The sequence below is a fragment of the Shimazuella sp. NTD250 genome (genome assembly GCF_059510375.1).
On the sequence record NZ_JCAJZS010000007.1, the window covers coordinates 115343 to 171026 of the forward strand.

69 protein-coding genes (2 of these 69 cut by a window edge) are annotated in these 55684 nt (G+C 41.2%); 57 read left to right on the forward strand and 12 right to left on the reverse strand.

Going from position 1 to position 55684, the window contains the following annotated elements:
* From AC5WOF_RS16435 to AC5WOF_RS16480, 10 genes are all read left to right on the forward strand, one after another.
* On the forward strand, positions 1-267 hold the 3' portion of the coding sequence (locus tag AC5WOF_RS16435) for a DHH family phosphoesterase (RefSeq protein WP_496051034.1). 678 nt of this gene lie to the left of the window's left edge; 267 of the gene's 945 nt are visible here — the last part of the coding sequence; its start codon lies off the left edge, out of view; its stop codon occupies positions 265-267.
* The gene (gene truB, locus AC5WOF_RS16440) at positions 264-1169 is read left to right on the forward strand and encodes a tRNA pseudouridine(55) synthase TruB (protein ID WP_496051035.1); all 906 of its coding nucleotides are present in this window, start codon (positions 264-266) and stop codon (positions 1167-1169) included. The genes AC5WOF_RS16435 and truB overlap by 4 nt, the downstream gene beginning before the upstream one ends.
* On the forward strand, positions 1169-2149 hold the full coding sequence (locus AC5WOF_RS16445; protein WP_496051036.1) for a bifunctional riboflavin kinase/FAD synthetase: 981 nt from the start codon (positions 1169-1171) through the stop codon (positions 2147-2149). The genes truB and AC5WOF_RS16445 overlap by 1 nt, the downstream gene beginning before the upstream one ends.
* 135 nt (positions 2150-2284) lie before the next feature.
* On the forward strand, positions 2285-2554 hold the full coding sequence (rpsO, locus tag AC5WOF_RS16450) for a 30S ribosomal protein S15 (protein WP_496051037.1): 270 nt from the start codon (positions 2285-2287) through the stop codon (positions 2552-2554).
* 111 nt (positions 2555-2665) lie between these two features.
* The gene (pnp, locus tag AC5WOF_RS16455) at positions 2666-4789 is read left to right on the forward strand and encodes a polyribonucleotide nucleotidyltransferase (RefSeq protein ID WP_496051038.1); all 2124 of its coding nucleotides are present in this window, start codon (positions 2666-2668) and stop codon (positions 4787-4789) included.
* Positions 4790-4900: 111 nt separating this feature from the next.
* Positions 4901-5863, forward strand: a complete 963-nt coding sequence (locus AC5WOF_RS16460; protein WP_496051039.1) for a polysaccharide deacetylase family protein — start codon at positions 4901-4903, stop codon at positions 5861-5863.
* A 114-nt stretch (positions 5864-5977) separates the two neighbouring features.
* Entirely contained in the window at positions 5978-7174 is a 1197-nt protein-coding gene (locus AC5WOF_RS16465; RefSeq protein WP_496051040.1) for a M16 family metallopeptidase, read from the forward strand.
* Positions 7175-7210: 36 nt separating this feature from the next.
* Positions 7211-7654, forward strand: a complete 444-nt coding sequence (dut, locus tag AC5WOF_RS16470; protein WP_496051041.1) for a dUTP diphosphatase — start codon at positions 7211-7213, stop codon at positions 7652-7654.
* Between the two features lie 90 nt (positions 7655-7744).
* Positions 7745-7933, forward strand: a complete 189-nt coding sequence (locus AC5WOF_RS16475) for a Spo0E family sporulation regulatory protein-aspartic acid phosphatase (RefSeq protein ID WP_496051042.1) — start codon at positions 7745-7747, stop codon at positions 7931-7933.
* Positions 7934-7993: 60 nt separating this feature from the next.
* On the forward strand, positions 7994-8602 hold the full coding sequence (locus AC5WOF_RS16480; protein ID WP_496051043.1) for a DUF4291 domain-containing protein: 609 nt from the start codon (positions 7994-7996) through the stop codon (positions 8600-8602).
* A 46-nt stretch (positions 8603-8648) separates the two neighbouring features.
* On the opposite strand, the gene AC5WOF_RS16485 is transcribed toward AC5WOF_RS16480, so the two are convergent.
* Positions 8649-9413 (reverse strand): alpha/beta hydrolase, encoded by a 765-nt coding sequence (locus AC5WOF_RS16485; protein ID WP_496051044.1) that lies wholly within the window; start codon positions 9411-9413, stop codon positions 8649-8651.
* A gap of 202 nt (positions 9414-9615) precedes the next feature.
* On the reverse strand, positions 9616-10875 hold the full coding sequence (locus AC5WOF_RS16490) for a helix-turn-helix domain-containing protein (RefSeq protein WP_496051045.1): 1260 nt from the start codon (positions 10873-10875) through the stop codon (positions 9616-9618).
* Between the two features lie 349 nt (positions 10876-11224).
* Between AC5WOF_RS16490 and AC5WOF_RS16495 the strand changes: the two genes are divergently transcribed.
* From AC5WOF_RS16495 to AC5WOF_RS16565, 15 genes are all read left to right on the forward strand, one after another.
* Positions 11225-11452, forward strand: a complete 228-nt coding sequence (locus tag AC5WOF_RS16495) for a hypothetical protein (protein WP_496051046.1) — start codon at positions 11225-11227, stop codon at positions 11450-11452.
* A complete protein-coding gene (locus AC5WOF_RS16500) occupies positions 11440-11757 on the forward strand; it encodes a hypothetical protein (protein ID WP_496051047.1) in 318 nt (105 codons plus the stop codon). Before AC5WOF_RS16495 ends, AC5WOF_RS16500 begins: the two co-directional genes overlap by 13 nt.
* Positions 11758-11841: 84 nt before the next feature.
* The gene (gene nfsA, locus AC5WOF_RS16505; RefSeq protein WP_496051048.1) at positions 11842-12597 is read left to right on the forward strand and encodes an oxygen-insensitive NADPH nitroreductase; all 756 of its coding nucleotides are present in this window, start codon (positions 11842-11844) and stop codon (positions 12595-12597) included.
* 155 nt (positions 12598-12752) lie between these two features.
* On the forward strand, positions 12753-13001 hold the full coding sequence (locus tag AC5WOF_RS16510) for a YlmC/YmxH family sporulation protein (RefSeq protein WP_496051049.1): 249 nt from the start codon (positions 12753-12755) through the stop codon (positions 12999-13001).
* A 79-nt stretch (positions 13002-13080) separates the two neighbouring features.
* Positions 13081-13977 carry a dipicolinate synthase subunit DpsA gene (gene dpsA / locus AC5WOF_RS16515; RefSeq protein WP_496051050.1) on the forward strand — a complete coding sequence of 299 codons (897 nt, stop codon included), beginning with the start codon at positions 13081-13083 and terminating at the stop codon, positions 13975-13977.
* Entirely contained in the window at positions 13974-14576 is a 603-nt protein-coding gene (locus AC5WOF_RS16520; protein WP_496051051.1) for a dipicolinate synthase subunit B, read from the forward strand. The genes dpsA and AC5WOF_RS16520 overlap by 4 nt, the downstream gene beginning before the upstream one ends.
* A gap of 64 nt (positions 14577-14640) precedes the next feature.
* Positions 14641-15681 carry an aspartate-semialdehyde dehydrogenase gene (locus AC5WOF_RS16525; protein ID WP_496051052.1) on the forward strand — a complete coding sequence of 347 codons (1041 nt, stop codon included), beginning with the start codon at positions 14641-14643 and terminating at the stop codon, positions 15679-15681.
* A gap of 2 nt (positions 15682-15683) precedes the next feature.
* Entirely contained in the window at positions 15684-16904 is a 1221-nt protein-coding gene (dapG, locus tag AC5WOF_RS16530; protein ID WP_496051053.1) for an aspartate kinase, read from the forward strand.
* Positions 16905-16918: 14 nt separating this feature from the next.
* A complete protein-coding gene (dapA, locus tag AC5WOF_RS16535; protein ID WP_496051054.1) occupies positions 16919-17794 on the forward strand; it encodes a 4-hydroxy-tetrahydrodipicolinate synthase in 876 nt (291 codons plus the stop codon).
* 288 nt (positions 17795-18082) lie between these two features.
* Positions 18083-19798: an MFS transporter gene (locus AC5WOF_RS16540; RefSeq protein ID WP_496051055.1), complete on the forward strand. Its 1716-nt coding sequence runs from the start codon at positions 18083-18085 to the stop codon at positions 19796-19798.
* Positions 19799-19930: 132 nt separating this feature from the next.
* Complete coding sequence (locus AC5WOF_RS16545; protein ID WP_496051056.1) at positions 19931-21700, forward strand: MFS transporter; 1770 nt, start codon at positions 19931-19933, stop codon at positions 21698-21700.
* Between the two features lie 196 nt (positions 21701-21896).
* Complete coding sequence (locus AC5WOF_RS16550; protein WP_496051057.1) at positions 21897-23582, forward strand: MFS transporter; 1686 nt, start codon at positions 21897-21899, stop codon at positions 23580-23582.
* A 94-nt stretch (positions 23583-23676) separates the two neighbouring features.
* Complete coding sequence (locus tag AC5WOF_RS16555; RefSeq protein ID WP_496051058.1) at positions 23677-23871, forward strand: hypothetical protein; 195 nt, start codon at positions 23677-23679, stop codon at positions 23869-23871.
* 98 nt (positions 23872-23969) lie between these two features.
* Positions 23970-25691, forward strand: a complete 1722-nt coding sequence (locus AC5WOF_RS16560) for an MFS transporter (protein WP_496051059.1) — start codon at positions 23970-23972, stop codon at positions 25689-25691.
* Positions 25692-25968: 277 nt separating this feature from the next.
* Positions 25969-27636: a ribonuclease J gene (locus AC5WOF_RS16565; RefSeq protein WP_496051060.1), complete on the forward strand. Its 1668-nt coding sequence runs from the start codon at positions 25969-25971 to the stop codon at positions 27634-27636.
* Between the two features lie 10 nt (positions 27637-27646).
* Here the strand turns inward: AC5WOF_RS16565 and AC5WOF_RS16570 are convergent, their stop codons facing one another.
* Complete coding sequence (locus AC5WOF_RS16570; protein WP_496051061.1) at positions 27647-28888, reverse strand: tyrosine-type recombinase/integrase; 1242 nt, start codon at positions 28886-28888, stop codon at positions 27647-27649.
* Between the two features lie 254 nt (positions 28889-29142).
* Here AC5WOF_RS16570 and AC5WOF_RS16575 point away from each other — a divergent pair, with 254 nt between their 5' ends.
* Positions 29143-29352: a hypothetical protein gene (locus AC5WOF_RS16575; protein ID WP_496051062.1), complete on the forward strand. Its 210-nt coding sequence runs from the start codon at positions 29143-29145 to the stop codon at positions 29350-29352.
* 1 nt (position 29353) lies between these two features.
* Here the strand turns inward: AC5WOF_RS16575 and AC5WOF_RS16580 are convergent, their stop codons facing one another.
* Positions 29354-29731, reverse strand: coding sequence for a helix-turn-helix domain-containing protein (locus AC5WOF_RS16580; RefSeq protein WP_496051063.1), 378 nt, complete (start codon positions 29729-29731; stop codon positions 29354-29356).
* 247 nt (positions 29732-29978) lie between these two features.
* On the opposite strand from AC5WOF_RS16580, the gene AC5WOF_RS16585 reads away from it, so the two are divergent.
* The 16 genes from AC5WOF_RS16585 (at position 29979) to AC5WOF_RS16660 (ending at position 37448) form a co-directional block, all read left to right on the forward strand.
* On the forward strand, positions 29979-30179 hold the full coding sequence (locus AC5WOF_RS16585; RefSeq protein ID WP_496051064.1) for a helix-turn-helix domain-containing protein: 201 nt from the start codon (positions 29979-29981) through the stop codon (positions 30177-30179).
* A gap of 19 nt (positions 30180-30198) precedes the next feature.
* Entirely contained in the window at positions 30199-30411 is a 213-nt protein-coding gene (locus AC5WOF_RS16590) for a hypothetical protein (RefSeq protein WP_496051065.1), read from the forward strand.
* A gap of 57 nt (positions 30412-30468) precedes the next feature.
* Entirely contained in the window at positions 30469-31302 is an 834-nt protein-coding gene (locus AC5WOF_RS16595) for a hypothetical protein (protein ID WP_496051066.1), read from the forward strand.
* A 1-nt stretch (position 31303) separates the two neighbouring features.
* Positions 31304-31492: a hypothetical protein gene (locus tag AC5WOF_RS16600; RefSeq protein WP_496051067.1), complete on the forward strand. Its 189-nt coding sequence runs from the start codon at positions 31304-31306 to the stop codon at positions 31490-31492.
* Positions 31493-31572: 80 nt separating this feature from the next.
* Complete coding sequence (locus AC5WOF_RS16605) at positions 31573-31764, forward strand: hypothetical protein (RefSeq protein WP_496051068.1); 192 nt, start codon at positions 31573-31575, stop codon at positions 31762-31764.
* Positions 31765-31804: 40 nt separating this feature from the next.
* Positions 31805-32083: a hypothetical protein gene (locus AC5WOF_RS16610; protein ID WP_496051069.1), complete on the forward strand. Its 279-nt coding sequence runs from the start codon at positions 31805-31807 to the stop codon at positions 32081-32083.
* Positions 32083-32631 (forward strand): hypothetical protein, encoded by a 549-nt coding sequence (locus AC5WOF_RS16615; RefSeq protein ID WP_496051070.1) that lies wholly within the window; start codon positions 32083-32085, stop codon positions 32629-32631. Before AC5WOF_RS16610 ends, AC5WOF_RS16615 begins: the two co-directional genes overlap by 1 nt.
* The gene (locus tag AC5WOF_RS16620; RefSeq protein ID WP_496051071.1) at positions 32546-33403 is read left to right on the forward strand and encodes an ATP-binding protein; all 858 of its coding nucleotides are present in this window, start codon (positions 32546-32548) and stop codon (positions 33401-33403) included. Before AC5WOF_RS16615 ends, AC5WOF_RS16620 begins: the two co-directional genes overlap by 86 nt.
* Entirely contained in the window at positions 33400-33588 is a 189-nt protein-coding gene (locus tag AC5WOF_RS16625; RefSeq protein WP_496051072.1) for a hypothetical protein, read from the forward strand. Before AC5WOF_RS16620 ends, AC5WOF_RS16625 begins: the two co-directional genes overlap by 4 nt.
* A 65-nt stretch (positions 33589-33653) precedes the next feature.
* Positions 33654-34016 (forward strand): RusA family crossover junction endodeoxyribonuclease, encoded by a 363-nt coding sequence (locus AC5WOF_RS16630; RefSeq protein WP_496051073.1) that lies wholly within the window; start codon positions 33654-33656, stop codon positions 34014-34016.
* Between the two features lie 178 nt (positions 34017-34194).
* Positions 34195-34614, forward strand: a complete 420-nt coding sequence (locus AC5WOF_RS16635; RefSeq protein WP_496051074.1) for an ArpU family phage packaging/lysis transcriptional regulator — start codon at positions 34195-34197, stop codon at positions 34612-34614.
* Between the two features lie 117 nt (positions 34615-34731).
* Positions 34732-35016: an ArsR/SmtB family transcription factor gene (locus AC5WOF_RS16640; RefSeq protein WP_496051075.1), complete on the forward strand. Its 285-nt coding sequence runs from the start codon at positions 34732-34734 to the stop codon at positions 35014-35016.
* A gap of 75 nt (positions 35017-35091) precedes the next feature.
* On the forward strand, positions 35092-36144 hold the full coding sequence (locus AC5WOF_RS16645) for a flavin-containing monooxygenase (RefSeq protein WP_496051076.1): 1053 nt from the start codon (positions 35092-35094) through the stop codon (positions 36142-36144).
* Between the two features lie 127 nt (positions 36145-36271).
* The gene (locus AC5WOF_RS16650; RefSeq protein ID WP_496051077.1) at positions 36272-36718 is read left to right on the forward strand and encodes a MarR family winged helix-turn-helix transcriptional regulator; all 447 of its coding nucleotides are present in this window, start codon (positions 36272-36274) and stop codon (positions 36716-36718) included.
* A 71-nt stretch (positions 36719-36789) separates the two neighbouring features.
* Positions 36790-37215, forward strand: coding sequence for an ArsI/CadI family heavy metal resistance metalloenzyme (locus AC5WOF_RS16655; RefSeq protein WP_496051078.1), 426 nt, complete (start codon positions 36790-36792; stop codon positions 37213-37215).
* A gap of 35 nt (positions 37216-37250) precedes the next feature.
* Positions 37251-37448: a hypothetical protein gene (locus AC5WOF_RS16660; RefSeq protein WP_496051079.1), complete on the forward strand. Its 198-nt coding sequence runs from the start codon at positions 37251-37253 to the stop codon at positions 37446-37448.
* A gap of 69 nt (positions 37449-37517) precedes the next feature.
* Here the strand turns inward: AC5WOF_RS16660 and arsC are convergent, their stop codons facing one another.
* The 3 genes from arsC to AC5WOF_RS16675 form a co-directional block, all read right to left on the reverse strand.
* The gene (arsC, locus tag AC5WOF_RS16665) at positions 37518-37940 is read right to left on the reverse strand and encodes an arsenate reductase (thioredoxin) (protein WP_496051080.1); all 423 of its coding nucleotides are present in this window, start codon (positions 37938-37940) and stop codon (positions 37518-37520) included.
* On the reverse strand, positions 37933-38988 hold the full coding sequence (gene arsB, locus AC5WOF_RS16670; protein WP_496051119.1) for an ACR3 family arsenite efflux transporter: 1056 nt from the start codon (positions 38986-38988) through the stop codon (positions 37933-37935). Before arsB ends, arsC begins: the two co-directional genes overlap by 8 nt.
* 63 nt (positions 38989-39051) lie before the next feature.
* Entirely contained in the window at positions 39052-39378 is a 327-nt protein-coding gene (locus AC5WOF_RS16675) for an ArsR/SmtB family transcription factor (RefSeq protein WP_496051081.1), read from the reverse strand.
* Between the two features lie 482 nt (positions 39379-39860).
* Between AC5WOF_RS16675 and AC5WOF_RS16680 the strand changes: the two genes are divergently transcribed.
* The gene (locus AC5WOF_RS16680; protein ID WP_496051082.1) at positions 39861-40844 is read left to right on the forward strand and encodes a DNA-methyltransferase; all 984 of its coding nucleotides are present in this window, start codon (positions 39861-39863) and stop codon (positions 40842-40844) included.
* Complete coding sequence (locus AC5WOF_RS16685) at positions 40831-41265, forward strand: hypothetical protein (RefSeq protein ID WP_496051083.1); 435 nt, start codon at positions 40831-40833, stop codon at positions 41263-41265. Before AC5WOF_RS16680 ends, AC5WOF_RS16685 begins: the two co-directional genes overlap by 14 nt.
* A gap of 30 nt (positions 41266-41295) precedes the next feature.
* Here AC5WOF_RS16685 and AC5WOF_RS16690 read toward each other — a convergent pair whose 3' ends face one another.
* Positions 41296-41493: a hypothetical protein gene (locus AC5WOF_RS16690; protein ID WP_496051084.1), complete on the reverse strand. Its 198-nt coding sequence runs from the start codon at positions 41491-41493 to the stop codon at positions 41296-41298.
* 202 nt (positions 41494-41695) lie between these two features.
* Here AC5WOF_RS16690 and AC5WOF_RS16695 point away from each other — a divergent pair, with 202 nt between their 5' ends.
* Positions 41696-42178 (forward strand): GNAT family N-acetyltransferase, encoded by a 483-nt coding sequence (locus AC5WOF_RS16695; protein ID WP_496051085.1) that lies wholly within the window; start codon positions 41696-41698, stop codon positions 42176-42178.
* A 153-nt stretch (positions 42179-42331) separates the two neighbouring features.
* Here the strand turns inward: AC5WOF_RS16695 and AC5WOF_RS16700 are convergent, their stop codons facing one another.
* The 3 genes from AC5WOF_RS16700 to AC5WOF_RS16710 all read right to left on the reverse strand — a co-directional run bounded on the left by AC5WOF_RS16700 (position 42332) and on the right by AC5WOF_RS16710 (position 43860).
* On the reverse strand, positions 42332-42730 hold the full coding sequence (locus tag AC5WOF_RS16700; RefSeq protein ID WP_496051086.1) for a hypothetical protein: 399 nt from the start codon (positions 42728-42730) through the stop codon (positions 42332-42334).
* A 206-nt stretch (positions 42731-42936) separates the two neighbouring features.
* Positions 42937-43332: a hypothetical protein gene (locus AC5WOF_RS16705; RefSeq protein ID WP_496051087.1), complete on the reverse strand. Its 396-nt coding sequence runs from the start codon at positions 43330-43332 to the stop codon at positions 42937-42939.
* A 147-nt stretch (positions 43333-43479) separates the two neighbouring features.
* Entirely contained in the window at positions 43480-43860 is a 381-nt protein-coding gene (locus AC5WOF_RS16710) for a hypothetical protein (RefSeq protein WP_496051088.1), read from the reverse strand.
* 127 nt (positions 43861-43987) lie between these two features.
* On the opposite strand from AC5WOF_RS16710, the gene AC5WOF_RS16715 reads away from it, so the two are divergent.
* The 3 genes from AC5WOF_RS16715 to AC5WOF_RS16725 are packed head-to-tail and all read left to right on the forward strand — an operon-like array spanning position 43988 to position 47589.
* A complete protein-coding gene (locus AC5WOF_RS16715) occupies positions 43988-45301 on the forward strand; it encodes a DNA-packaging protein (protein ID WP_496051089.1) in 1314 nt (437 codons plus the stop codon).
* A gap of 12 nt (positions 45302-45313) precedes the next feature.
* Positions 45314-46735, forward strand: a complete 1422-nt coding sequence (locus AC5WOF_RS16720) for a phage portal protein (protein WP_496051090.1) — start codon at positions 45314-45316, stop codon at positions 46733-46735.
* Positions 46732-47589 carry a phage head morphogenesis protein gene (locus AC5WOF_RS16725; RefSeq protein ID WP_496051091.1) on the forward strand — a complete coding sequence of 286 codons (858 nt, stop codon included), beginning with the start codon at positions 46732-46734 and terminating at the stop codon, positions 47587-47589. The genes AC5WOF_RS16720 and AC5WOF_RS16725 overlap by 4 nt, the downstream gene beginning before the upstream one ends.
* A gap of 6 nt (positions 47590-47595) precedes the next feature.
* On the opposite strand, the gene AC5WOF_RS16730 is transcribed toward AC5WOF_RS16725, so the two are convergent.
* Entirely contained in the window at positions 47596-48174 is a 579-nt protein-coding gene (locus tag AC5WOF_RS16730; protein ID WP_496051092.1) for a 3'-5' exonuclease, read from the reverse strand.
* 93 nt (positions 48175-48267) lie between these two features.
* On the opposite strand from AC5WOF_RS16730, the gene AC5WOF_RS16735 reads away from it, so the two are divergent.
* From AC5WOF_RS16735 to AC5WOF_RS16775, 9 genes are all read left to right on the forward strand, one after another.
* On the forward strand, positions 48268-49239 hold the full coding sequence (locus tag AC5WOF_RS16735) for an XkdF-like putative serine protease domain-containing protein (protein WP_496051093.1): 972 nt from the start codon (positions 48268-48270) through the stop codon (positions 49237-49239).
* A gap of 15 nt (positions 49240-49254) precedes the next feature.
* Positions 49255-50199, forward strand: a complete 945-nt coding sequence (locus tag AC5WOF_RS16740) for a phage major capsid protein (protein ID WP_496051094.1) — start codon at positions 49255-49257, stop codon at positions 50197-50199.
* 4 nt (positions 50200-50203) lie between these two features.
* Positions 50204-50386 carry a hypothetical protein gene (locus AC5WOF_RS16745; protein WP_496051095.1) on the forward strand — a complete coding sequence of 61 codons (183 nt, stop codon included), beginning with the start codon at positions 50204-50206 and terminating at the stop codon, positions 50384-50386.
* Positions 50383-50790, forward strand: a complete 408-nt coding sequence (locus AC5WOF_RS16750; protein WP_496051096.1) for a hypothetical protein — start codon at positions 50383-50385, stop codon at positions 50788-50790. The genes AC5WOF_RS16745 and AC5WOF_RS16750 overlap by 4 nt, the downstream gene beginning before the upstream one ends.
* Positions 50771-51295, forward strand: a complete 525-nt coding sequence (locus AC5WOF_RS16755; protein WP_496051097.1) for an HK97 gp10 family phage protein — start codon at positions 50771-50773, stop codon at positions 51293-51295. Before AC5WOF_RS16750 ends, AC5WOF_RS16755 begins: the two co-directional genes overlap by 20 nt.
* Positions 51292-51753: a hypothetical protein gene (locus AC5WOF_RS16760; protein ID WP_496051098.1), complete on the forward strand. Its 462-nt coding sequence runs from the start codon at positions 51292-51294 to the stop codon at positions 51751-51753. Before AC5WOF_RS16755 ends, AC5WOF_RS16760 begins: the two co-directional genes overlap by 4 nt.
* A gap of 361 nt (positions 51754-52114) precedes the next feature.
* Complete coding sequence (locus AC5WOF_RS16765) at positions 52115-53056, forward strand: phage tail tube protein (protein ID WP_496051099.1); 942 nt, start codon at positions 52115-52117, stop codon at positions 53054-53056.
* 75 nt (positions 53057-53131) lie between these two features.
* Positions 53132-53536: a hypothetical protein gene (locus tag AC5WOF_RS16770; RefSeq protein ID WP_496051100.1), complete on the forward strand. Its 405-nt coding sequence runs from the start codon at positions 53132-53134 to the stop codon at positions 53534-53536.
* A 170-nt stretch (positions 53537-53706) separates the two neighbouring features.
* Positions 53707-55684, forward strand: the 5' portion of a protein-coding gene (locus tag AC5WOF_RS16775; protein ID WP_496051101.1) for a phage tail tape measure protein. The gene runs 488 nt beyond the window's last position; the window shows 1978 of its 2466 coding nt (coding positions 1-1978); the start codon lies at positions 53707-53709; its stop codon lies off the right edge, out of view.

Here is a 55684-nt window from a genome sequence, read left to right on the forward strand (position 1 = left end):
GAAGAAGAAGATAACGATGGATTGGTTAATCTAGCTCGAAATATAGAAGGGGTAGATGTAGGTATTCTATTTCGACCCATAGATGAACACCATATAAAAGTAAGCATGCGTTCTCGTAATATTATCGATGTATCTCAAGTAGCTCTTTCGCTAGGTGGCGGTGGCCATGCTAGAGCAGCTGGTTGCACGGTCAAAGGCACAATGAACGAAGTGATTCATAAAGTACTAGAGAAAATGACGGAAGCTTTTGAGGGCGTGAATGAATGACATTGCATGGTATTATACCTGTATGGAAACCAAAAGGGCTTACATCTCATGATGTTGTAGGGCGTATTCGAAGATTGGCCGGTCAAAAACGAGTAGGACACACTGGAACGCTTGATCCAGAAGTAGAAGGTGTACTACCAATTTGTTTAGGACAAGCTACTAGACTTGTTGAGTATATTCAAGATTTACCAAAACGTTATACAGGAACGATGGTCCTTGGTATCTCTACCGATACAGAAGATCAAACAGGGACTATTATGGAACAAGTGGAAGTTACAACTGATTTGTTTCCATTGGAAAAAGTTATAGAGCATTTCCGAGGCGAGATTGAACAAGTTCCTCCCATGTATTCAGCAGTGAAAATAAAAGGGGAGAGATTGTATGAACTTGCTCGAAAAGGAAAAGTGATAGAACGACCATCCAGATGTGTAACTATATATCAATTGGATATTAAGCAGATCGACTCAAAAGATCATCCTATGTTTTCTTTCGATGTTACTTGTTCAAAGGGGACTTACATTCGTACGTTATGTGTGGATATCGGCAAATTTATGGGTTATCCAGCACATATGAGCAAGTTGACAAGAGTGCAGAGTGGTCCTTTTCAAATCGCTGATTGCTATACATTTGATGAGTTGGACACGGCAAAAGATCATGGCCTGTTTTCTGATACTTTAGTTGCTATGGATGAAGCACTCTGTCATCTACCAGCAGTTGTAGTCAGTCAAGAAGATGGAAAACGTGTACTAGATGGAAATGTATTTGATTGGGATGCTACATTAGATAGTTCCAGCTCTACTATGGTTCGCATGTATGATGAAACAGGTAAATTTTATGCAATTTACGAGATCCATCATCAAGAATTAAGACCAGTAAAAGTATTTCGGGATGTGCATGAATAATGAAAACGATAGAAATTACGTACCCATTTGATGCTAAACCAATGCCTGCCGAATCAACTAGCTTAGCTATTGGTTTTTTTGATGGACTACATTTGGGACATCAGGCTGTAATTAAAAAGGCAATTTCCAAAGCAAAAAAATTAAATATCCCTCCTGCGGTCATGACTTTTTCTCCTCACCCGAGAGAAGTGCTTGGGAATACTACTTTTATGGGCTATCTTACACCATTAAAAGAAAAACTGTATCAGTTGGAGCAACTTGGTATAGAACAAGTGTATGTAGTTACCTTTAATCAATCATTTGCCAATTTAGAAAAAGAAAAATTTATTTCCGATGTTTTAGTACCATTGAATGTATCGGCTGTGACTACAGGTTTTAATTTTACTTTTGGTCATCGGGGATTAGGTACAGCTAATGATTTGATGAAATTAGGAGAAGGTTTGTTTGATGTGAAGATTGTTGATCCTATAATTATGGGGGATCAGGCAGTCAGCAGTACTAGAACGAAAAATGCCTTGTCTTCAGGTGACATTTCTCTAGCTAATGATCTTTTAGGTAGACCATACCGTATTCAGGGTGAAGTTGTACATGGAGATAAACGGGGTCGGCAAATTGGTTTCCCTACGGCAAATGTAGAGCCCAATCAACCCTATTATCTTCCCGTTCACGGTGTTTATGTTGTAAGGGCATATTTCAAAGAATCGGTAGGATATGGGGTAATGAATGTTGGTGTGCGACCTACATTTGACAAATCAGCCGTAAAAACCAAATTGGAAGTGCATCTCTTTGATCAATCCCCCCATTTGGATCTTTATGGTGAAGTATTACAGGTAGAACTACTGCACTATTTAAGAAAAGAAGCGAAGTTCTCCTCCATAAAATCTCTTGTAGAACAAATTGAATTGGATCGCACCAATGCAACACAATGGTTATCAGATCAAGATATTTCCCTCGATGATAGGAAAAATATCTTGATTTAGAAGACTTATCGGCAAACATTTACAATGAACTTTCTTTACGCTATAATGGCTAAGGAACCGTGACTCGGTTTTCCGTTTGCCTCAACGGTACACTGGGTTATTGGGGTTTACTGAATTTATGGAGGTGAAAGAAAGATGACTATTACTCTTGAGAAAAAACGAGAAATTATTAATGAGTATAAAACGCATGAGAACGATACTGGATCTCCTGAAGTTCAAGTAGCGATTTTGACTCATCGAATCAACGAGTTGAATTCCCACTTGCGGGATCACAAAAAAGACCACCACTCACGTCGTGGTTTGCTCAAGATGGTTGGACAACGTCGTAACTTGCTTACTTATTTAAAAGATAAGGATGTTACTCGTTACCGTGAGCTAATTCAAAAACTTGGATTACGTAGATAAAGCGGGGGTATTACACCCCGTTTTTTTATACCTTTTGAAATTTGGTAAAGCAGGAAATACTAATAAAAACGAGAATAGAAAATTGTTAAACGTCTGAAAGGAGGCAATGAAGTGGAGTCACAACTGTTTGAAACAGAGCTTGGAGGACGAAAACTTTCATTTGAAATTGGCAAATATGCAGCTTTAGCAAATGCATCAATCATGGTGAGATATGGAGATTCTGCGGTTCTTGCAACAGTAGTTGCTTCAAAAGAGCCTAAAGAACTGGATTTTTTTCCACTTACTGTTAACTATGAAGAGCGATTGTACGCAGTCGGAAAAATACCTGGCGGTTTTATCAAAAGGGAAGGGCGTCCTAGCGAGAAAGCCATTTTAGCTAGCCGACTAATTGATAGACCGATCCGACCATTATTTCCTGACGGATTTCGCAATGAAGTTCAAGTGGTGACAACAGTTATGTCCGTGGACCAAGACTGTTCTACGGAAATCGCTGCGATGATAGGTGCGTCTCTTGCCCTTTCGATTTCATCCATTCCTTTTGCGGGACCAATAGCTGGTGTAATTGTAGGGCGTGTTGATGGAAAACTAATCATCAATCCAACTGTTTCCCAGATGGAAAAGTCAGATTTGCACTTAGTCGTTGCTGGAACAAAAGATGGCATTAATATGGTGGAAGCTGGTTCAAAGGAAATTCCAGAATCTATTGTTCTAGAAGCCATTTTATTGGGGCATGAAGAAATTAAAAAGATAGTAGCGATTCAAGAAGAGATAGTTGCTAAGTGCGGAGAACAAAAAATGGTTCCTGAGCTCGCAACTATCGTTGAAGATGTACAAAGTCGTGTGCGTGACCTAGCTTTGCCGGAAATGATTTCAGCGATTCAAGTAGTGGAAAAACAAGCTCGTCAAGCAGCAATTGATGAAGTGAAGAAATCCGTTATAGAAAAATTGCAAAATGAATATTCGGAAGAAGAGTACGCAGAAAAAGAAAAAGATATCCATAAGACTCTTGATTTGATTGTCAAAGAAGAAGTGCGTCGACTCATATTAGAAGAAGGCAAGCGACCAGATGGACGTACTACAGATGAAATTCGTCCACTATCTAGTGAGATAAACATCTTACCACGTACCCACGGATCAGGTCTATTTCGCAGAGGGCAGACACAGGTATTGAGTATCTGTACATTAGGGGCTTTAGGTGATGTACAAATACTAGATGGATTGGATTTAGAAGAATCGAAACGTTTTATGCATCATTATAACTTTCCGCCTTTCAGTGTTGGAGAAGCAAGACCAATGCGTTCTCCCGGCCGGAGGGAAATTGGACATGGTGCTTTAGGAGAACGTGCGTTAGAACAAGTAATTCCAAGTGAAGATGAATTTCCTTATACTATCCGATTGGTGTCTGAAGTATTGGAGTCCAATGGCTCTACTTCTCAAGCGAGTATTTGTGCTTCAACTCTTGCACTCATGCACGCTGGCGTACCCATTAAAGCACCTGTAGCAGGTATTGCAATGGGTCTTGTGAAAGAAGGAGAGTTGGTCAGTGTTTTAACGGATATTCAAGGAATGGAAGATCACTTAGGAGATATGGACTTTAAAGTAGCTGGGACACGCAAAGGTGTTACTGCACTTCAGATGGATATCAAGATTGCTGGAATCGATCGTCCAATTTTAGAAAAAGCGCTTCAACAAGCAAGTAAAGCAAGGCTTACCCTTTTAGATAATATGGAAACTACCATTAAAGAGCCTAGTAAGCAGCTTTCAGAATTCGCACCCAAAATTGTGACCATGCGCATTCATCCAGATAAAATTCGCGATGTGATTGGACCAAGTGGTCGTGTGATCAACAAAATCATCGAGGAAACAGCTGTAAAAATCGATATAGAGCAAGATGGTCGGATATACATTGCTTCCTCTGATAGCGAACAAAATGAAAAAGCGAAGAAAATAATTGAAGATCTCGTTCGGGAAGTGGAAGTTGGACAAACGTATCTCGGTACCGTGAAGCGTGTAGAGAAGTTCGGTGCATTTGTGGAGCTTTTCCCAGGCAAAGAAGGTTTGGTACATATTTCTCAACTAGCCTTAGAGCGTGTTGCAAAAGTGCAAGATGTGGTCTCAGTAGGAGATCAAATCATGGTAAAAGTTACAGAAATAGATGACCAAGGTCGTGTGAATCTCTCCCGTAAAGTATTGCTAAGAGAAGAAGAAGCGAGAAAAAAAGAAGCATCGAAGTAATAATGAGAGTCAGATATGCCAAAATGGTAAATCTGTCTCTTTTTAGTTTGGATATAAACATTTATCTATACCTCTTCTCATAAGGTAAGTCAAGAGAGGAGATGACAAGCCTTGAAAAAGAACTATTATATTATAGGTATTTTGACGTTGATTGTCGTTACGATTATCTGCTATCATTCTCCAGTGTTTGTATATATATCCGCAATCCGTAATCAATCTGCAATTCCAACATTTTTATCAGATGATATCCAATTAAAAGCAAAGATCGATCAAGAAGCTCCCAAACACGAAAAAGCTCCTATTAATGCGCGAAATGACCGTGTATGGAAGTTAGTTCCTGGTTTGGATGGTTTCATAGTTGATAAAGAAAAAACATATGAAAAGACAAAGCAGCTCCATAGTAAACAAATTCAATGGGTTTATAAAGCTGTGAAGCCAGCTGTTGATTTAAAAGACTTAGGGACTGGACCCATTTTTAAAGGTAACGAACAGCAACAAGCTGTAGCCTTAATGGTCAATGTAGCTTGGGGAACCGAATATTTACCAAAGATGCTTCAAATCTTTCAACAGGAAAAGGTAAAAGTCACGTTTTTTTTGGACGGTACATGGTTAAACAGTCATCGCCAAGAAGGTTTATCGTTGGAGAAAGCAGGACATGAGATAGGTAATCATGGGTACACACACCAAATGATGAGCCAAGTTCCTGTAGATAGAATGAATAGGGAAATTGGCAGAACAGAAGAAGTAATCAAACAAGTTTTTCATCATCCTAGTAAATGGTTTGCACCTCCAAGTGGTGATTTTAACAACAGGGTGGTACAAATTGCTAGTGACTATCATCTCGGAACGGTTTTATGGACACTAGATACGATTGATTGGCGAAAAACTACTTCTTCTTCCTCTATGGTGCAAAAGATTGGTTCCAAAGTAGAGCCTGGTAATTTAATTTTGATGCATCCAACAGATCGAACCGTATCGGCGCTTCCTGGAATGATCCGTGCTATTAAACAAAAAAAGTTAGCTCTAGCAACTGTTTCAGAAGTTCTATCCACAAAACGAATGAATATTCGTTGAGTGATTTCCTGGAATCTGATATAGTGAAAATACTGCTTGAATTTGGCATTGCCAGTAGCATGCTAGGGGGTTTTTTACATCATTACCTATACGTTAACAAATGGAATACGCATTGTGGCAGAGCAGATTCCTCATGTCCGTTCCATCGCTTTGGGAATCTGGATTGGTGCAGGTTCGGAGAGAGAGTCAAAAACTATAAATGGTATATCTCATTTCATGGAACACATGCTCTTTAAAGGCACTACAACTCGCACAGCGAAACAAATCGCAGAAGGTTTTGATCAATTTGGCGGTCAAGTCAATGCGTTTACATCAAAAGAAGTGACATGCTACTATGCAAAAGTGTTAGATCAACATTTTGAAATGTCTTTGGATCTTTTAGCCGATATGTTTTTTCACTCCACCTTTGATGAACAAGAAATGGAGAAAGAGAAGAAAGTTGTATTGGAAGAAATAGCGATGGTGGAAGATACACCAGATGATTTGATCCATGACATACTATCGGAAATTTCTTTTTCTACTCATCCTCTTGGTTTTCCTGTTATTGGCACGATGGAAAATGTATCTTCCTTTACCCGAGATCAACTGATTGCTTATCGAGAACAGTATTATAATCCACATAACGTGGTCATAGCTCTTGCAGGAAATCTTCCTGATGATTTTATTTTGCAAGTGGAGAAGTATTTTTCCCAACACCGTGGAGAGAATACAGCATCGGATAATTCCCTTCCTACCTTTACTTCACAAGTAATAGCGAAACAAAAAACGACAGAACAATCGCATCTTTGTATTGGATTCCAAGGGCTTTCCGTGAAAGATGCTCAAATATATCCTCTTATTTTATTAAACAATATCCTTGGTGGAAATATGAGTTCTCGTCTTTTTCAAGAAGTACGAGAAGCCAGAGGGCTTGCATATTCCGTCTATTCGTATCACTCTTCTCACCGTCATAATGGATTATTTGCGATTTATGCAGGTACGAAGCATGGACAAGAACAAGAGGTTTGCAATGTGATTGCAGATGTACTTCATCAACTAACTGTTCAGGGAGTTTTGGAGGAAGAGCTAAGAAAAGCACAAGAACAATTAAAAGGCAGTATGATGTTGGGATTAGAAAGCACCAATAATCGAATGAGTCGTTTAGGTCGAAATGAATTGTTGTTACAAAAGCATCATTCCTTGGATGAGATTATTGGCAAAGTAGAACAAGTGACCTTAGATAGCGTCAATAAATTAGCCAATAAAATTTTTCATTCAGAGAAGTCAATGGCTGTCATTTCGCCTGATGGAAAATTGCCTACTATTACATAAACTTTTACATAAACTTTTTTAAGGAGTAATTTTGACATGTTAACTGTTCAATTATGTCGTGTTCTAGGAAATGATGATTTAGCACTTCCAGTGAAAATGTCTAGTGGTGCTAGTGGATTTGATCTATGTGCTGCTGTGACAGAAGAATTGGTTTTACAACCTGGGGAGTGGAGATTGGTTCCTACTGGGATCTCTATTGCAATGCCAGAAAACTTAGAAGCTCAAGTACGTCCAAGAAGTGGTCTAGCATTTAAACATGGTATTACTATGTTAAATTCACCAGGAACGATCGATGCAGATTACCGTGGAGAAATCAAAGTAATCATGGTTAACTTTGGAGATCAACCCTTTCGCGTAAATAGGGGAGATCGTATTGCACAACTTGTTTTTCAAGAGGTAGCAAAAGTTCAACTAGAACAAGTAGAAGAATTGGTTAGTTCTGCTCGTGGAGCAGGTGGATTTGGACATACTGGCGTATAAGTATAAAGAAGATAAATATGGGTCAAATGTTAGAGAAGAAGTGTATAGCTACCAATTTACCATTCTATGCTAGGGCAGGGGGATCTTTCCATGGAAGATGCACGTCCATTGAAGCGTTTAGAAGAAGAGTTGGAGCGAGTACGCAAAAAGTTACATCAATCTGTTAAAGGAGAACCAAGTAGATTGTTGGATCCTACCGTTTTGCCCATTAGTCGTGAATTAGATTTACTCATCGTTCAATATCAAAATTTGAAAGCGCGATATATGGCACCTGTTTAGGTGCTATTTTTATGTTCAAGTGGTAGAATGGTGCCCATGAGCAAGCTAAGGAGTGACAGCATGAGATTTATTAACACTGCTAATTACCTCACATTAAAACAAACATGGCCAGAAAGTGGCCAACATATACTTGCAGCCTATGATGAAACATCGATTACGGTATATCAAGCTTATAACAAAAAAATTGCTTCTTATGCAGTTGATCATCAAACATTTGGCGGAGAATTTTCGATGAACCGAATGACTTGGATCAAGCCCAATTTCCTGTGGATGATGTATCGATCAGGCTGGGGAACGAAGCCAAATCAAGAAGTTACGTTAGCTATTCGTTTAAAACGAGAGGGATTTGAACATATAGTTAACTCAGCAGTGCACAGCAGCTATCAATCTTCTTACCAAACACAAGAAAACTGGAGACAAGCAGTAAAAAAATCCTCTGTACGGCTTCAATGGGACCCTGACCACGATCCGTTCGGTCAAAAACAAGAACGGAAAGCGATCCAGTTAGGATTAAGAGGGGAAAGCTTGCAGAGATATGTAGAGGAATGGATCATGGAAATCGAAGATATATCTGCTTTTGTGGAGGAACAACGACAGTTTGTAAATGAAAAAGAAACCCATCATCTGCAAGTGCCTGATGAAAAGGTTTATAGTATTACCTCTAAATAAGCAGGGATGGTGACTGCTGATGCAGCCACCATCCGAGACCGCAGTTCTACACTACATGGAAGAACTGCAGGATTTCATTGACGATGAGCAATTGCTCTTCTTTGTTCGGGGTGTGTCGATCACCTGCAAGGATGATCGAGTCTGACTTCTCCCGAATACGATCAGGAAGACACTGCAAGATGGCCTTAGCACTCTCCACCTTAACAGAGGGGTCCTCTTCGAAGTTGAACAAGAGAACCGGGAAAGTGACGTCACAAAGAGCACCCATCCCCATTCGGATGACTCGGACGAGCTCCCGCACACTCTTGAGTGCGACGTACTGATTGGAGCCTGATTCTCCCCCCTTGTGGAACAACCGTCCCCCCATGAAAGGGAGGTTTGCCAAATTGGCAAGCTTCAGGAAGTAGGCGTACTTATTGTTGAGCTTCCCCTCGAATGGAGTGCTGATCATGGCAACTCCTGCCAGCTTCTGAAGCCCTGTTTTTGTCTCTGCTTGCTTCAGAGCAGCGAGGATCGAGAGGTATGCGCCCATCGAGTGTCCGACGAGGATAATGCGGTCTACACTTTCCTGCTGGTTCAAGAGTTGATAGTGGGTTGCTACCCTATTTACCCAGTCGGTTGCAGTGTACCGAGCCAGAACCCTAGCCTTGAATCGCTCTTGGAAATCATTGGAGCTTTCGATGTCTTCCGGGTGACCAGGAAGCTGGACAGCTGTGTACCCAATTCCTCGACTCTCGAAGCGAGAACCGAGATCTGTCATCTTCTGATGGCTTGCAGTAAAGCCACCTGTGAAGAGGATATGAGTGCTCATCTTTGATGAATCCTTCGGTCTCAGATGCCCCTTGTGGGGCAAGTGTAGCTTTATTGTACCAAATAGCATCCAAGTTAACGATGCTCTATGTAAAAAAATGAAGTAATCAAAAACCGTTTCCTTTTCATCACGAAAGGGAAACGGGTGGAATGATTTCAGTCTCCAGATGGATGAGTCCCATAACGCATCAAGAATCCTCCTTTCAGGATATCTTGCTACTAAAAAAATACTCTTTGGAGTATTTAAGATAATTCTCATTATCGCCGAGTAGGAGGTAAACTTGTGCAAGCCCAGAGAGGGTCTCAAGTTTTGTGGGATGATCAACTGCGTGTTGCAGTACCTCCTTATAGTAATGAATCGATTGGTCGTAAGAAGTATCTAGTTGATAGGTTTTTGCAAGATGTAGCATTGTTTTGGTGTATTCTAACATGTTATTCTGTTTATTCGCAATCCTAATCGCCTTCTTCAAAATTTTTTGTGAAAGGTGGTATTTTTGTTGATCTTGATAGAGCACCCCAAGATTTAGGTAAGCTTCCAAAATAAGTTGATGGCGTTTGGAGATGATATCTTCTAAACCAATAGCAGTTAACAAGCATTTTTCTGCGTGTTTTAGGTAGTTATTCTCCTTATATATATTGGACAAGGTAATATATAACTCTAGTTGTCTCTCGTAGTTATCGTTGATAAGTGCTAGTTCTAAGCCTTTTTTTGCACAAGCAAAAGCTTCTTCTATCATTTTGATTTTTAAGTTTAATTCTGCTTGAAAATCATATATGCCGATAATGGTATCCATGTCCAAATCAAATGAATCTGCTTTTATTTGTTTGATTGTTTTCAAAGCTTCTTCGGTTCTGCCTAAGTTGTATAGGTAAATAGAACGATTGGATAATAGGGTAGTGTATAAATACTTACGTTCTCCGTTTCTATCAAAAGATGTCAGCCCATCATTGGTAAATTGTAAGGCTTGAGCGTAGTTTTGGTTGTGAAATGCAATGAGGGCCAAATGATTTAAGCAATATGGTTTTAAATTCGTACTAGTAGAGTCAATTTCTCTATCTAAGTTTTTCAGAGATTCTTTAAAATAGGTTGTTGCTTTTTCATTTTGATATAACTTGAAATAGCATCGCCCCTTTAAAAAGTCGAGTAATGAACCTTGGTATTTATCTGGCAGTTGACTTAGTTTTTTTAGTACGGCCGCAGGGTCGCGATTGATTTTATTCTCTAGTGTTATGAGATCTAGATATCTTTCTTCTTTCTCCTCATGTTCTTGTTGTGTGAGTTCGGAAAGATGAATATCTAGTTTTCGTAGGAGGTAGTTTATTTTAGTAGGATTTCGAGAAATGCCTCGTTCGATAGAGGACAAAGTTGCACGAGGGATATATTGATCAGCTAAATCATCTAATGTCATTCCTCTTTCTTTCCTTACCTTACGGATATAAAAACCAATTTTTGGAATATCCAAAATGAACCACCCCATTCTCAAGGTCTATCTATTTATAATCATTAAATTATGACTAATTGTCAATTTGGAAATTATCATAAAGTATGAGAATTTAGCATTCAAATATAATTTTTCAACCTGTTTCTTCTCGAATTACCATAATGAATAAAAGAATTATCTTGTTTTTGTAATATATTGAATTTGCATTTTCTAGCTCTTATACTAAAGATAAGGGCTAGAAATGACTGGATTCATCTTAATTTATTCGCATTTTTATGGATTTCCTGAAAAAAGCAAGTTTTTTTGGGGATGAGATTATTTCTGCTAGTTGAAGTTGGTTTTGTAAATTAACTTCAGAAGGGTGAGAATTATGGGATGTAAATTTGAGAAATTCCAATCGGTTCCAAAAAAGAACCTGAGAAACAAAGAAGTCGAAATGCATCTTATGAATGGTGAAACCATCAAATTATATCTTCTAAATACAGAAATCTTCGATATGGCAAATGGGAGTGTATTTGTAGTAGGGAGAACGATCGATGTTGTATCTCTAGATGAAATAATTTTGCAAACGATAGAGGAAAAGCATTGGAAGCCATAAAATATCTAGCTTGGCATTTGCTCCATTCATGTGAAGATATTAATCTCCATGAAAAATTAACATCGTTTCCTCCCAATGATCGAAAGCAAATTGTCCAACTTATTCAATGGTGCCTACAAAATGGAAAAAAGATACAAACACTACTGACGCAAGCACATCTCAATGATATTACCTCTATTTTGCAATATGGGGAAGATGAAGAAGTAGAAGATTTTCACTTTCATTTAACAATGTATGTATTTACATTTGGTATGGAAATGATGAAAGGTCAGATTGATGATATGCTAGAGGCAAAAGAAGATTGAATTCTGTTATGATACAATTGGAAATGATAAGTAGAAATACCACCAAACGGTGGTATTTTAAATTTCTGAACTGGAGCTAAAAATATGAATGAAACGATAAAAAAAATCTTAGATCATAGATCTATCCGTTCTTTTTTGGAAAAAGAATTAAGTGAGGAGCAGATCAGACTGATTGTAGAAAGTGCACAAGCGGCTTCTACATCCAGTTTTGTGCAAGCTTATTCGATTATTGGGATAAAAGATCCCGCCAAGAAAGCCGAGTTGGCAAGATTGGCAGGAAATCAAGCATATGTAGCGAAAAACGGTCATTTTTTTGTTTTCTGTTTGGACTTACACCGTTTGCAGTTAGCTGCTCAGATAGAAGGTATAGAGGAAAGAAGAATTTTAGAAAGTCTTGAATCAACGGAATTATACACAGTTGGTGTTGTCGATGCTACCCTGGCAGCACAAAATGCATCTCTAGCAGCTGAATCCATGGATTTAGGTATTTGTTACATTGGAGGATTACGTAATGCACTATATGATGTAACAGCTCTGTTAAAAACTCCAGATCATGTAGTCCCGCTTTTTGGATTATGTGTCGGCTATGTAGATAAGCGCACAGATAAAAAGCAACGTTTGCCAATGGAAGCGATCTATCATGAGGAAGAGTATCAAACAGATGAAAAGATCAATGAACAACTTCATTCCTATAACCGTGATATTTCCGATTATTATAAGCAAAGGACAGGCGGCAAGAGAGAAGATCGGTGGACAGAGATGATGGCAAATAAGTTGACAAATGCTCAAAGGTTATATTTGAAACAATTTCTTCATGACAAAAAGCTTCCTCTAAAGTAATGGTGGTAACTTAAATTTAGAAAGCCTAGCGATTTTAATTTAAGAAGCAAACAAGGAACCAACGATCGTTGGTTCCTTGTTGATTTACGCATTCTTTTCAGCCTACTTCTGAACTCCTCTAGTGTCCCATAACTTAAGAGTAAGAGGTGAGAGGAATGAGATGGAGTAAGTTTGTGGAAAAAGAGTGTGTCAATATGGATACAGGGGAGAAACTAGGAACTTTTCATCGTTCGGATCTCGTGATAGATCAGCAGACAGGGGAAATACAAAAGATTATATTGCCACTTGGTAATTCCATTTTCCGGCGAAATACACCTGAGTTGTCCTTAAGTTGGTCTACGATCCAAAAAATAGGTCCAGAGCTTGTTATTGTTCAACAGCGGGTGCATTCTTCTGAATCTTAAATGTAAAAATAGGCAAATGGGTAACAGGCAAAGCCCCAGAAGAATATAGTGCACCATGTGGGGAAAGGGGTTTGAGCGGATGCTTAAGGATAAACATTTTATTTTTATCGGTGGAGATGCAAGACAACTCGAAGTGATAAAAAGTTTTATCAAGATGAGAGCAAACATAACACTCATCGGTTTTGACAACCTACAAACTCCACTTAGCGGTACGATGCAAAAAGAGTTTGAACCAGCGATATTAGCACGAGCTGATGTTGTAGTCCTTCCGATTATTGGAACCGATGACAAAGGGGAAGTAAGTAGTATATTTACTACAAAGACACTTATTTTAACGGAGGAGCATATGAAGGCACTACCAAGCCATGCCACGATTTTCACAGGCTTGGCAAGGCCATATTTGAAAAAATTATGCTCTAAATATCAGATCCCCTGTGCAGAGTTAATGGAAAGAGATGACGTCGCTATCTATAACTCCATTCCGACTGTGGAGGGAGCATTGATGATGGCAATTCAAAACACAGACATAACGATCCATAATTCCAACACCTTGGTCCTTGGTTTAGGAAGAGTAGGGATTACTTTGGCTCGTACTCTTCAAGCCATAGGAGCCCAGGTGAAAATGGGGATATCCAATTCTGCGGACTATGCTAGGGCCTTTGAAATGGGAGTAACTCCTTTTTATCTACATGAGTTGGAAGATTATGTAGAGGAAGCTGAACTTATTTTTAACACTATTCCAGCCCAAGTGTTGACGTCATCTGTATTAGCTCGTGTACGCCACGATGTTGTAATGATTGATATTGCTTCGAAGCCTGGTGGAATTGATTATCATTATGCAGAAAAAAGAGGCTTAAAAGCAATTTTGTGCCCGAGTCTACCTGGTATCGTAGCACCTAAAACTGCTGGTAGAATCATCGCAGCGACGATTCATCAGTTGATAATGGAAGAGATCGCCGAGGAGGTAGGACAATGAGTTTAGAAGGGAAAACAATCGGATTTGGATTAACAGGTTCTCATTGTACTCATGATGAAGTACTTCCGCAGATGGAAAGACTCGTTCAACTCGGAGCTAATATTATTCCGATCATGTCTCATACTGTTGCTAATGTAGACAGCCGCTTTGGAACAGCAGAAGATTGGAAGAAAAAAATAAGAGATATCACAGACCGTGATCCTTATACGACGATTCAAGAAGCAGAACCGTTAGGTCCTTCAGGTATACTAGATTGTTATATTGTGGCTCCGTGTACAGGAAATAGCCTAGCAAGACTAGCCAATGCCTTAACAGATGGTCCTGTACTTATGGCTGCTAAAGCTATGATGAGAAACCACCGTCCTGTTATTTTGGCGATTTCAACTAATGATGCGCTTGGATTAAATGCAGCTAATCTCGCTAAATTACTTGCAGCCAAAGATATTTATTTTGTGCCATTTGGGCAAGATGCCCCAGAAAAGAAACCAAAATCGTGTGTTTCACGAATGGATTTAATCCCAGATACATGCTTGGCTGCGATGGAAGGAAAACAACTTCAACCATTACTAGTTGAAAAATATCGCTACTTCCCCTCATAATAGGAAATAGCAATAATTAGTCCCCATCTGGGGACTTACCCTTTATTTGTAGGAGGAAAAAGTTGTGACATATACCGTAGCTGTTGTAGGAGCGACTGGAGCAGTAGGACAACAAATGATACAATCCTTGGAAAAGCGTAAATTTCCGGTCGGAAAATTAATTCCACTAGCTTCTGCGAGATCAGCTGGAGGAACTGTTCAATTTCAAGGAAAAACAGTTACTGTATTAGAAGCTACACCAGATTCATTTGAAGGTGTAGATATCGCTTTGTTCAGTGCTGGTGGTGGAGTAAGTAAATTTCTCGCCCCTGAAGCAGTCAAACGTGGTGCTATAGTAATAGATAATTCCAGTGCATTCCGAATGGATGAAAATGTGCCTCTGGTAGTTCCAGAAGTGAATCGGGAAGCATTATCTGATCATCAAGGCATTATCGCCAATCCAAATTGTTCCACTATCCAAATGGTTGTTGCATTAAAACCTTTACAGGATAAATATGGATTAGAGCGTATTATCGTTTCTACGTATCAAGCGGTATCTGGTGCTGGTTCTCAAGCAATTGAAGAGTTGCGTGCTCAAGCGGCAGCAATGCTTGTTGGGGAAGAGCCCGTATCCAATCTCTTACCAGTAGGGAAGCTGGATAAACATTATCCTATCGCTTTTAATGCAATCCCTCAAATTGATGTAGGGATGGAAAATGGTTTTACTTTTGAAGAGATGAAAATGGTACAAGAGACAAAGAAAATATTGGGCGATGATAACCTTGGCATCACACCTACTTGTGTTCGCATTCCTGTTTATAGAGGACATAGTGAGGCGGTTTATGTAGAGTTGAATGAAAACTATCAGCTTTCGGATGTTCGCTCTCTATTAGAAAATTTCCCAGGAATCATTGTGCAAGACGATCTAGATCAACAAGAATATCCAATGCCACTAGATGCCGCAGGGTTCGATGAAGTATTTGTTGGGCGTTTGCGCAGAGATCTAGCACATCCAAAAGGGCTCAACATGTGGATTGTATCGGATAATCTGTTAAAAGGAGCAGCATCTAACGCAGTACAAATCGCCGAAGCATTAGTAGAGGATCAACGAATAAGAAGGGGTTAAGTATGAAAGTTATCGTACAGAAGTTTGGAGGTACTTCTGTTGCAACACCTCAAATGAGAGAGCGTGTGTTGTATCATATCCAACAAGCATTAACAGAAGATTATCAAGTAGTGGTTGTCGTTTCAGCTATGGGGAGAAAAGGAGAACCATACGCAACAGATACACTGTTAGAATTGACAAAAGGAGAACAACTGGAGAACCTCTCCTCACGAGAAAGAGATCTGTTACTCAGTTGTGGAGAAATCATTTCAGCCAGTGTATTGAGCAGTTTACTTATCCATCATGGAATCGAGAATTGTGTGCTCACTGGTGGACAAGCGGGCATTATTACCAATAACCAGCATAATAACGCACAAATTGTTTCTTTAAATCCGAAACGACTCCAAGAGGAGTTAAATCAAGGAAGAGTTGCGATTGTAGCTGGTTTTCAAGGCCAAACAGCAGATGGTGAGATTACCACTTTAGGTAGAGGTGGAAGTGACACCACAGCGACGGCACTTGGAGTAGCTTTAAATGCCGAGTATGTAGACATATTTACCGATGTGGATGGAGTACTCACCGCTGATCCACGAATTGTAGAAGAAGCTACATCTTTAGAAATGGTAACCTACACCGAAATGTGTAATCTTGCTTTTCAAGGGGCTAAAGTGGTTCATCCTCGTGCAGTAGAAATTGCTATGCAGACGAATGTTCCTATTCGAGTGAGGTCTACCTTATCGGATGGGATAGGGACGCTAGTTGTAAGCAGGCCAGAACGAGTTGGGTTGACGGAAATATCCGATCGTCTTATTACGGGTATTACCCAAATGCCTAATGTTACACAGATTCGGATTCCTACACAATCTGACAATCTTGATCTACATTTAGATGTTTTTCGTCTGATGGCTTCAAAGGGGATCAGTGTCGATTTTATCAGTGTGACTCCAAGTAGTATCGCATATACGGTTAGTGATCCACTTGGTGATTTAGCGAAGTCTCTACTGATGGATATCGGATTAGAACCTGAACTGTATCCATCTTGTGCGAAAGTTTCGGTTGTAGGAGCAGGAATCGCTGGAGTACCAGGAGTAATGGCAAAGATATTAGAAGCATTGACAGAAGAAGATGTCAAAGTGCTTCAATCAGCAGATTCCCATACGACTATCTGGGTACTAGTACCAGGGGATGATATGATTAAAGCGATACGTGCTCTACATCGGAAGTTTGAACTTCATAAATACTAACGGAGGTTAAAATCATGTTATTTGGACGTCTATTGACTGCAATGTGTACTCCGTTCACACCAGATGGAGAGATTGATTGGGATGCTCAGGGTGCTCTCATTGAACACTTAATTCAAACGGGAACAGATACGATTGTTGTATCTGGCACCACAGCAGAATCTCCTACTTTAAGTAAAGATGAAAAGTTAGCCCTTTTTTCTTTTACTGTAAAAAAAGTAGCAGGTAGAGCGAAAATAATCGCTGGTGTTGGAAGTAACAACACTGCTGAAACGGTTCAATTCACCCGTTTAGCTGCTGAAACAGGTGTAGATGGTGTGATGGGAGTCGTTCCTTATTACAATAAACCATCACAAGAAGGGATCTACCAACATTTCGCGGCTATTGCAAATGCAACCGAACTACCAGTAATGTTATACAATGTTCCGGGTAGAACCAGCGCAAACATGACTGCCGAAACGATGATTCGTTTGTCAGCATTAAAAAATGTAGTAGCGATTAAAGAAGCGAGCGGAAATCTCTCTCAAATCACAAAAGTCATCTCTTCTGTACCAGATGATGTTGTCGTATATAGTGGAGATGATAGCTTGACTCTTCCAGTACTTGCAGCTGGTGGAGATGGAATTGTAAGTGTTGCAAGCCATCTGATTGGTTTGGAAATGAAGGAAATGATCGATGCTTATTTAGCAGGAGATGTCCGGAAGGCTGCAAAGCTGCATCAACGCTATCAACCTGTATTTGAAGGGATATTTCTAACTTCGAGTCCATCACCCCTCAAATATGCTTTAGCGAAAAAAAGATTAATCCATCCTACCGTTCGGCTTCCTCTTGTAGAAATGACAGAAGATGAAAAACAACAAGTTGATCGTTGGTTTCACGAACTTGTTCAATAATAAAATGCTAAAAGATCCGTGCTGCACAATCTATACCCTTCTTTCTTTTGTAGAGAGAAGGGTACAGTCCGTTTAAGAATTATATTCTGAACATTCAAATATAAACAAAGGGCAGGTTTTTTGATGGGAATGGAATTTTTTAGATGATCGCGGTATAGATAAACTAGCGATCACTAGCCCCCTCTTCGAAACAAGAGGGGGCCGGTTTGTTTGATTCATATCTTTTGCATATAACTTGAAGATTAAGTAAAATAAAAAAAGCAATCCATCCAATCCTTGGAGTTTTTAATGTATAACAGATATTGCAAAGCAGCAGGACTGGCATTTCTCATCCTAGGTCAGGTGCTCGCTGTTTCTGTGATTCTCACCGTTATCGCCCAGTCGCTCCATATTTTGTTGAGCGTGGAGGGTGTCGGTCTTGTCATGACATCCTATATGACGACGGTGATGTTTGGGAAACTTTTCTTTGGAAAGTGGACCGACCGAGTAGGAGAGAAACGCCTGCTCTTGTGGAGTCTGCCTCTCATGGCAGTTACACTTTGTGGGTATCCTCTCACGATGGGGAACACACCGGCGATGGTTGTGGTCTCCGTGTTGTATGGGATTACCTACGCCCTTGTCACCAATACGGTTTTTCTTGTGACGAGGAGAAATGTGAAAGAACGTCACCAAGCACGGGTGAGCGCACTTGCTGGTGCATGCATTAATGTAGGATCTGGACTGGCTGCGCCTGTTGCCCTATGGCTGGTACACACCGTTTTCCTCTGGCAAGTTGTTCTTGCAATGGGACTTTCCGCTGTTGTTCTGGTATTCACAGGAATTGCCTTTATCGACAATGTCTGGGCTTCCTTGGTCCAGAAAGTGCGAAGCTGGAGTCGTTGCTGGTTTGCTTTGTCCCATACAATAAAGGTTGTAAACAAGGATGCCTTTCGCCTTGCTCTACCAGGACTAGGGATGAATGCGGTTTATTTGTCCTTCCTGACATGGTTTGCAAATTATTGGACAAAGCAGCCAGACATGGTGCTGTTTGTGGCGAACATCGGGAATGCTGCAGTGGCACTGACGGTAATGCCATGGCTCGCGAAACACCCCAAGGGCTACTTTCCTTTGATGGGAGGCAGCAACTTGATCATGGGAGTTAGTTTGCTCCTGATCTGGAAGGGGGACACCTTTGCCATCATGATCCTTGCTGGTACTCTGATCGGAATCGCAATTTGTGGAAACAGCCTAGGTATCACAGAAGCGATTATTCGAAGGGTGAATCCAGCACATTATGGCAGTGCTATGGGGACTTCTGGCTTCATGCTGCAACTAGGTAATGTGATGGGCACAGCATATTCCAGTGTGATGTGGGGCAACTTTAGGAGCTACATGTGGCTCACGATGCTCCCTCTGCTTATGCTCTCCTTCCTCACTCTTCTTTTCATTGGAAAGAAGGTCAGCGAAGTGTATGAAACTAATGAGATCAATACAGTCCGTGAGATTCAACAGCCACTTGCAGGAAAAGTAATCGTTTTTGCAGGCGAACCATCTCCGAAGCGGGAAATGAAGTCTCATATCCGAGATGTTGAAGAAGCACTACTGTATCTAGAATTGGTGAAGTTAAAGAACGGTGTTCTTCCTGTTCTGGAACCGATTCGTAAACTGCAGCAGTTGTTTTTGGACCTCTTGCAGGAGCTCAGTTCAGACGAATTGAGAGACTTCGCATTTGAATTGTATTATCCCAATCCAGTAACAAATATCACTGGGATTGGTAAGCTTCATGAATACGCACTAAAGTACAGCAGAGAAACTGCTCATTACATTTATGACAATGAAGGTGTCTACTCAGAAGAATTTACATCTCCGGCTCCTTATGCAACCCCCATAGACGGGTATGGTACTTCGAAAAAGCGCAGTATTTCAGAGCTGCTAGCTGCTGTTCATGCATTGAACGCGGTGGACATCTCGGAAGTAGTGGAAGCATATGAAAAAGAAAAATCCACTGCTTTTTTAGTCGCATAACACAGATATAGTGCGATCACCGGCCCCTTCTCCAACGAGAAGGGGCCAGTTCGTTGTTTCATACATTTTGCATATAACCTGAAGATTAAGTAAAATGAAAAAAAGACTTCCATCCAACCATTGGAGTTTTTCGTGAAACAAAACAGTTCCAGAGTACCTACTTCCAAAGGAGTAGGACTGATCCTGCTGATCTTGGGACAGGTGCTAGCAGTTTCCATGATCATCACCGTTATCGCCCAATCGCTCCATATTTTGTTGAGTGTGGAGGGTGTCGGTCTTGTTATGACATCCTATTTGATGACGGTGATGTTCGGAAAACTTTTCTTTGGAAAGTGGACCGACCGGGTAGGGGAGAAACGCCTGCTCTTGTGGAGCTTGCCCCTGATGGCAGTTACACTCTGTGGGTATCCTCTCACCATGGGGAACACGCCGGCAATGGCAGTGGTTAGTGTGCTGTATGGGATGACCTTCGCACTCGTCACTAATACAGTTTTTCTTGTGACTCGCAGAAGTGTGGCTGAGCATCATCAAGCACGTGTAAGCGCCCTTGCTGGTACATGCATTAACCTAGGAACAGGGCTGGCTATGCCTGTCGCCCTAAGGCTAGTGCATACCGCTTTCCTTTGGCACGTAGTCGTTGCAATGGGAATTTCCGCTGTTGTCTTGGTATTCACAGGAATTGCTTTTATCGACAATGCTTGGGTTTCCTTGGGACAGAAAGTGAGAAACCTGTATCGCGGTCTGTTTGCTGCCGAGGGTGTCAAAAAGGTTGTGAGCAAGGATGCTTTTTTCCTAGCACTTCCAGGGCTGGGCGTATATGCTGCTTACATGTCTTTTTTGACATGGTTCACCAACTACTGGTCGAAACAACCTGATCTCGTACTGGCAATGGCAACCTTGGGGAACGCTGTCGCAGGACTGACAGTAATGCCTTGGTTTGCGAAACACCCCAAGGGCTATTTTCCGTTGATGGGAAGCAGTAACTTGCTCATGGTTGCGAGTGTGATCTTGATCTGGAAGGGTCATTCTCTGCCCATCATGGTCCTTGCTGGAACCCTAATTGGGATCGCAATCTGTGGAAACAGTCTGAGCATCACAGAAGCGATCAGTCAGAGGGTAAACGCTGCGCAACAGGGTGCAGCGTTTGGAACATCTGGCTTCATGCTGCAACTAGGTGGTGTGATTGGCACAGCATATTCCAGTGTGATGTGGGGCAACTTTGGGGGCTATATGTGGCCTATGATGATTCCGCTTCTCACGTTGTCTCTTGTCTCACTCTTTTTCATCTGGAATAGGAGTAGTATAGTGAATGAAAACGATGAGCAGCACAAGTCAATTGATCTTGCTTATGTTAAAGGATTGGCTGCTGGATGTTTGGCGCTTGGAGATAATGAGGAGTATTGGCACGTAACCAGAGTCATTCATGATCAAGACAAATCAGGTTCATCCCTAGAGAACAAGAGATCGACGATCGTGAATGTAAAAGACGCACTTATTTACTTGGAGATGGTGAAGCTACAGGACAGCCAGCTTCCTGTCAATGGTCCTATCATTCAACTGCAGGAGTTGCTTTTGCAACTTTTGCAGGAGCTCGAACCAGACGAATTGCGACCGTTTGCAATGGTTATGCATAGCCGTTTCAACAATGTAATCGAAATTGGTGAATTGCATGCGTATGTACTAGAAAGGGTTAGGGAACAAGCTAAATGGTCTCATGACCATGGTGGAAGCGAGATCATTGAGGAAATGGTGACCAACGGTGGCTCAATGATGCATTTCACTCCACCTAAGTACCGCATCCCGGATCTACTTAACGCTGTTGGATTGTTGGGAGTTGTAAACATCTCAGAAGTAGTGGAAGCTTACGAAAAAGAAAACCCCACTGCTCTTGTGATCGCGTAACATATAGAAAAAGGCGATCACCAGCCCCCTCTAATAAAAAAGAGGGGGCTGCTTCGTTTCTCGGATTTTTTCATAGAGGATGGAATATCGCTGAAAAGCAAAAATGGGGCTGTTAGCACCTGTATTTTTTTGCTTAGATGCGGAATATTAAGTAAAATGAATAAAAGAGAGAGAGATATCATCACTTGGAGAATTCATGAGAAAGTTTCTAGGCTTTGTTCTGTTGATCGCAGGACAAGTCATCGCAGTTGCCGCGATTCAAGATGTGCTTGCTCAATCCCTGCACATCAGACTGGATACAGAAGGATCCGGTGTCACTACTACAGCCTATCTGATCTCGGTTATGCTGTGTCGGCTCTTCTTCGGAAGGCTCAACGACACAATTGGAGAGAAGAAGCTGCTGTTGTGGAGTCTGCCGTCTATGGCAGCAATCCTCTGTTTGTACCCCTTTGCAACACATAGTACCATTGTGCTCACTGTAGTACGAGTAGTGCATGGGATGTTCTACGCCCTCGTAGTAAATTCGATTTTCCTTGTTGTGAGGAAACGTGTTGCATATCGTCAAACTCGTGTGACAGCTATTAGCAATGCAAGCATTTACTTGGGATCTGGTCTTGCGATTGCTGGAGGAGTTTGGCTAGCTTCGACTACATTCCTCTGGCAAGTAGTTATTGCTTTGGGAATCGCTGCAGTTGTCTTGGTATTCACAGGCCTTGTCCTTTTGGACAAAAATAAAAAAGAGCAGCAAAGTGATCCAGTCGTACAGGTCGAGCAGTCTTTCGTCACCTATGTAAAAGGGATGATGAATAAGGATGCTTTCTTCCTTGCGCTCCCTGGACTAGGTATCAATGCTGCGTATGTGTCCTTTCTGACTTGGTTTGCAAACTACTGGTTGAGGGAACCTGGACTAGTATTGGCCTTGGCAACAGCAAGCAATGCAACCTTGCACCTAACAGTCATGTCTCGATTGTTAGATAATCACCGGAAAGAATTTTATTTTCCTGTGATTCTTGGCAGCAATTTGGTCATGGTGCTGTGTCTTGTCACGATCTGGTGGGGAGATTCTCTTCTGCTCATGCTGCTAGCCGGAGTTTTGATCGGGATTGCGCTGTGTGGGAACAATTCTTGTATCACAGAGACCATCAGCCAGAATATTCCCAGAACTAACCATGGTGCAGCGTTTGCTACTTGGGGCTTTATGCTTCAACTGGGTAGTGTGATCGGAACAGCATATTCCAGTGTGATGTGGAGTTATCTGAGAACGGACATGTGGCTCACCGTGATCCCTCTGCCCCTGCTGTCTCTCGCTTCTCTTCTTTTTATCAAGAAGGGCGGTGACAGACTCCATGAGAAACATGTCCAGTCGATGATTATTCGAACCAAGCGGAGTATAGCTTCGTCGGCAAGTTGGGGAGAGCATAATGCAAATTATGTGCTACTGTTAGATCTCCAACGTTTGCAGAACGGAAAAACTCGATACCCGGTTTATCCAGAAGCATATACACCATCTTTCGTAGAGAAATTTATGAAAGAACGAGAGATACGTCAGAGACTAGATTGGGAGACATTCAATAATATAGAACTGGCTCTGATGTTGCTGGAAGCCGTGAAGCAGAATCAGCCTAACCTTCCAGTGGATGGTCGTATCCTGCAAAAGCAGAAGTTGCACCTGCAACTCCTGAAAAAGCTGGAACCCGAGAGACTGAGAGGAGTTTCGCAGGGCTGTAAGCCCGATGCAAAGGTATCAGAAATTCATGTATCTTTGATAAAGCGTTTTGGAGGAGATACAGTTAGGTCGAGAATATGCAACCTTTCTGAACTACTTCTCGCTATTGTACTGCTTGACTTTGTAGAGCGAGAAGAAGTACAGAAGCCTACATGAAGTTTGTGAGGACATCGGTTGCCTCTTGATAGATAAATAGAGAGCAATCAATGGACCCTCTTCTCAAGTTCAACTTGAGAAGAGGGTCAGTTCGTTGTTAAAACTTTTAGATAAAATAGCACTTATAAGAAAATACTTGTGGCTTGAGCACCCTCTTTTCACACAGGAAGAGGGTGGTGTTGTTATTTATGGTTTAGCCAGTTGTAAAACGTTTTTTGTGCACAACAAAAAAGAGGAGACTTTTACGTTTCATGAAAATGAGAAAATCATCTCGTATGTCATCACTTAAATGCAAAATGAAGCTGTTAGCACGTGTCTTTTTTTGCATAGATGCGGAATATTAAGTAAAATGAATAAAAGAGAGAGATATCATCACTTGGAGAATTCATGAGAAAAATCCTAGGCTTTGTTCTGTTGATCGCAGGACAAGTCATCGCAGTTGCCGCGATTCAAGATGCGCTTGCTCAAGCACTGCACATCAGATTGGATACAGAAGGATCCGGTGTCACCACTACAGCCTATCTGATCTCGGTTATGCTGTGTCGGCTCTTCTTCGGAAGGCTCAACGACACAATTGGAGAGAAGAAGCTGTTGCTGTGGAGTCTGCCGTCTATGGCAGCAATCCTCTGTTTGTACCCCTTTGCAACACATAGTACCATTGTGCTCACTGTAGTACGAGTGGTGCATGGGATGTTCTACGCCCTCGTAGTAAATTCGATTTTCCTTGTTGTGAGGAAACGTGTTGCATATCGTCAAACTCGTGTGACGGCCATCAGCAGTGCAAGTCTTTACTTGGGTTCTGGTCTTGCTATTGCTGGAGGAGTTTGGCTAGCTTCGACTACATTCCTCTGGCAAGTAGTTATTGCTTTGGGAATCGCTGCAGTTGTCTTGGTATTCACAGGCCTTGTCCTTTTGGACAAAAATAAAGAAGAACAGCAAAGTGATCCAGTCGTACAGGTCAAACAGTCTTTCGTCACCTATGTACAAGGGATGATGAATAAGGAGGCTTTCTTCCTTGCGCTCCCCGGACTAGGTGTCAATGCTGCATATGTGTCCTTCCTGACTTGGTTTGCAAACTACTGGCTGAAGGAACCTGGACTAGTATTGACCGTGGCAACAGCAAGCAATGCAACCTTGCACCTAACGGTCATGTCTCGACTGTTGGAAAATCGCCGGAAAGACTTTTATTTTCCTGTGATTCTGTGCAGCAATATGGTCATGGTGTTGTGTCTTGTCATGATCTGGTGGGCAGATTCTTTTCTGCTCATGCTGCTAACCGGAGTTTTGATCGGGATCGCGCAGTGTGGGAACAATTCTTGTATCACAGAGACCATCAGCCAGAATATTCCCAGAAGCAGCCATGGTGCAGCGTTTGCTACTTGGGGCTTTATGCTTCAACTGGGTAGTGTGATCGGGACAGCATACTCCAGTGTAATGTGGGGTTATCTGCGAGCGGACATGTGGCTCATCGTGATCCCTCTTCCCCTGCTGTCCCTCACCTCCCTTCTTTTTATCAAGAAGGGAGGTGACAGACTCCATGAGACATATGTCCAGTCGGCGATTACTCGAACCAAGCGGAATATAGCTTCGTCGGCAAGTCTGGGAGATCATGATGCAAATTATGAAGAACTGCTATATCTTCAACGTTTGCTGAATGGAAACACACGATATTCGGTTTATCCAGAAGCGTATACACCATCTTTCGTAGAGAAATTTATGAAAGAACGAGAGATGTGTAGGAAACTAGATAAGGAGAACTTCGAAAATACAGCACTGGCTCTGGAGCTACTGGAAGCGGTGAAGCAGAATCAGCCTAGCCTTCCAGTGAATGGTCGTATCCTGCAAAAGCAGGAGTTGCACCTGCAACTCCTGAAAAAGCTGGAGCCAGAGCAACTGAGAGGCCTTTCCATTACGCTGGGCTGTAAGCCCGATGCAAAGGTAACAGAAATTCATGTATCTCTGATAAAGCGTTCTGGAGGAGATACATTTGGGTCGAGAAAACGCAATCTCTCTGAACTTCTTTTCGCTATCGTACTGCTTGACTTTGTAGAGCGAGAAGAAGTTCAGGAAGCCTACATGAAGTTTGTAAGGACATCGGTTGCCTCTTGATAGATAAATAGAGAGCAATCGATAGGCCCTCTTCTCAAGTTCATCTTGGGAGGAGGGCCGATCATTTTCCGATGAATAGAAACGGACGTAAAAAAATCAACTTTGATCTAATTACTACCAAATACCTAAAGATGTTTTTGTTCGCTCTATTTGTGACATTTTCGTTTTTCTAAGTTGTTATCTTGCATAGGCTTTTTCAATTCGTATATAATGAATACCAAGTGAGATTTGTGCGGTTATAGGGTGAACAACAAAAATTATATAGGAGGTAAGTTTTTTGACAAAGAACCAGCGAGGCAAGTTGCATATATTTGCTCTCGGTGGGTTGGGTGAAATCGGAAAAAATATGTATGTTGTCCAATATGAAGACGACATCGTAGTAATTGATTCAGGACTGATGTTTCCTGAGGAGGATATGCTGGGGATCGACATCGTTATTCCAGACATATCTTATCTCATCGAAAATCAAAGCAAATTAAGAGGCATTATTCTTACACACGGACACGAAGATCATATCGGTGGATTAGCCTATATTTTAAAACAAATCAAAGCACCAATTTACGCTACACAACTCACAATGGGGCTAATCGAACACAAGCTACGGGAAGCACATGTACATGATGTGAAACGTCATGTGATATCCAATCAATCGGAAATTCAACTCGGTCGGTTAAAAGCAAGTTTCTTCAACACCAATCACAGTATTCCTGATTCGGTAGGAGTATGCATTGATACACCAGAAGGATCGGTCGTACATACTGGTGACTTTAAGTTTGATATGACACCTGTTAACGATAATAATTGTGATTTTCATAAAATGGCTGAGATTGGGAAACGAGGAGTACTCTGTCTGTTATCTGACAGCACAAATGCAGAGCGTGCAGGATTTACAGGAACGGAACGTTCTGTCGGAGAAAGCTTGATGGAGGTTTTCCGGAAATCCAAGCAGCGTGTTATTGTCGCTACTTTTGCTTCCAATATTCATCGGATTCAACAAGTAGTAGATGCTGCATATCATCATGGTCGCAAGCTTGCAGTAGTCGGCCGGAGTATGGTAAACGTAGTAAATATCGCATCTGATCTAGGTTATCTCGATGTTCCAAAAGATTTAATCATTGAGCCAGATGAGATCAATCGACTACCAGCTCATCGGGTTGCTGTGATCTCAACAGGTAGCCAAGGTGAAGCCATGTCAGCGCTTACGAGAATGGCAAATGCATCTCATCGGAAGATCGAGATTCTTCCTGGAGATACAGTTGTAATCGCTGCTACCCCGATCCCTGGAAACGAAAGAATGATTGGTCGTACCGTTGATCAGTTGTTCCGAATCGGTGCAGATGTAGTTTATAGTGCGACCTCACATGTCCACGTGTCCGGACACGGTTCACAAGAAGATCTGAAATTAATGCTCAATTTAATTCGTCCTAAATATTTTATTCCGATTCATGGTGAGTACCGGATGCTCCGTGCTCACGCCCAATTAGCCGAGTCTGTCGGTGTGAAAACCGATAATATTTTTATTTGTGATAACGGAGATACAGTAGAAATTTCAGGTGGTAAAGCGAGATACGGTCCCAAAATTTCAACAGGCAAAGTTTTGATTGATGGACTTGGTGTTGGAGATGTAGGTAATATCGTATTACGAGATCGTAAGCTCCTTTCCCAAGACGGCATTTTAGTTGTTGTTCTTACCCTAAGTAAAGCTAACGGAACCATTTTATCTGGTCCAGATATCATCTCCCGCGGATTTGTTTATGTACGTGAATCAGAGAGGCTTCTAGAAGAAGCAAACACCGTTGTGAACCAGACAATGGAAAAATGTATGAAAGATCAAGTAAGTGAATGGGCATCGCTTAAAACGAGTATTCGTGACTCATTAAGCAAATTTCTCTACGAACGCACCCGCCGCCGTCCTATGATCTTACCAATAATTATGGAAGTATAATCGACACTCACTAAACGAGAGCCAATTTTCCTTGATATATAAGGGGTTTTGGCTTTTCGTTTTTGTTTAAAACCTCATTTGACCACATTTTGACCACATAAGATTTACACGCTTTTAAACCCTCTCTTTTTGACTCTAATTTTTTCATAGCTTGATCAAAATTTTTAGCAAGATCTTTTTGCATATCAGGAAGTACATGGCTGTACGTATCTAGTGTAATCCCTACATTGGCATGCCCCAAGCGTTCAGAAACGACTTTCGGATTCTCACCAATTAACAGCAAAGTTGTGGCATGCGTATGTCTCAAATCATGAAAAGAGATGGGGGGAAGGTTATTCTTTTTGATCACATACTTCATATCACGATTGATATCAGCGGGATCAATTGGTCTTCCTAAACCACTTGCAACAACTAAATCATTATCCTTATATGCATTCCCGAATTTTAGTTTGAGTTCATTTTGAAGTGCTTTATGTTTTTTTAGACACTGAACAGCAAAACTAGGCAATGAAATGGTGCGTTTTGATCCTTTGGTTTTCGGTTCCTGAAATACAAGTCCTTCTTTTACTTTGGATAATGTTTGGCTTACGCTTAATCTTGCGTTTTCAAGATCGCAGTTTTTCCATTTGAGTCCAAGAATTTCTCCTTTTCTCATCCCAGTATAGATTGCAAGGATATATGCGATAAAAAATCTCCTGCCTTGTACAAAGTTTATAAATTGGTTCGCCTCTTCCATTGACCAAACCGTAACATTTCGAGTAGGGATACGAGGGGCTTTGATAAGTGGAGCAATATTCTTAGGTATGTACTCCCATTCTGCAGCTGCTTTTAATATTTTACTTATTACAGCGTGAATGCTTTTAATGTAGCTTGCTGAATATCCAGCTTTTAATTTTTTACTGTAAAATTTTTGAATTGTTAAGGGTTTTAAATCGACTAGTTTTATATTTCCTAACTCGGGAAGAATGTGTTTATTAATCACTGTCATTTGGAATTGATAGGTAGATGCCCTTACTGTGTGAACGGAATGATTCTCCATAAATTCGATAATAAATTGCCCATAAGTCATTGTAGTTGGTTCTTTATAGCCCTCATTTTCAATCTGTGAAATTAGTTCAGCACACGCTCTTTCAGCCTCTTTTTTTGTTTTAAATCCTGTTTTTGTTTTTTGCTTTCGTCTGCCTTGTTCATCGAAGCCGATATCCAAAGTAAAAGACCATGTTTGTCCTCTTTTGCGATAATAGCATTTCAAAGTTCACTTATCTCCTTTCATATCAACTATAATCACAAATGTAAACATATGTTCTTTTTATGTCAACAAGATTATTTAGCTTATTAATTCGGAAAATATAAATTTTGTACATGTAATTTTAATACTGTTTTTATGTGTTATAATAATTAAACCATATAAGGGATCATTTGTTCTGTTTATAGCAGAAGAGTAAATTATTGGATTATGGTGAAAAGAATCAAGCGAGTTGATCTTTTGAACGAGGAGCTAGAGGTATGATTTTGAATAGAGAAGATGAGAACGAATCTCTAGAAGAGACATTAATGAGGATGAAGAAGAAGGTGGGAATAGAGAATATTTTTAATGTGAAGGGATTAGTTCAAACACTCTATGTAGAAAAAAGATTGACAATATCTGAATTAGAGGAAGTGCTTTTTGTTCAAGATTTAATACATACACGATTACAGAAAAACAATAATCAGTGAGCTAATCCTGATCTTTCGATTCTCTTATTAAAACAGCTTGGATAACACGTTGTATCATTTTTCTTTCTTCATCAGTCAAAGGGTGACCATCCCAATGTGCTTTAGTAGAACGATCAACTAAGGCTTCTTTCAAATCTAACTCTTTTTCATCATCTTCCGTGATATAACCAGCTACATAAAAAACTAGCTTTCGCTTAATATTAAGTCCATCAGCAATCTTAGCTAATACATTAGCGGAAGGATTTGTTTTTTCACCTTTTTCAATCCTCGACAAATAACCTTGATCTACTCCTGATCTTTTTGCCAACTCGGAAAGGCTTAGTTTTTTCTCTTCTCTTTTTTGTTTAATGTATTGACCTAACCTCAGTTCATTCTTCATTTTATTTTAATCCCTTCTATTTCATCATCATTAGTATTTTAACTTACTTTCATGCATACAGACAATCTAATATTGCATATTGTGAGATTTAAGACATATCTATGCTTTTAGACAATTTTTATCGCAAATATATTGTCTAAAAGCTTTTGTTTTGCTATCATGTCCTTAGACATAGTTAAAATCGGTTTTCTGATAGAATTGCGATTATAATTATATGTCTAAAGACAAATAGAAAGGTGTGTAACACTTGAATCAGCATGACTATCCATTAATACTAACCGCAAAACACTTATCTGAAATTTTATCAGTCTCAAAAAGAAAGGCTTATGAAATCATGGAATTTGAGGGTTTTCCCTTGGTTCGATTAGGAAGATCCAAGCGTGTTGGAAGAGATGCATTTTTTACTTGGCTGGAAAACAAAGAAATGAGCCGTAAAAATGTTAGTTGAACGAAAGGGAGGTGATGAGTTGGAGATAAAGGATATTCGAAAAATCACAGGTTTTGTGGAGGATGGTGTAGCCAAGGTACATGTTCATCTAAGAGGCAATCCGGCAGAAGTCCTAAGAATACTTCGATTATTACCTGATTTACCAAATGTTCTCGGTATTGGTCAGTATGATCCCATCGCTAGACAAGCAAAAAAGCCCGCTGGATCAGAGCGAGCTTTAGGTAAAGCTTAGAGATGCGTATAGGATATCACGAAAGATGTTCTATAGGCAAATAAGGAGAGCGAAAAATTGAATAATCTACCCATGCAACTAGTAAATGCAGAGGTTGTCCCACCTGCCAGCATGATAACACCAGCAGGTTCGATTGATCAGGCGATTGAGCAGTTTGAACTGTATCAAGAATTAAAACTTCGATTGGGTACACCGGATGACTTCCAACAAATTGGAAACAAAAAACATCCGAAGAAGAGCTTTGTTCGGAAAGTACAGCGGTTTTTCAATGTATCCTGCGAGATTGTAGAAGTTATGCCTTTTCACGATGAAAACGGACAAGTGATTGCTTGGTTGGCAAAGGCAAGAGCAGTGCATCTTGGGACAGGAGCTTTTCAAGAAGGGGATGGAGCCTGCTCCTATGAAGAGAAAACGTCTGAAGATCCTATAAAAGAAAAAAGGCTCCGTACGATCCATAATGTTCGCTCACATGCGGTTACAAGAGCTAAGAATCGCGCCATATTGGATTTGGTTGGCTTTGGAGATGTGAGTGCAGAAGAGATCAATATAGGAGATGGGGATTTCTTACTACAAGAAAGTGGCTCTAAAACAAACTATCCATTGATGGGACAAGCAACTACCAATCAACGGAAAGCCATCTTCGCCATTGGGAAAGAAAAAGGCTTAACGAAAGATGAAGTCAAAAAGGTGAGCCGATTTCAAACCAAAAAAGAAAGCACACAGGAGTTAACCAAACAAGAGGCAAGCGACCTGATCAATCTCTTAAAGGAAGCAATATATCCAGAGTTGATCGAGATGGTGAAAGCAGTAGAACAGATAGAGAGCACCATAGGGGACACATTCGACGATCAGTCCCTTTCAGTAGACATAGAAACAGGGGAGATGATCTAGAATGGCAAAACCATACTTAATAGAAGAGTCTCTCAAACACGACTTGGATGACTTAGATCACTATATGAGAAAAATCAAGCAGGTATGGACAAATGGCTGGACGGTTTACGAGACGCGCCAGTCCATAGAACAAACAGTGAGAATGATGGAGCAAACCATAGAGAAGGCCAGAACCAAAATCAACATCTAGGCGACTAGCATATTACCCAAAGTCGAAAAACTGTTCATCAGTTTGATCAATCAATCTAGAGGAAAACAAAGGAGAGCATCATGAGGAAGTTTGCCGTTCGATTCAGTGAAACCAAAACAAAAGGCATGGACAAGCTCCAAGTCGGGGATCAGATCGTGATTGCTTCTGGATTGGAATGTACCATTCTGGAAATCTTCCTTTATCAAAGTCGTAAAGTATATAAAACAGATCGCATGGGTTTGGTGTATGCAGATGAATTAGAGGGGCGATAATTTCGCCCTTTCCCTATATAGAAAAGAAAGGCTGAACAGAATGAACTACATCAAAGAGTTGAATGCGTTTCGGGATTGGAGCATGTTGAACTGTTCTTCTACAGGTCAAGTTGCATTGTGGTACACCTTAATGTCGATCAACAACTGGACTGGGTGGCAGGAATGGTTCTCTACGCCCAATCTAACGCTTCAGCTAATGACTGGATTGTCCAGAGGTGGATTGGAGAATGCAAGAAGTTCTTTGATTCAGCAGGGAAGAATTCAGTATAAAAAAGTCGTTCCAATCAAGCAGGGTCCTACAAGATTATTCCTCTCTTAATGAGTGACTATCAAAAAGTAGGCACAGAAGTGAGCACAGGAGCAGGCACACCAGCAGGCACAGAAAAAGCCGAACCCGATGCACAGGAAAAGCCGATAAGCAGGACATTAAATAAACCAAACAAAACCAAACCAAACAAAACTGAAAAAGAAAAACAACAAAAAGAAAAGTCTCTTCTTTTGGCTACGCAAGTAGAGCAAATTTGGAGTCACTATGTGCAGATGTTTAAGAGTTTCTTTCCTCGAAAGCTGACTCTTACACCCAATCGCAAAAAAGCCATCCAAGCACGCCTGCAGGAAGGGTATTCCGTGGAGGAGATATGCCTTGCGATAAGCAATATCCGGAAATCTCCTTTCCACTGTGGGCAAAATGACGGGAATAAATTCTATGCAGATATCATCTTTATTTGCCGAGATGGGGGCAAAGTGGAGGAATGGATGAATCACCGAGGAGGAGCGCAGCATGGGAAATCTAGCAACGATACAGGAACGGATCAAGAGAGTGAGGATGGAGTGGTCATCCAATTTGGCAAGTATGCCCGAACATGAGCATTTAGCCTATGACTGCCCTATTTGCAAAGATCAGGAATGGATCATTGATCCTCAAAATCCTTGGGTAGCCACACCATGCCTTTGTGCCAAGCAAAAACAGCTTCACCGGAGGATACAGAATGCATTGATCCCAGAAGAGTTCGAGGAGGCACATTTGGATAATTATCAAATAACCTCATCTATCCAGCAACAGCTATTTCAAACGGCGAAGCAGTTTGTTGAGAATTTCTCCAAGATTTCGCAAGGACGTCAAAACAGCATGGGAATGGTTGCAGAAGTAGGGGAAACGCAGATTAAGCGTATCCCCGACCTCAAACAGCGAGCCACGTTGATCCAAAAATACAACAGTTATGGACTAGGGAAAACCCATCTTCAGATCGCGATTGCAAGGGAGCTTTTACAACAGGGAAATGTAGTGCTATGTATTTCCGATGTAGTATTTATGCACGATCTTGCTCAAGCCAAGCGATATAACGATGAAGGTGCTGTATTTTATCGCCTATTGGGTGGTGTAATCGAGACCGAAGTTCTAGTCTGGGATGATATCGGCAAAAGCAAATACACGGAAGCAAAAGAAGAATTGTACTACCGCATTATCAACGAAAGATATCGACAAAGAAAACCAATTCTTTTTTCCTCCAACGAAGATGAACTTACTTTGTCAGAGCGGATTGGCGAAGCAGCTTTTTCTCGGCTTTACAGTATGGCGAAAGATTACTTTGTGAAAGTAAAGGGTCCTGATTATCGAGTAGAAGGGACTCGCACATGAGTACAGCTTTGATCAGGCAGTTAGAACGAACTCATTGCCGAAAACAATCTCGAAAAGTATACCTTGCTTTGGAGGAACTAGATTTTACATGGGATGAACGTGAGATCACACAGTTTGAAAACCTATGGCGAGAAGGGATTAGCCTCTGGGACATTGCAAAGAGCTTTGGACGTGATCCAGAATGAAGTATTGATTTTAGCCATAGATCTAGGGAGAAGAGGAATCATACACAAACGCGCAGGTGGTGTATTTGGAGAAGCCTAGCAGAATTCAGTTCATTGTACCGGGGAGAGCCGTTCCAGCAGTGAGAATGACACAAAAAAGCAAATGGATCAATACACAAGCAAAACGGTATTTAGCATATAAAGAGGAAGTGAAATGGCGGGCTGAGCTCGCCACCTCTCAAAAATTAAAGGGAGATATACAAGTAGAAATCCAAGTCTACCTAAGAGGAAAACGCAGGATGGATATCGATAATATCGCCAAGAGCTTACTAGATGGGTGCAACAGCATCTGTTATGACGATGACAGCCAAGTAACCTATCTTCAGATTCATCGTGTAGCAAACATAGAGGAACAACGAGTAGAACTCACCTTGAAACAAGCAAATTAGTATATTGAACAACTAGACGAAATAATTGAGGTGGCAATCATGAAGGTCAAAGTAGCAAAGCATTATTGCAAAGGATGTATTTGGCTTTCTCTTGAGAAATCGTGCCCATTCAAGCGATGTGTGAAACGCTTTGGTTGGTCTATTGACAGAAAATAAAGATGAGAGAGGTGTTAAAAGGATGGATAGCAAACTTACAATCATACGATATCGGAAACCGTCTTACAAGAAAATAGTAGAACGTATACTAAGAGAATATCCGATTTTAAAGAAATCTATAGTGGAAGATGAACCCTATCTTTATCCATCCTGTACAACATTTAAGGGAGAACGAATTGGAAAAGCTTATAGTGAGTACGTATCCTCGACAGAGCAATATGGCATTCGACGAGCAGAAAAACAAATGAAAGTAAAAAAATTAGAACAAGCATTACAAGTGTTAAGCATGGATGAGAAAAAGTTAATTGAAAAACGATATTTTAATTTAAATGCTTTTACTGATGAAATTATACATGAACAATTGGGATGGAGTAAGAGAAGTTACTATCGGATAAAAAAGAATGCACTTTATAAGCTAGCGATTCTTTTGAATCTTATCTAATATGATTACTTTTGTTGAGAGGAAAGTCCTCTCTTTTTTTATTTTGTTGACAAAACAACGGTGTTTAAATTACACTTCATATATCGTTATTTAACGATATATGAAGGGAGGGATATCATGTTAGACGAAGAAATTCATTTATTCCTTAAAGCGTTAGCCAGCGAAAAAAGGCAGGAGATGATGTTTTTATTTTTAGAGAAGGGAGAGATAACTGTAAACGAGGTGGCAGAACGAATTGGAATCGGTCAGTCGACTGCTTCCGAACAATTAGCGATTTTAAAAAGAGCGGGAATATTGCTTTCGCGTAAGGAAGGAAAAGAAGTCTATTATTTTCCTAACAAATCGAATGTGATGAAGCTCTTACAACGTTTTACTTCTATCATCTCAGATTGTTGCAAATGAACATAACTCTACCTGAGATGTTCTTCTTTTTAAAAAACACATCGTTAAAAAACGATATAAGAAGGGGTTATTTTAATGGAAAAAATATTAGATTCGATTGTAATTGGTGCTGGTCAAGCAGGACTTGCTTCTGCCTATCATCTACAAAGGAGAAATATAGATTATTTGGTTCTCGAAGCTGGTAAGCAAACCGCAGGATCTTGGCCGAGTTACTACGATAGCTTAACTCTGTTTTCACCTGCCAAATATTCTTCGCTTCCAGAGTATGCCTTTCCGGGTGATCCTGATCGATATCCTACAAAGGAAGAAGTGGTAACTTATTTAACTGATTATGCCAAACACTTTCACTTTCCTATTCGGACAGGGGAAAAAGTGAAAAGGGTTCAAAAAAAGGACAACTTTTTTCAAATCGAAACCGAATCTGGAAATCAATTCTTAGCGAAAACAGTAATTGCAGCTACTGGTGTTTTTTCTCATCCATTTCTACCAAACATTCAAGGAAAAGAACAATATAAAGGGAGGGTATTACACTCCTGCCACTATCGAAAGGTAGACGAATTCCAAAATCAACGAGTGGTAGTGGTTGGAGGTGGGAACTCAGCAGTTCAGATTGCATATGAACTGGCACAAGTTGCACTGGTCTCCATTGCTACTCGAAAACCCATCTCTTTTAGTCCACAGCGAATTTTGGGGAAAGACGTGCATTTTTGGTTAACGGTATCAGGCTTAGATCGTTTCTCACTTGGAAAAGGATTAGCAACCAAAGTTTCGGTACTCGATACAGGAATGTATCAAGAGGCAATCCATAATCAAAAACCAGACAGAAGAGAGATGTTTGTAACATTCACAGAGGAGGGAGTGAGGTGGAAAGATGGCACAATAGAAAAAATAGACGCTGTTATCTTTGGTACAGGATATCGTCCTAATGTTGCATATTTAGAATCACTTCCAAAAGCTTTGGACTCTCAAGGCAATCCCATTCAACAAAATGGAGTGAGTACTCATGTGGAAGGGCTGTATTTTGTTGGACTAAATGGGCAAAGGTCGTTTGCTTCTGCTACGCTTCGCGGGGTAGGAAAGGATGCAAAGTATGTGATTCAAAAAGCAAAATTTCTTCTCGATAGGTAAGATCGAATAAAATTATTTCAAAAAGTTGTTGACAGAGGAGAAGGGGAGATGTAGGATATAGACAAATAAATTACTTGCAATTTGCAAATAAACACTTGAAAAATCTGCGTTGAGAGGTGGTGATCTGGTGGAGAACGTGCGTGAATTGATTCACATCATGACTCGTCGTTTTGGCTTTTTAGACAAAAACTGTTGTAGCGTTGGAGACACAGACCTTTCTCTTACGCAAAGTCATATCCTTTACGAAATTGATCGTCAGCATCAACCATCAATGCAACAAATAGCAGAGACATTAGGGATGGATATCACTACCTTTAGCAGACAGGTCCAATCTCTCGTCAAAAGAAAATTAGTGAAAAAGACACCCTCTCCAGATGATCGAAGAGTAAGTATTCTTTCCCTTACTACAGAAGGAACTTTTATTGCCACCCTGATTGATCAAGAAATGAATCAGTATTTGGAAGAAGTTTTTGGTTATATGAGCGTGGAAGAGAAAGATATGGTTCTCCGCTCGATCAAACTCTTAAATGCAAGCATGGCAAAATCGAAGAAGTGCTGCAATCGAATTGGATAATGCTAGTCTTTTATCTAATATTTGCATTTTGCAACTAAATTTCCATTCTAAAAATAATAGGAGTGTTTCCGATGATTTTAAAACCCCATGTTGCCGTAAACGTAAGAAATTTGGATCAATCCGTACTCTTCTATACTAATTTATTTGGTGTCGACCCTGTGAAAGTGAAACCTGGCTATGCGAAGTTTGATCTGGAACAACCTGCACTCAACTTCACATTGAATGAAGGCGGTGAAATTTCTGGTGGCTTAAATCACTTGGGTATTCAAGTATCCTCGACAGAAGATGTTTTAAAAGCCAAAGAAAGACTTCAACAAGCAAACTTAGCGACTTTTGATGAGATGAATACCAACTGTTGTTATGCCAGACAAGATAAAATCTGGGTCACCAGTCCAGATGGTCATCGTTGGGAGGTATTTACGGTTCACGAAGACGTAGACCACAACGATGATGTAAAAAACACCAAAGAAACAAGTTCTTCTTGCTGCCAATCATAAAGAATGCACATATGAATAGGGGAGTGGCATCTACCATGCAAAGTTTCTATGAAATCGAACAACTAACGAAAATCAAACAGGAAGAAATGCGCCAAGATTTATGTAATCGATCCTCTATGATCAAACAAAATGGACATACCTCTTTATTCGGGAGAATTCAATCCTTTTTTCATCGACCGACCGTTTTACAAGAGGAAGTTTGTTGCATGGATCAGGTATGCTGTGCCAACTAAATAGAAAGTGAATGAGATATCTATAAACATAAAAGAGAGTCACTTCTATAGAAGGAAGTGACTCTTTGCTTATTTCTTGGATTTAGCAAACTGTTGAATACGAGCTTCGATTTCATCCCGTACTCGTTTGAAGACAGCCCATTTTTCTTCTTCTGTTCCTTGTGCTCTTGCTGGATCATCAAATCCCCAATGATCTCGTTGTACATGTGGGGGAGTCATCGGGCATTTATCATTGGCATCTCCGCAAAGTGTGATGACATAATCCGCTTTATTTAGTAACTCAGGATCAATGATATCTGAAGTCTGTTTGGAGATATCAATTCCTTTTTCCGCCATGACTTCAACTGCTTTTGGATTTAGTCCATGTGCTTCAATGCCTGCACTATATACTTCGAATTCATCTCCTAAATAATTCTTTCCAAATCCTTCTGCGATCTGACTTCTGCAAGAGTTTCCTGTGCAAAGGAAGTAAATGATTTTCTTTTTACTCATCGATAACCCTCCTTGATGGTACTTGAAAGTATTTCTTTCGAAACCAAAATGCAACGTTCACCAAACCAATAAGAACAGGTACTTCTACCAATGGCCCAATAACCGCTGCAAAGGCAGCTCCGGAGTTAATCCCAAATACTCCAATAGCAACTGCAATCGCCAATTCAAAGTTGTTACTTGCTGCTGTAAAAGAAAGAGAAACAGTTTGTGAATAATCTGCTCCCGCCTTTTTTCCCATATAAAAAGAGATAAAGAACATGATGACAAAATAAATCAGTAAGGGGACAGCGATTTGGAGAACATCCAATGGCAATTGTAGAAGCTGATTTCCTTTTAGAGAGAACATGACAAAGATGGTAAAGAGGAGAGCGATCAAGGTAATGGGACTGATCATGGGAATAAAACTTTTTTCATACCATTCTCGATCCTTTGCTTTTACTAGACTAAATCGAGTGATCATTCCAGCAACGAAGGGAATACCAAGGTAAATTAATACACTTTCGGCTACTTGCCCCATTGTGATATAAACAGTTTGCCCTTTAAGTCCAAGCCAAGTAGGAAAAATCGTAAGGAACAAATAAGCATAAACAGAATAAAAGAGAATTTGAAATACGGAGTTAAAGGCAACTAACCCTGCTGCATATTCTCGGTTTCCCTTTGCTAATTCATTCCAAACAATGACCATTGCAATACATCGTGCTAAGCCAATTAAAATCAAACCTACCATGTATTCGGGTTTATCTCGTAAAAAGATAAGAGCTAGGGCAAACATAAGGATCGGACCAATTACCCAGTTTTGAACAAGTGATAAACCGAGAATTCGCACGTTGCGAAAAACTTGCCACAGTTCTTCATATCGAACTTTTGCTAGAGGAGGATACATCATCAAAATCAAACCAATAGCAATGGGAATAGAGGTAGTTCCAGCCTGATATTGGGTTAGGCTTTTTATCATACTTGGAAAAAGTGAACCTGCTCCAATTCCAATGCCCATTGCAAGAAAAATCCAGAGTGTTAAATAGCGATCCAAGAACGAAAGTCTTCTCATCACTCCACTCATCGGGTCACAACCTTTCCATCAAAATAGATGAATATAGGCGATAATTGCAGTTTAGTTACAAAGAACACGAAGTCCCTTTTTCTTTAGTTCCTCGATTTCCTTCTGCATGTCTGGAAGTGTTCCTAAAATCGATTCAAAAAAGGGATAGCTGCTACCATCCAAGGAATAAAAAACCCATTGTCCATTTCGACGTTCCTTCACCAACTTTGCTGTTTTGAGTTTCCTCATGTGTTGAGAAACAGCAGGTTGACTAATTTGGAGGATTTCTACAATCTCACAGACACATAGCTCCTCTTCTTTTAGTAAGGAAAGGATGTGTAAACGAGTCTTATCTCCAAGGACTTTATGACATTCTGCTAACTGCTCCAGTTCTAACATGGTTCATCACCTCATTCATATATAAGCATATGCTTATATATTTGTCAAAATGATTTTAAATCATAACATTACGATATTGAAATATTTGAATATCCATTGGAAAGGTCTTAGATGGCAACTTTCTGGCATTATTTTGTCACCAAATTCCTTTAGATAGTTACTAATATAGTAATTGGAGTAGTCTATTTTTCTGCTAATCGACTTATCTCTTGTGGGGTAATGCCCACTTTTTTATGTTTCAGGGAGAGGAATAATATGCATATCTAAATTATACTAATAGAACAAATTAATCCAGCACCCTATAACCCAAGGATTGACCTAAAACCAAACGATGTGGAATATCAAAAACTCCAACGCTCTATTCAGGAGTTTGGCTATGTAGAGCCACTTGTCTGGAACAAACGACTGGTCATTTAGTAGGTGGACATCAGCGGTTTAAGATTTTAATAGATCAAGGGTTATCCGAAGTAGAATGTTCTGTTGTGGATCTAGATGAACAGAAAGAAAAAGCTCTTAACATTGCTCTTAACAAGATTAGTGGTGACTGGGATCTATTAAGATTAAAAGATTTACTGGAAGAGTTAGATGTAGGTGACTTTGATGTAGAGTTGACCGGATTCGATCACGATGAAATTGAGGATTTGATGACGCAATTCTTTGTTGAAGCTGATCCAGAAGAAGATGACTTTGATGTAAAGGAAGAGTTAGAAAGTATAGAAGAACCCATCACTCAAAAGGGAGATATCTGGGTACTTGGCAATCATCGTCTTATTTGTGGTGATGCAACTTTTACAGAAACTTTCCAACGATTAGTGAAGAATCAAGTGGTAGACATGGTCTTTACTGATCCACCTTATAATGTCGATTATACAGGAAAAACAAAGGAAGCTCTTAAAATTCAAAACGATAAAATGAACAATAGTCAGTTCTATCAATTTCTATATGATGCCTTTACCAATATGATTGCCGTCACTCAGCTAGGTGGCGGTATTTATATTTGTCACGCAGATAGCGAAGGAATCAACTTTCGCACTGCGATGGTAGATGCAGGTTGGGAGTTAAAACAATGCATCATTTGGGCGAAAAATGCGATGGTTCTCGGTAGGCAAGATTATCATTGGCAACATGAGCCTATCCTCTATGGATGGAAGCCCGGTGCAAGTCACCAATGGCATGGGGATCGAAAGCAAACCACGCTTTGGAATATCGATAGACCATCTCGGAACAAAGATCACCCGACGATGAAACCCATTGGTATTCCTGCAAAGGCAATACAAAACTCCTCCAAACAAGGAGACATTATTCTTGATCCTTTTCTTGGTTCCGGTTCTACCTTGATGGCAGCGGAACAAACAAACCGAGTCTGTTATGGGATTGAACTAGACCCAATCTACTGTGATGTGATTGTGAAAAGGTGGGAGGAGTATACGAATCAGAAAGCGGTGAAAGAAGGTGGCGAGACCTGAAAAATTAACGCCAGAAATACAACAGAAGATAGTGGACTCTCTTCGGATGGGTAACTATATCGAGACAGCATCTGCTTATGCAGGAATTAATAAAACGACACTATATGATTGGTTAAAACGTGGTGCAAGAGAGAAAAGAGGAAAGTATAAACAGTTTTCCAACGCAGTAGAAAAAGCAATGGCAGAAGCTGAAATGCGGGATGTCGCACTCATTGCACAAGCGGCAAAAGAGAACTGGCAGGCGGCTGCGTGGCGGCTAGAGCGAAAGTACCCGGCTCGTTGGGGCAGGAAGACACAGCACGAAGTTACAGGCAAAGACGGCAAGCCTGTGGAAATTACCAACTCCAAGCAACAGCTACTTGAAAAAATCAATGCCATCGTTCAGAAAAAGACGAGCCACGACGAGGAAAACCCGATCTAGGTCGGGCCCCCTTGTTGGATAGAAGGGAATTTATTCTACTTCTACATAGTTGGTGATGGTTGCTAGTGCTTCGTGGTAGTTTCCGCAAGCCATCACCTCTTTTGCCATTTTATTGGCTTGTTCCTGTTGCCCTGCTCTTCTTAGTGCTTGGCTGGCAAGTCCGATGAGGTTGAAGATATTTCCGTTTGCTCCGATTAATTTCGCTACAGGTTTCTGATTGGTTGTCATGGTTGTATTCCCCCTAGTTGTCGTGTGCCTTTTGGCATTGACATCATAGCTCTGTTATTGGTAGTAATCAACTAATTTATCAAATAATTCCTTAACGAAGTTTGAACGAAATAGAGATGGAGATGAATGAAGAGGCCACCATGATTATCCAGTTTGTGCTATATTAAAGTTTGAAAAGTTCTTTATATGTAAAGGATGAGAAATGATCGAGATACTTGAAATAAGCCAAAGAAAAGATTTTTTAGATGAAACCGTTAGAATATTTTGGGAGCAATGGGGGAATGAGCAAAACTACAAATTTTATCAAGATTGTATACTTCATTCATGCCGGACTACAGATGAAATCCCAAGATTTTACGTTGCACTGCTGAACGAATCTATCATTGGCACTTACGCATTATTAAGAAACGATCTCAACAGTCGTCAAGATTTATCCCCCTGGTTTGCTTGTTTATACGTCGATCCGGAGCATAGAGGGAAAAAAATTGGTTCCTATCTTCTTAAACATGCCCTTCAAGAGACTTATAAAAAAGGATATCAGAAACTTTATTTAACTACTGATCTAGAGGGTTATTACGAAAAATATGGCTGGACTCATACAACGGAAGCATATGGTTGTGTTAGCGGCAGATCGATGAAGGTATACGAAAAATCCACAAAGCAAAATAGTAGCTTACAAGAATGACTTGAGATCATTTTCTTTCTTATTTATCAAATAATTCCTTAATGAAGTTTGAACAGAATTTTGATGGAAATTAGATAGAGGAATCCCACGATTGTCCAAGGATACTCACGAGGAAAACCCGACCTAATCGGGTTTCTTTGCATGCCATGCGTTCTACAGGGAAAAGTTAGGCTTGCTTAAGGCTTGTATCAGTAAGTTTAGATGCAAGGGGTTGTTCGTCCAAGTTACGCCCCATCGATAGTCGTCGTTCCAGCTTAGGGAAGCGGTGATCGTGTATCCGATACCAAGCCCTGTCGCTGGTTGAACAGTCACCTTGATATCTGGTCCAGTTATAGCTTTTCCTTCGGCTATGTATCGTTCAATCGTTGGGCTGATTCGTTTTTTCGCTTCTTCTTCGTTATCGACTGCGTATTGGTAGAGGATACCGTCTAGTTCTCCTACTATGGTTTTTAGTTTGGAGCCAATGGCGTGAATTTGTTTGGGCTCCATTCCCTTTTGTTCGGCGTAGCTCCATTCTTGAAAAGTGTTCCGCAGGTTTTTTACTAATTCCATTTGATGTAATCCTCCTAGATGTAAGTGTTCTTCGCTTGCATGAACACATTAGCTCTGATTTTGGGATTAATCAACTATTTTATCAAATATTTCCTTAATGAATTTGGAACGAAAGTGGAATGGAGACTGGCGGAGAATTACACAGTATTATCCATTGGTGATCACAAGGAAAACCCGATCTAGTCGGGCTCCCTTTGGAAGGGGAGTTATAGTTTAAAGTTGGGATGGAGCAAGGCTTGTAAAAGTATGTTTACAGCTATTGGATCAGCTTCGTAGGTGAAGAAAAGTCCTTCAAAGGTGTTTCCGGTTTGGTAAGGCATGACGTAAAGGTTATATCCTTTTTCGCATTCGTCTTCAAACGTTTCGATTCGAATGCTGATGCCGTCCCCGATGAGGTATCTGTCATATTTCATTGCTTGTTTCTTTCGTCTTTCCACCATAGGGCTGAATCGTTTGGTAAATTCGTGGGGATTTTCAATTCGGTATTCAAAAATTTGCTCATTAAGTTTCGAACCTAGTTCGTGAATCTGTTCCTTGGTGTTGTTGTAATTTTTGATGGTAGCTTGCTTCAAAATGTCTCTTACTTGGTGTGCAATATTCATGGTGTGTTCCTCCTGATGTAGGCGTTCTTTGCTTGCATGAACACATTAGCTCTGTTTAAAGGATGAAGTAACCAAAATTATAAAAATATTCCTTAATAAAATTTAGACGTAAAACAAAAAAAAGCTCGGTTTTTACCGAGCATTCCTTTATAAATAGTTCGGTATCTCGTAGCCCATCTCAAATAGTTTTTTGCTATCTGCGGGGAGTAGGAGCCAATAGTGGTTGTCATCTCCTACGAGAATATTCGTAGGAAGGTGGTCGAGGTTTTGGGCATTTACCGCATACTCCAAATGGCGAAATCGGTAAATGGGACCGAGTAAATTCAAATCGTCTCGGGTGATTTTCTCCCCTTCCGATTCGATATCGATAAGGTAATCTTCCTCTGCTATTAATCTTCTCGCGTGTCTTGGTTCGGCTGCGCAGTATTGGAAATCTTCATTTACAATTACGACGAATTGTTGTTTGTTGTAGTACATGAAGTGGTACGCTTCTACTTTACTGGGGAATAGTTTTACTCGTGTTTTCATGGTGTTCCTCCTAGGTGTGTGCTTGCCTATCGCTTAGGCACACACAGATTACCTCTGTGTTTCGGCTTAATCAACCAATTATGAGAAAATATTCCTTAATAAAATTTGTCTGCAAAGTGTGATGAATATGGAGCTATCAAGAACGGAAAACGAATCCATAGCGATGCAAGTGAGCCAGCTTCTGGAGGACGAACGGAGGCAACTGTTGGATGCATTATCCAACGAGGAAGCAAATGCCCTTTTGTATCAATGGGGATTTTGGGCTCGACCTAATCAACTTCCTCCAAAGGGAAACTGGCGGACATGGCTCTTACTAGCCGGACGTGGCTTTGGAAAAACCAGAACAGGGGCAGAGTATATCATCGAGCAAATCAGGACAGAGAAAGCCACACGAGTGGCTCTCGTTGCGCCTACACCAGCAGATGCAAGGGATGTCATGATTCAAGGAGAGAGTGGCATCTTAACAATCAGCCCGCCTTGGTTTATGCCGAAGTATGAGCCTTCGAAGCGCAGGATTACATGGCCGAATGGAGCGATTGCTACTATCTACTCTGGTGCACATCCGGATCAACTACGGGGACCGCAGCACGAACTGGCATGGGCGGATGAACTTGCAGCGTGGAAGTATCCGCAAGAGACATGGGACATGCTTATGTTTGGACTTCGGTTAGGTACAAACCCAAGGGTAGTCGTCACCACCACACCCAAGCCGATCCCTGTGGTGCAGTCGCTTGTAAAAGCACAGACAACAGCGGTAACCAAGGGTTCAACGTTTGATAACGCAGTAAACCTAGCTCCTGCCTTCTTGGAACAAATCGTGACCAAGTATGAAGGAACTCGTTTGGGAAGACAGGAGTTGTATGCGGAGATCTTGGACGATGTGCCAGGAGCTTTGTGGAAGCGTCAAATGCTGGAGGATACACGGGTGGGAGAACATCCAGAGTTGATACGAGTCATCATTGGAATCGATCCAGCTGCAACGGAAAATGAGGAATCGGATGAAACGGGCATTGTAGTAGTTGGCAAAGGGGTGGATGGACATGCCTATGTCTTAGATGATCTTTCTCTGCATGCTTCTCCGGATGGTTGGGCACGAACAGCAGTTACTGCCTACTATAACTACGAAGCGGATCGGATAGTCGCAGAGATCAACAACGGTGGGGATATGGTGGAGCATACGATCCGAACTGTAGACAAAACAGTGTCCTACAAAAAGGTACATGCCAGTAGAGGGAAACTCACAAGAGCAGAACCGATTGCTGCTTTGTATGAGCAAGGGAAGGTGCATCATGTAGGAAGCTTCGGGACACTAGAAGATCAGATGTGTACATGGGCTCCGAGTCAGATGCAGTCCCCTGACCGAATGGATGCACTAGTTTGGGCATTAACGGAATTGATGTTAAAGAAGGACAAACCAACGGTGAAAGCAAGAGTGGTCTAGGAGGTGATCATCGTGGACAAACCAGCAGTCAAAGCCTATGTATTAAAGAACGGAGATGTACTATCCACCAATTATCTCCAGCAGTATGCAGTAAAACAATCCAAGCAAATACCAGAAGATGTATTTGGTTCAGAGTATGGAAAAACAGGGATTATTGCTCCTCTCTATCACCCAGAAGCATTGGCAAAATTAATGGAAATGAACACCTATCATTATCGGGCTGTGAAAACTAAGGCACGAGATACCGTAGGACTTGGATGGTCATTGGTTCCTGCATCAGAGAAGTCAAATGAAGCTCAGAAAGATACAGTGATGTCATTTCTCCAATCTCCTCATCCTGAAGAAACTTTGGAAGAGATTCTCACCAAGTGGATGGAAGATTACGAAGCGACAGGGAATGGATACTTAGAACTCATTCGAGGAAAAGATATCTTGGAAGGACTGGAACATATCCCTGCTCATACAATGCGAAGGCATCGGGATGATGTCTTATTTGTCCAGATACGAGGAGCCAAAAGACGCTGGTTCAAACGAGCAGGTGCACCTTGGGATGTGGATTATGAAACGGGAGAGAAGGTTTCACTGGGAGGGCTGACACTAGAACGAAGAGCCACCGAAGTTCTCCATATATTAAATTACTCCACTCGTTCGGATTACTATGGTTCTCCAGATGTGCTTCCTGCTTTGGGAGCGATCTTAGGAGATCAAGAAAGAGCAGAGTTTAATATCGATTTCTTTGAAAACCATGCCATTCCAGCTTATGCGGTAACCGTAAGTGGAGCCGATTTGGATGAACAAACAGAGAACATGATCAAACAATACTTTCAGAGAGACTTAAAAGATAATCGGCATGCCACACTGGTTCTTACGGCATCGGGTGGAGATGGAGAAAAAGTAGAATTTAAATTTGAGGCTCTTTCGGTAGATGTGAAAGAAGCCTCTTTTCGTTTGTATCGAAAAGATAATCGAGATGAAGTCTTGTCTGCTCATGGTGTCCCACCCTATCGGGCAGGAATTGCAGAGGAAGGATCACTTGGAGGTTCTACTGCAGTAGAATCCACTGAGATTTATAAACAATCCATCCTGTGGCCGAGACAGAACATGGTAGAAGCAAGATTGAACAAACACATCCTGCGTGATGCTTTTGGTGTAACGGATTGGAAGCTGGAGTTTCATGAGATCGATACTCGTGATGAAGCAAGGGAAACGGATGTATATACCAAACTCTTTGCGATGGGGGCCATTACATCCAATAAGATTCGAGAGAACATGGGCGAGGAACGTATCGACCATCCGATCATGGATACTCCTTTTATCGGTGGAGTTCCCATTTATCAGTTGGGGAATAGTTCTCCACAAGTTACCCAGAATCCTGATTTGATAGCAGAAATCAAGAGTTTGCATCGTAAGTTACTGGAAGTGGTGATCAAATGAACCAGAAAGCAGAACGCATGCTGGAGGAGATCACCACTTTTTTGTGCAGTTGTGGAGAGTTTCCAGCCTTCAAGGGAGTAGATGAGGCGACACTCGTAGCAGAGCAAAAGCTGGAGAAAGAATTATTTCGTTTATTTGTTGGAGTAGAGAATCGACTTCTTTCCCGTTTGGTGTATCTGGGGTATGTCCCACAAGATGCGGAACGAAGGAAAGTGTTTGTAGAAGAATTTCTGAAACATCTGTATGACGAGGTTGCAGCAGTGATTGTGAACAATGCTATGAGCAGTGCGAAAAGAGGTCGTTTTCTTGCCTTTGATGATCTGGAGGAAAATGGCGTCCGCTTTTCTTACACTGAATTTGATCGTTGGACCTATGATCGACTACGAAGAAAGTTTTATACCTTTAGCCAAGATACAGCGAAGCGCATTATCGGAGATATTGAAGGGAACCTAGCCAACTCTTATCAACAGGGACTAGGGATTGATCAGGCAGCAGAAGCATTACGAAAAGAATTTACAGAAATTCGAGATTACCGTCTTCGCTTGATTGATCGAACGGAGATCAACTCCGCACAAAATGAAGGGATACAAGTTACACTGGAAGACTTGAGTGTTCCATACAAACAATGGCTCACTGCTAGAGATACACGAGTGAGAGGGTACAAACCAGCGGATAAAGCTAATCATGTGAAGATACATGGGGAGGTGGTAAGGCTAAATGAGCGTTTCTCCAATGGTCTGTTTATTCCCGGAGATCGAACAGGAAGAATAGAGGAGTGGATCAACTGTCGGTGTCGGATTCGTCCTTATATACCAAGAAATGGAGAGGCTATCCTTTCTACACCTTACCGATAGAAAAAGTTATAGCTTTATCTTTTTAATTAAGTCCCAAGTAGCAAAGCAATCGGCTAATGCCCGATGCTTGATGGGATAACCTACGGCATTCTCTAAGGAAATACCTTGATTACTTTTCAAAAGATGCTGGTACGCTCGGCATAAGCAGATCATTTCGATAAAGGGTGTTTTGATTCCCCACATTCGATTCGTTTGTCTCAGGTATTTTAGTTCTGAAAAAGAACCAAAGGAAAGTATTCTTCTATGTCTGTACCGTAAAATTTGATAAACCTCTTTATGAACTTGTTTCCAAGTTGGAGCATTTTCCACCATTTCATTGGTAATGCCATGAATTTGAGTGCTTTCTTCTGAAATTGGATGTATTGGCTTAATAAGGGATCGGTATTGTACTTTCCTTCTTGCATCAATAATAGCTATCTCGATAATTTCAGCAGTTGTACTTGTTGAAAATCCAGTTGCTTCTATATCGAGAATCGACCAATCATAGCTCTTTTTTAAAGAAGCAAATAGTCTTCTTGCTTCTTTGCGTCGATTACGTTTTAACTGTTCTTTCTGTAACTGTTTCTGATCGAGTTCAGTGATCATATTGGTTACCTACTTTACTAGATTTCCTTATTTGATTTCGTAGATTCCATTATTACCAATTTTGTATAGAAAAATAAATGTGGAGGTGACCACATGACTGAGTTAACTGCACCAGTAATAAAACGAAATGATGAAAAACGAATTGTCTATGGTCCTGTCCTGATACCCGGTGAAGCTGATCACGATGGAGATGTTGTTTCTATCGATAAAATTGAGCAAGTAGCTCATGATTTTGCAGAGAAATATGGCAACATCGATCTCATGCACAGTCTAAACAATGTGGGCAAGATGGTAGAAACCTATCTTTCTCCTTTTGACCTTACTTTTGAGGACATTACAGTGCCAAAAGGATCGTGGATGATGGGAGTTCGAGTAACAGATGAGGAGTCATGGGAAGCAGTGAAATCCGGAAAGCTCACAGGTTTCTCTATCATGGGAATTCGATCCACTGCAATCAAAAGCAAAGAGGAGACAGCAGTGAAACGAACGACTCTCGCTGATCTAGGGGAGGAGTGGATTGTGAATGCAGTGTCTTTGGTGGATGAGCCTGCTGTTCCTAAGGCGAAATTCCTTGTTGTGAAATCCAAAGAACCAGAACAACCCAAGAATACTGGATTCTTTGCCAAGTTAAAACAAGCCTTGAGCCGAAACGAAGAGTCTGCTGAATCGGAAGGAGGAGAAGAAATGACAAAAGAAGAAATTCAAGTGTTTATCCAGTCCTCTGTCAAAACAGCAATGCAAGAGGTATTGGAGGACTGGATTCCACCGCTGGAATCCGATGATCCCGTAACAGCACAACAACAAGAACACACATTGGCGGAACAACCCAACCTAGAGGAAACCGAAGTCAAGCAAGAATCAGAGGATGATATAACCCTTAGTAAACAAGAATATGAAACCCTTCTTGATCAGATTCAAGACATGGAGAAGGTAGTCGAAAAAGCCAGAGGTTTTGGGCTTTTTTTTCGTTCCAATAAGTTAAAAGGTCAAGATCATGATTCATCTGAGCAGCACAAACCAATCGAACAGGATCGAGATATCTTCGGTCGCCGTATCCAGAAATAGAGAGGATGAGATGGCATGAACACACAAGAATTATTAACCAAGTTAGATGGTGCAGTGAAAGCTATTACTCGTGGAGATATGGGACAAGGGTTACTTACTCCCGAAAAAGCAAATCAATTTATTCGAGTGGTACAAGACTCCACTCCGTTGTTGTCGGCATCTCGTCGACTGACGATGAATGCCCCTACTCGTGACATTGACCGCATTCTGTTTAATGGTCGCATTCTAGCTGGTACGGGTGGAGATCAAAACCCAGTTACCAATGAAAAGAAAACGGTCCCTTATTTAAACAAATTGGATGCCCAAGAGCTGGGCGGGTTTGTTGGAGTTACCGACACCACGTTAGAGGATAATATCGAACGTGCCAATTTTGAAGATACGATTATTCAATTATTGGGGGATGCTACTGGGCGAGATTTGGAGTACTTGTTTCTGGCAGGAGACAAATCCCTTTCTGCTGATCCCCTGCTCAAAGTAACGGACGGCTGGTTAAAGAAAACAGCCAATAAAGTAACAGGTGGAGATGCAGGAACACTCTCCGCCAGTCAGTTTGATAAAACCAAGGTCGACGATTTGCTGAATAAACTGCTGTCGGTTGTGCCCAAGAAGTATATGACGGATTTATCGCAATGGAGATATTTTGTGACTTGGGACATCTTAGATGATTATCGGGATGCTTTACGAGAAAGACAAACGGCTCTTGGTGATTTTGCACAAACCGGAGCAAACCAACTGGCGTTCAAAGGAATCATTCTGGAGTATGTTCCCCAAATGCCATTGGGAACAGCACTGCTCGCCCCTCCCAACAACTTAGTCTATGGATTGTATCGGGATGTAAAAATCGAACCAGATCGAGTACCAAAAGAGAGAAAAACCGATTTTGTCGTGACGGTGCGTGCAGATGCTCACTTTGAAGACGAGAATGCTTCTGCTGTTGCGACTGGATATGTAGGAGTGTGATGAAATGAAAGTAAAAGTACAGAATACATCCGAGCGAGTGGTGGAACGATTGGGTTACTTCTTCCAACCAAAAGAAGAGCAAGAGGTTGAAATCTCTCACCCACGGCATCACACTTTACTGGAAGCGTGTCAGTATCTACAAGTGGAAGAAATCAAAGATAAAAGAAAAAGCAGTAAGACAGGGTGATCAACATGTATGGAATGCCCAAGCAAATTCGAGAACTAACAGGAATCCAAGCATCCAGCTTTTCCAAGACGATGTCCGAAGAAGAGTTGGATGCTGTTTTATTGCAGTGGATCAATCATATCAGTGTAGAGATCGATACCCGATTAAAAGAAACTGTCACAAACAGTGACCCTAGATATGGTGGAGTAGAAGCCATAGCACTCCGTACCCTATCGAAGTTCGTAGGATATGCCATTCAAAATCGAACAACCAAGGTTGTACAAATTGGGGACTTTGCAATTCAATTGCTTAATGCATCTGATGTCATAAAAGATTTGAGTTGGGAACTCAAACCTTACGCGAAAAAGAAGATTGCTGTTTTTCTTTCCTCCGAGGTGATACTTGATGTCAGTACGAGTGGATGAGGGTGAACTTCGGGAGATTGCAAGGAAGGCAGCCGAAGCAGTAAAACAAGCAGTACGATTAACTGCAGTAGAACTGACAGGCAACATTCGAGAGAACAGCCCAGTGGATCATGGACGACTAGCTGGATCATGGAATATGAAGCCAACGGGAGCTTTGAGCTACAAGGTTTATACAGCCGTTCAATATGCTCGTTTTGTAAATGATGGAACAGGTGTATATGGATCTTCAGGAAAACCAATCCAATCCAAAAAACAAGGGAAAACGATTATTCCTAAAAGCCCCAATGGTGTTCTTGTCTTTGAAATCAATGGAAAAACGGTATTTGCAAAATCGGTGAAACAACCTAGATCCCCTTTGGTATTTCGTGTAGGTGGAAAAACGGTACATGCCATGAGCGTGAGAGGGATGAGAGGAAGAAAGTATGTGGAGAAATCCATTTCCCAAACCGAGAGACGAAAAGCAGAGTTTGTAGAAATGGCATTGGTGAAGGCAGGGTTAACATGAGTTATACCATCGATACCCGTAACCTAGCAGAGATAAGAAAAGAAATAAAAGATGCCATTCTGCAGAAGTTACAAGAGGTGAGAACAGCTACCTTATCCCCTGTTGTTTCGATTGTATATGGGGATCAAATGGAAGCAGGAACCATCGAGGAAATGCCTGTCCTATGGATACTGCCTGTTTCCCATCAGCCGGAATTTAAAGGAGGACATACCGCACTCCATGATTTCATCTTTGATTTTGTGGTGATGGTGCATGATTTGGAATCCATCACAGGGAAAGAGTTAGCCGAAGAGTTAACTGCAAGGGTATATGACATAATCATTTCAGATCGAACATTGGGGAAGAAAGTATTTGATGTTCGAGCCTTAAACTTTGATCCAAGCTATGAAGCATTTGCCAATTCCAATGTTTATTGGGCGAGTTGTGAATTTGCTTTTCGGATTCAAAGGAGGGAATAAGAAAAAGTTGTGGCTGGACTTTCTCTATCACATGGTATGTGACAAGGATATCCAGCCTTTTGCATGACGCCTTTTCGGTTGAAGGCAATCATACAAATCGGTGTCACACGAGAATCAGGAATCCGGTTCCCCGTCAGGGTTCAGAAAGCGACCCCAGTCCTCGGAAGGGAGAACAGGGAAGCTCAGGCTGGCGATGTTGAGAGCCAACCTCTCGTCCACTCCGTAGAGAGGAGGGTCGTCAGATCGAAGAAGAGAAACCAAATTCTCAGGAAGATTGCGCATCTCTACTCCTCGTTGCGATGCCGACTTTTTTTTATTATAAGATACTACTTTTTTTATGTATATAGGGAGGGATTTTCAATTGGGCATTACCAGATATTTCAGCTATGGAGAAGAAACCATCTTTGGAACACCTGTATTAGCAATAGAAACCATCGATCCAGAATCAGCCGAGCTTGATCCCAGTGGAGATCAGGCTCTTATTTATGAAGGAGTGTCGAGATTAGATCGAACGGTAGCACCTGCTCTCTATCGGAGTGAGGGTTCTTTGTCTACTCCTGTTGACCTTACTGCTTTTCCTTGGTTTCTCAAATGGGCATTGGGTGGATATACCGTAACCGGAACAGACCCAACTTTTACGCATCATTTTTTTCCAGAGCAGTCCGCTTTGATGAAATCTTTTACTGCTAGGGTGGGAAAGGATGTATTGGAGCACATCTTTACCGGATGCGTAGTTGGTTCTCTTTCCTTGGAATTGGATGACGGATTTTTCAAAGGTAGTGTAGATATTGTTGGAGGAGCAGATCAGAAAGGAACACTTTTAGCCAATCCAACGTTTACGCAAGGAGAAATCTATGCTCCTCACCAAGTTACTGCGGAGATCAATGGAGTGGATGAGTCGGCAACTATCGAAAGTTTCTCCATCAAGATTGAGACAGGAGCAGATAACGAGGCTGGCCGTACCATTGGTTCCCGATTTCCAAGAAGAGCTTATCGAGGGGCTTTTTCGGTTGAGATCGAATTGGGATTATCTTTTTTCTCTACTACCCAATTGGAGCGATTTTGGGGAACGGCAACGGGTCCAAGTACCAATAAACTAACGGAGATCGATACCAACATACATGTAGGAGATAACATGGATATCTTGATTCCACGAGCAGTTTACACAGCCATGTCCCAACCGCTAAGTGGTCGAGATCGGATTGAACAGTCTGCTACCATCCGAGCTTTGGTGAAAGCCGATGGAACAGGACCGATTGAGTTTTCGATCAACAACAGCAAGGCAAGTTATATCCCAGTGTAGGAAAAATTGTAGGCAATCATTGCCGGCATTACTTCTGACAATCTTTCCTATAGCAAAGAGAAAGAAGGTAAACAGATGACGACCAAATTAACACCTGCACTTCTTGCAGGGAAATCTTATATCGAAATCGTTCGTCTGAAAGTAGAGGGTCAGACATTTGAAGTAGAGATTCGTCCCCTTACGCATATCGAAAAAAGACAAGTAGAAGCCTGTGAACAAGCATCAGTGAAAGTAAATACGAAGAGTGCAGGGACAACCGGAAAACTGAACACACAAACGTTTGAAGTAAATGCTGGTGAATTGGTACGAGATCAAGGGAATGCACAATTAAAGGCAGTTGCACTGGGAACCGTAGATAAGGAATGGAACGAAGAAACGATCAATCAGCTATGGAAATCCGAATGGGTGGAACAAGTCTACCAGCGAATTGCTGAAATATCTGGATTGAATCGAGCGAAACAAGACTCCTTTCGTGGCTAGCCATGAAGCAAAGGAGTTTTATTTTTTTGTTCGACATCTTCATATGTCTCCAGAATCGTATGCACAGTTAACCGAGTTACAAAAACAAACCCTAATTTATCACTGGAACGAAGAACAGAAGGCAGAAGAACGCAGAAACAAAAGGCTGGCGAAGAGTAGGAGGTGAGGAAATGGCAAATAACATCGTTGAAATTGTGGTGAAAGGAATTGACCAAGCCTCCAAAGTTTTGGAGAGAGTGTCTCAAAATGCCGAACATTCCTTTGCTAACGTGGGGGATGCGGTAGATCGAATAGAAGAGAAGCTCCGTACACTCCCTGAACCCAACTTGGATATTCATGTTCAAGAAGAACGCGCAAAAGCAGAACTAAAACAATTGCAGAGAGAAGCGGATGTCGCTACCAGAGATCGGCATATCACGATTACGGCGAAGGCAGGACAAGCACTCGCTTTGCTTCGTAAAGTTAACGAACGAATGAATGAAGTAGGTCAGCGTGGACGAGAAGTAGGAGAAGGGATGATCGATTTCTCGGAAAACGTAGCGCAAGGGTTAACCGTTCCTATTGCTTTAGTAGGAGCATTGGCGTTTAAAGCTACGGCAGATGTGGATCATGCGTTGGCGATCCTCTCTGCTCGTGTAGGCGGGGTGAAACAAAGCATTCAGCAAGTAACCCCTATTGTGAAAAGTGTATTCGATCAAGGCTTGGGAGAAAGTTTAGCGAGCGTAGCAGATGTGGCTGGATATGCACGAACCAAATTAAGCAGTTTGTCTACGGTTCAGTTGGAACAGATCATTGTTCAAGCAGAGTCTTTGGAAAAAGCTATTGGGACGGACGCTGTTGGTGCGATTGATGAAGTGATCGCCATCATGGAAACCTACAAAGTATCTGCATCTCAGGCGATGGATTTAGTGGCAGCAGGATATACCGAAGCGGATTTGTCCGTTGAAAAGTTAACTGAGGGATTGAAAAAGAATAGTACAGAAAAACAGAAAGCTGCTATCGTAGCAAAAAACCTAAACCAAAAGTTACAGGAGACAAAAGGGCGAGCAGAAGAAGTGGCGAAAGCCATGCAGACATCCCCTTATGTTCAATTGATCGCTCAATGGCGACAACTACAAGAAGCCTTAACTCCCATTGGCGAACAGTTACTGGCTTTATCCCAGCAATATCTCCCAATGGTCATTCAGAAGGTACAAGAATTTGGGCAATGGTTTGCATCCCTTTCTAAATCTTCTCAGGTAGCGATCATTGGATTTACCGCATTATTGGCGGTGCTTCCCCTTGTTACCATGTTTCTTGGAGCTTTGGTTATGACGGCATCTGCTCTTATTCCTCTGTTTGCTGAGATTGGAGGAACAGCAGGATTGGTCGTAGCAGGGATCGCTGCAGTAGTAGGCGTGGTTATGCTTTTAATGAACTATGTTAAAGGATTTCGAGAAACCGTAACGGCTCTGTGGGATGGATTTGTTTCGTCTATCTCGAACAGTGCCAACCAATTTGGGACCTATATCCAGCCAATTCAAGATTCCTTTTCTCGGCTGTGGCAAGGACTACAACCGTTACTAGGGAGTATTGGTGTATTAGTGGCATCAGCGATTGCCATTATCCTTCCTCTGATTAATGGATTATTTCGGGCATTAGGTCCACTTGCCACTTTAATCGTCAATGCCATTTCGTTAGCTATCAATACACTGAGTATGCTGGTCGCCTTTCTGGTTGGGGACTGGCAGGCAGGACTACAATTTTTAAACAATGCCTCAACGGAATTTGCAAATATTTTTATGAATTTGTGGAATGTACTAGCGGAGTTTGTGATGGGAATCGTTGATACAGTAGTGTCCATGCTCATTGCTATGGGTGTCAATGTAAACGCTATTCTATCCTCCATCGCTAGTTTTTTTGTGAACATTTTTCAATCTATCTATAGCTTTACTATCGGGGTCATGAGTGGGATTGCAAGTAGCGTTACTACTGGGATAAGCCTAGCGAGTTCCTTTTTTTCTGCTGGCATTCGATCCATGCAAGCAACTGCGTCTAGCGGATGGAATGTGATTCTTTCCTTAGCAAGAGGGGTTCTTTCTGGAATATCTGGCACTTTTCGTAGCTTACAGAGTGCACTTTTTGGTATTTGGTCGGGAATCCGTTCTG

What these genes read in the sequence shown, in the direction of transcription:
- truB (WP_496051035.1), top strand. Translation starts at nt 264, where the DNA reads ATGACATTGCATGGTATTATACCTGTATGGAAACCAAAAGGGCTTACA.
- AC5WOF_RS16445 (WP_496051036.1), top strand. Translation starts at nt 1,169, where the DNA reads ATGAAAACGATAGAAATTACGTACCCATTTGATGCTAAACCAATGCCT.
- rpsO (WP_496051037.1), top strand. Translation starts at nt 2,285, where the DNA reads ATGACTATTACTCTTGAGAAAAAACGAGAAATTATTAATGAGTATAAA.
- dut (WP_496051041.1), top strand. Translation starts at nt 7,211, where the DNA reads ATGTTAACTGTTCAATTATGTCGTGTTCTAGGAAATGATGATTTAGCA.
- AC5WOF_RS16475 (WP_496051042.1), top strand. Translation starts at nt 7,745, where the DNA reads ATGGAAGATGCACGTCCATTGAAGCGTTTAGAAGAAGAGTTGGAGCGA.
- AC5WOF_RS16480 (WP_496051043.1), top strand. Translation starts at nt 7,994, where the DNA reads ATGAGATTTATTAACACTGCTAATTACCTCACATTAAAACAAACATGG.
- AC5WOF_RS16485 (WP_496051044.1), bottom strand. Translation starts at nt 9,413, where the DNA reads ATGAGCACTCATATCCTCTTCACAGGTGGCTTTACTGCAAGCCATCAG.
- AC5WOF_RS16495 (WP_496051046.1), top strand. Translation starts at nt 11,225, where the DNA reads ATGGGATGTAAATTTGAGAAATTCCAATCGGTTCCAAAAAAGAACCTG.
- nfsA (WP_496051048.1), top strand. Translation starts at nt 11,842, where the DNA reads ATGAATGAAACGATAAAAAAAATCTTAGATCATAGATCTATCCGTTCT.
- AC5WOF_RS16510 (WP_496051049.1), top strand. Translation starts at nt 12,753, where the DNA reads ATGAGATGGAGTAAGTTTGTGGAAAAAGAGTGTGTCAATATGGATACA.
- dpsA (WP_496051050.1), top strand. Translation starts at nt 13,081, where the DNA reads ATGCTTAAGGATAAACATTTTATTTTTATCGGTGGAGATGCAAGACAA.
- AC5WOF_RS16520 (WP_496051051.1), top strand. Translation starts at nt 13,974, where the DNA reads ATGAGTTTAGAAGGGAAAACAATCGGATTTGGATTAACAGGTTCTCAT.
- dapG (WP_496051053.1), top strand. Translation starts at nt 15,684, where the DNA reads ATGAAAGTTATCGTACAGAAGTTTGGAGGTACTTCTGTTGCAACACCT.
- dapA (WP_496051054.1), top strand. Translation starts at nt 16,919, where the DNA reads ATGTTATTTGGACGTCTATTGACTGCAATGTGTACTCCGTTCACACCA.
- AC5WOF_RS16540 (WP_496051055.1), top strand. Translation starts at nt 18,083, where the DNA reads ATGTATAACAGATATTGCAAAGCAGCAGGACTGGCATTTCTCATCCTA.
- AC5WOF_RS16550 (WP_496051057.1), top strand. Translation starts at nt 21,897, where the DNA reads ATGAGAAAGTTTCTAGGCTTTGTTCTGTTGATCGCAGGACAAGTCATC.
- AC5WOF_RS16560 (WP_496051059.1), top strand. Translation starts at nt 23,970, where the DNA reads ATGAGAAAAATCCTAGGCTTTGTTCTGTTGATCGCAGGACAAGTCATC.
- AC5WOF_RS16575 (WP_496051062.1), top strand. Translation starts at nt 29,143, where the DNA reads ATGATTTTGAATAGAGAAGATGAGAACGAATCTCTAGAAGAGACATTA.
- AC5WOF_RS16580 (WP_496051063.1), bottom strand. Translation starts at nt 29,731, where the DNA reads ATGAAGAATGAACTGAGGTTAGGTCAATACATTAAACAAAAAAGAGAA.
- AC5WOF_RS16600 (WP_496051067.1), top strand. Translation starts at nt 31,304, where the DNA reads ATGGCAAAACCATACTTAATAGAAGAGTCTCTCAAACACGACTTGGAT.
- AC5WOF_RS16605 (WP_496051068.1), top strand. Translation starts at nt 31,573, where the DNA reads ATGAGGAAGTTTGCCGTTCGATTCAGTGAAACCAAAACAAAAGGCATG.
- AC5WOF_RS16610 (WP_496051069.1), top strand. Translation starts at nt 31,805, where the DNA reads ATGAACTACATCAAAGAGTTGAATGCGTTTCGGGATTGGAGCATGTTG.
- AC5WOF_RS16615 (WP_496051070.1), top strand. Translation starts at nt 32,083, where the DNA reads ATGAGTGACTATCAAAAAGTAGGCACAGAAGTGAGCACAGGAGCAGGC.
- AC5WOF_RS16620 (WP_496051071.1), top strand. Translation starts at nt 32,546, where the DNA reads ATGGGAAATCTAGCAACGATACAGGAACGGATCAAGAGAGTGAGGATG.
- AC5WOF_RS16625 (WP_496051072.1), top strand. Translation starts at nt 33,400, where the DNA reads ATGAGTACAGCTTTGATCAGGCAGTTAGAACGAACTCATTGCCGAAAA.
- AC5WOF_RS16635 (WP_496051074.1), top strand. Translation starts at nt 34,195, where the DNA reads ATGGATAGCAAACTTACAATCATACGATATCGGAAACCGTCTTACAAG.
- AC5WOF_RS16640 (WP_496051075.1), top strand. Translation starts at nt 34,732, where the DNA reads ATGTTAGACGAAGAAATTCATTTATTCCTTAAAGCGTTAGCCAGCGAA.
- AC5WOF_RS16645 (WP_496051076.1), top strand. Translation starts at nt 35,092, where the DNA reads ATGGAAAAAATATTAGATTCGATTGTAATTGGTGCTGGTCAAGCAGGA.
- AC5WOF_RS16655 (WP_496051078.1), top strand. Translation starts at nt 36,790, where the DNA reads ATGATTTTAAAACCCCATGTTGCCGTAAACGTAAGAAATTTGGATCAA.
- AC5WOF_RS16660 (WP_496051079.1), top strand. Translation starts at nt 37,251, where the DNA reads ATGCAAAGTTTCTATGAAATCGAACAACTAACGAAAATCAAACAGGAA.
- arsC (WP_496051080.1), bottom strand. Translation starts at nt 37,940, where the DNA reads ATGAGTAAAAAGAAAATCATTTACTTCCTTTGCACAGGAAACTCTTGC.
- arsB (WP_496051119.1), bottom strand. Translation starts at nt 38,988, where the DNA reads ATGAGAAGACTTTCGTTCTTGGATCGCTATTTAACACTCTGGATTTTT.
- AC5WOF_RS16675 (WP_496051081.1), bottom strand. Translation starts at nt 39,378, where the DNA reads ATGTTAGAACTGGAGCAGTTAGCAGAATGTCATAAAGTCCTTGGAGAT.
- AC5WOF_RS16690 (WP_496051084.1), bottom strand. Translation starts at nt 41,493, where the DNA reads ATGACAACCAATCAGAAACCTGTAGCGAAATTAATCGGAGCAAACGGA.
- AC5WOF_RS16695 (WP_496051085.1), top strand. Translation starts at nt 41,696, where the DNA reads ATGATCGAGATACTTGAAATAAGCCAAAGAAAAGATTTTTTAGATGAA.
- AC5WOF_RS16700 (WP_496051086.1), bottom strand. Translation starts at nt 42,730, where the DNA reads ATGGAATTAGTAAAAAACCTGCGGAACACTTTTCAAGAATGGAGCTAC.
- AC5WOF_RS16705 (WP_496051087.1), bottom strand. Translation starts at nt 43,332, where the DNA reads ATGAATATTGCACACCAAGTAAGAGACATTTTGAAGCAAGCTACCATC.
- AC5WOF_RS16710 (WP_496051088.1), bottom strand. Translation starts at nt 43,860, where the DNA reads ATGAAAACACGAGTAAAACTATTCCCCAGTAAAGTAGAAGCGTACCAC.
- AC5WOF_RS16715 (WP_496051089.1), top strand. Translation starts at nt 43,988, where the DNA reads ATGGAGCTATCAAGAACGGAAAACGAATCCATAGCGATGCAAGTGAGC.
- AC5WOF_RS16725 (WP_496051091.1), top strand. Translation starts at nt 46,732, where the DNA reads ATGAACCAGAAAGCAGAACGCATGCTGGAGGAGATCACCACTTTTTTG.
- AC5WOF_RS16730 (WP_496051092.1), bottom strand. Translation starts at nt 48,174, where the DNA reads ATGATCACTGAACTCGATCAGAAACAGTTACAGAAAGAACAGTTAAAA.
- AC5WOF_RS16735 (WP_496051093.1), top strand. Translation starts at nt 48,268, where the DNA reads ATGACTGAGTTAACTGCACCAGTAATAAAACGAAATGATGAAAAACGA.
- AC5WOF_RS16740 (WP_496051094.1), top strand. Translation starts at nt 49,255, where the DNA reads ATGAACACACAAGAATTATTAACCAAGTTAGATGGTGCAGTGAAAGCT.
- AC5WOF_RS16745 (WP_496051095.1), top strand. Translation starts at nt 50,204, where the DNA reads ATGAAAGTAAAAGTACAGAATACATCCGAGCGAGTGGTGGAACGATTG.
- AC5WOF_RS16755 (WP_496051097.1), top strand. Translation starts at nt 50,771, where the DNA reads ATGTCAGTACGAGTGGATGAGGGTGAACTTCGGGAGATTGCAAGGAAG.
- AC5WOF_RS16760 (WP_496051098.1), top strand. Translation starts at nt 51,292, where the DNA reads ATGAGTTATACCATCGATACCCGTAACCTAGCAGAGATAAGAAAAGAA.
- AC5WOF_RS16770 (WP_496051100.1), top strand. Translation starts at nt 53,132, where the DNA reads ATGACGACCAAATTAACACCTGCACTTCTTGCAGGGAAATCTTATATC.